The sequence below is a fragment of the Vibrio sp. 1151_11 genome, from assembly GCF_029478525.1.
Lineage (GTDB): Bacteria > Pseudomonadota > Gammaproteobacteria > Enterobacterales > Vibrionaceae > Vibrio > Vibrio anguillarum.
In genome coordinates, this window is record NZ_SHMN01000002.1 from 115,343 (window position 1) to 173,013 (window position 57,671).

General features: G+C 45.0%; 51 protein-coding genes and 1 other annotated feature (2 of these 52 running past the window's edge). Of the genes, 22 read left to right on the plus strand and 29 right to left on the minus strand.

All coding sequences use genetic code 11. The features are described 5' to 3' along the window. Positions 1-2,545 carry the 3' portion of a DNA translocase FtsK 4TM domain-containing protein gene (locus EXZ60_RS02390; RefSeq protein WP_277435227.1) on the plus strand. It extends 341 nt beyond the left edge of the window, so 2,545 of the gene's 2,886 nt are visible here — the last part of the coding sequence; its start codon lies off the left edge, out of view; it ends in the stop codon at positions 2,543-2,545. A gap of 105 nt (positions 2,546-2,650) precedes the next feature. Here EXZ60_RS02390 and EXZ60_RS02395 read toward each other — a convergent pair whose 3' ends face one another. Beyond that, positions 2,651-2,818, minus strand: coding sequence for a hypothetical protein (locus EXZ60_RS02395; RefSeq protein WP_017041998.1), 168 nt, complete (start codon positions 2,816-2,818; stop codon positions 2,651-2,653). A 306-nt stretch (positions 2,819-3,124) separates the two neighbouring features. Here EXZ60_RS02395 and htpX point away from each other — a divergent pair, with 306 nt between their 5' ends. The 9 genes from htpX to EXZ60_RS02440 all read left to right on the plus strand — a co-directional run bounded on the left by htpX (position 3,125) and on the right by EXZ60_RS02440 (position 10,275). After that, positions 3,125-3,988, plus strand: a complete 864-nt coding sequence (htpX, locus tag EXZ60_RS02400; protein WP_010317435.1) for a protease HtpX — start codon at positions 3,125-3,127, stop codon at positions 3,986-3,988. 221 nt (positions 3,989-4,209) lie between these two features. Next, positions 4,210-4,629, plus strand: a complete 420-nt coding sequence (locus tag EXZ60_RS02405; RefSeq protein WP_026027118.1) for a nuclear transport factor 2 family protein — start codon at positions 4,210-4,212, stop codon at positions 4,627-4,629. Then, a complete protein-coding gene (locus EXZ60_RS02410) occupies positions 4,626-5,348 on the plus strand; it encodes an SDR family NAD(P)-dependent oxidoreductase (protein WP_277435228.1) in 723 nt (240 codons plus the stop codon). The genes EXZ60_RS02405 and EXZ60_RS02410 overlap by 4 nt, the downstream gene beginning before the upstream one ends. A 30-nt stretch (positions 5,349-5,378) precedes the next feature. Continuing rightward, the gene (locus EXZ60_RS02415; protein WP_277435229.1) at positions 5,379-6,653 is read left to right on the plus strand and encodes an NAD(P)/FAD-dependent oxidoreductase; all 1,275 of its coding nucleotides are present in this window, start codon (positions 5,379-5,381) and stop codon (positions 6,651-6,653) included. After that, the gene (locus EXZ60_RS02420; protein ID WP_088728772.1) at positions 6,653-7,393 is read left to right on the plus strand and encodes a DUF1365 family protein; all 741 of its coding nucleotides are present in this window, start codon (positions 6,653-6,655) and stop codon (positions 7,391-7,393) included. The genes EXZ60_RS02415 and EXZ60_RS02420 overlap by 1 nt, the downstream gene beginning before the upstream one ends. 57 nt (positions 7,394-7,450) lie before the next feature. Then, positions 7,451-8,698, plus strand: a complete 1,248-nt coding sequence (locus tag EXZ60_RS02425; protein ID WP_277435230.1) for a cyclopropane-fatty-acyl-phospholipid synthase family protein — start codon at positions 7,451-7,453, stop codon at positions 8,696-8,698. Further along, positions 8,698-9,195 carry a DUF2878 domain-containing protein gene (locus EXZ60_RS02430; RefSeq protein ID WP_088728774.1) on the plus strand — a complete coding sequence of 166 codons (498 nt, stop codon included), beginning with the start codon at positions 8,698-8,700 and terminating at the stop codon, positions 9,193-9,195. The genes EXZ60_RS02425 and EXZ60_RS02430 overlap by 1 nt, the downstream gene beginning before the upstream one ends. Continuing rightward, positions 9,173-9,751 carry a chalcone isomerase family protein gene (locus EXZ60_RS02435; protein WP_019281991.1) on the plus strand — a complete coding sequence of 193 codons (579 nt, stop codon included), beginning with the start codon at positions 9,173-9,175 and terminating at the stop codon, positions 9,749-9,751. Before EXZ60_RS02430 ends, EXZ60_RS02435 begins: the two co-directional genes overlap by 23 nt. Further along, positions 9,748-10,275: a DUF3833 domain-containing protein gene (locus tag EXZ60_RS02440; protein WP_094125207.1), complete on the plus strand. Its 528-nt coding sequence runs from the start codon at positions 9,748-9,750 to the stop codon at positions 10,273-10,275. The genes EXZ60_RS02435 and EXZ60_RS02440 overlap by 4 nt, the downstream gene beginning before the upstream one ends. A 44-nt stretch (positions 10,276-10,319) precedes the next feature. Here EXZ60_RS02440 and EXZ60_RS02445 read toward each other — a convergent pair whose 3' ends face one another. Beyond that, positions 10,320-12,626: a YgiQ family radical SAM protein gene (locus EXZ60_RS02445; protein ID WP_277435231.1), complete on the minus strand. Its 2,307-nt coding sequence runs from the start codon at positions 12,624-12,626 to the stop codon at positions 10,320-10,322. 213 nt (positions 12,627-12,839) lie between these two features. Then, positions 12,840-14,477, minus strand: coding sequence for a trypsin-like serine protease (locus tag EXZ60_RS02450; RefSeq protein WP_277435232.1), 1,638 nt, complete (start codon positions 14,475-14,477; stop codon positions 12,840-12,842). Between the two features lie 381 nt (positions 14,478-14,858). On the opposite strand from EXZ60_RS02450, the gene EXZ60_RS02455 reads away from it, so the two are divergent. From EXZ60_RS02455 to EXZ60_RS02465, 3 genes are all read left to right on the plus strand, one after another. Next, entirely contained in the window at positions 14,859-17,333 is a 2,475-nt protein-coding gene (locus EXZ60_RS02455) for an EAL domain-containing protein (protein ID WP_277435233.1), read from the plus strand. 70 nt (positions 17,334-17,403) lie between these two features. Beyond that, a complete protein-coding gene (locus EXZ60_RS02460) occupies positions 17,404-18,084 on the plus strand; it encodes a hypothetical protein (protein ID WP_017047761.1) in 681 nt (226 codons plus the stop codon). Positions 18,085-18,153: 69 nt separating this feature from the next. Next, positions 18,154-18,354, plus strand: coding sequence for a DUF4250 domain-containing protein (locus tag EXZ60_RS02465; RefSeq protein ID WP_010316942.1), 201 nt, complete (start codon positions 18,154-18,156; stop codon positions 18,352-18,354). A 73-nt stretch (positions 18,355-18,427) separates the two neighbouring features. On the opposite strand, the gene metR is transcribed toward EXZ60_RS02465, so the two are convergent. Beyond that, the gene (metR, locus tag EXZ60_RS02470) at positions 18,428-19,339 is read right to left on the minus strand and encodes an HTH-type transcriptional regulator MetR (protein WP_038220098.1); all 912 of its coding nucleotides are present in this window, start codon (positions 19,337-19,339) and stop codon (positions 18,428-18,430) included. A gap of 311 nt (positions 19,340-19,650) precedes the next feature. On the opposite strand from metR, the gene metE reads away from it, so the two are divergent. Then, entirely contained in the window at positions 19,651-21,945 is a 2,295-nt protein-coding gene (metE, locus tag EXZ60_RS02475; RefSeq protein WP_277435234.1) for a 5-methyltetrahydropteroyltriglutamate--homocysteine S-methyltransferase, read from the plus strand. A 91-nt stretch (positions 21,946-22,036) separates the two neighbouring features. Here the strand turns inward: metE and EXZ60_RS02480 are convergent, their stop codons facing one another. The 13 genes from EXZ60_RS02480 to EXZ60_RS02540 all read right to left on the minus strand — a co-directional run bounded on the left by EXZ60_RS02480 (position 22,037) and on the right by EXZ60_RS02540 (position 33,090). Beyond that, on the minus strand, positions 22,037-22,426 hold the full coding sequence (locus tag EXZ60_RS02480) for a GspS/AspS pilotin family protein (RefSeq protein WP_013857154.1): 390 nt from the start codon (positions 22,424-22,426) through the stop codon (positions 22,037-22,039). A gap of 1 nt (position 22,427) precedes the next feature. After that, positions 22,428-22,724 carry a YciI family protein gene (locus EXZ60_RS02485; RefSeq protein ID WP_013857153.1) on the minus strand — a complete coding sequence of 99 codons (297 nt, stop codon included), beginning with the start codon at positions 22,722-22,724 and terminating at the stop codon, positions 22,428-22,430. 90 nt (positions 22,725-22,814) lie between these two features. Further along, entirely contained in the window at positions 22,815-23,216 is a 402-nt protein-coding gene (yciA, locus tag EXZ60_RS02490) for an acyl-CoA thioester hydrolase YciA (RefSeq protein ID WP_013857152.1), read from the minus strand. 131 nt (positions 23,217-23,347) lie between these two features. Further along, the gene (locus EXZ60_RS02495; RefSeq protein ID WP_017042013.1) at positions 23,348-23,914 is read right to left on the minus strand and encodes a septation protein A; all 567 of its coding nucleotides are present in this window, start codon (positions 23,912-23,914) and stop codon (positions 23,348-23,350) included. A 102-nt stretch (positions 23,915-24,016) separates the two neighbouring features. Further along, the gene (locus EXZ60_RS02500) at positions 24,017-24,268 is read right to left on the minus strand and encodes a hypothetical protein (protein WP_013857149.1); all 252 of its coding nucleotides are present in this window, start codon (positions 24,266-24,268) and stop codon (positions 24,017-24,019) included. A 228-nt stretch (positions 24,269-24,496) separates the two neighbouring features. Beyond that, positions 24,497-25,756 (minus strand): dicarboxylate/amino acid:cation symporter, encoded by a 1,260-nt coding sequence (locus EXZ60_RS02505; RefSeq protein ID WP_038171785.1) that lies wholly within the window; start codon positions 25,754-25,756, stop codon positions 24,497-24,499. Positions 25,757-26,082: 326 nt separating this feature from the next. Beyond that, the gene (gene trpA / locus EXZ60_RS02510) at positions 26,083-26,889 is read right to left on the minus strand and encodes a tryptophan synthase subunit alpha (RefSeq protein ID WP_017047754.1); all 807 of its coding nucleotides are present in this window, start codon (positions 26,887-26,889) and stop codon (positions 26,083-26,085) included. Then, positions 26,889-28,079, minus strand: a complete 1,191-nt coding sequence (trpB, locus tag EXZ60_RS02515; protein ID WP_013857145.1) for a tryptophan synthase subunit beta — start codon at positions 28,077-28,079, stop codon at positions 26,889-26,891. Before trpB ends, trpA begins: the two co-directional genes overlap by 1 nt. Positions 28,080-28,210: 131 nt before the next feature. Further along, positions 28,211-29,620 (minus strand): bifunctional indole-3-glycerol-phosphate synthase TrpC/phosphoribosylanthranilate isomerase TrpF, encoded by a 1,410-nt coding sequence (trpCF, locus tag EXZ60_RS02520; protein ID WP_277435235.1) that lies wholly within the window; start codon positions 29,618-29,620, stop codon positions 28,211-28,213. Positions 29,621-29,625: 5 nt separating this feature from the next. After that, the gene (gene trpD, locus EXZ60_RS02525) at positions 29,626-30,624 is read right to left on the minus strand and encodes an anthranilate phosphoribosyltransferase (RefSeq protein ID WP_088721135.1); all 999 of its coding nucleotides are present in this window, start codon (positions 30,622-30,624) and stop codon (positions 29,626-29,628) included. A 20-nt stretch (positions 30,625-30,644) separates the two neighbouring features. Then, positions 30,645-31,235, minus strand: a complete 591-nt coding sequence (locus tag EXZ60_RS02530) for an aminodeoxychorismate/anthranilate synthase component II (protein WP_017042020.1) — start codon at positions 31,233-31,235, stop codon at positions 30,645-30,647. A gap of 5 nt (positions 31,236-31,240) precedes the next feature. Further along, positions 31,241-32,806, minus strand: a complete 1,566-nt coding sequence (locus tag EXZ60_RS02535; RefSeq protein ID WP_277435236.1) for an anthranilate synthase component 1 — start codon at positions 32,804-32,806, stop codon at positions 31,241-31,243. Positions 32,807-32,930: 124 nt separating this feature from the next. Continuing rightward, positions 32,931-33,033, minus strand: a sequence feature (Trp leader region). Beyond that, positions 32,980-33,090: a trp operon leader peptide gene (locus tag EXZ60_RS02540; protein WP_033197383.1), complete on the minus strand. Its 111-nt coding sequence runs from the start codon at positions 33,088-33,090 to the stop codon at positions 32,980-32,982. It overlaps the preceding feature by 54 nt. A 91-nt stretch (positions 33,091-33,181) precedes the next feature. Here EXZ60_RS02540 and EXZ60_RS02545 point away from each other — a divergent pair, with 91 nt between their 5' ends. The 4 genes from EXZ60_RS02545 (at position 33,182) to EXZ60_RS02560 (ending at position 37,599) form a co-directional block, all read left to right on the plus strand. After that, positions 33,182-34,051 (plus strand): PHP domain-containing protein, encoded by an 870-nt coding sequence (locus EXZ60_RS02545; RefSeq protein ID WP_017042022.1) that lies wholly within the window; start codon positions 33,182-33,184, stop codon positions 34,049-34,051. Beyond that, entirely contained in the window at positions 34,048-34,668 is a 621-nt protein-coding gene (locus EXZ60_RS02550; RefSeq protein WP_013857139.1) for an L-threonylcarbamoyladenylate synthase, read from the plus strand. Before EXZ60_RS02545 ends, EXZ60_RS02550 begins: the two co-directional genes overlap by 4 nt. Positions 34,669-34,789: 121 nt before the next feature. Then, positions 34,790-35,833 (plus strand): 23S rRNA pseudouridine(2605) synthase RluB, encoded by a 1,044-nt coding sequence (rluB, locus tag EXZ60_RS02555; protein WP_013857138.1) that lies wholly within the window; start codon positions 34,790-34,792, stop codon positions 35,831-35,833. Positions 35,834-36,108: 275 nt separating this feature from the next. Next, positions 36,109-37,599, plus strand: a complete 1,491-nt coding sequence (locus EXZ60_RS02560; RefSeq protein ID WP_277435237.1) for a bifunctional diguanylate cyclase/phosphodiesterase — start codon at positions 36,109-36,111, stop codon at positions 37,597-37,599. 230 nt (positions 37,600-37,829) lie between these two features. Here the strand turns inward: EXZ60_RS02560 and cydC are convergent, their stop codons facing one another. The 4 genes from cydC to EXZ60_RS02580 form a co-directional block, all read right to left on the minus strand. Further along, on the minus strand, positions 37,830-39,551 hold the full coding sequence (gene cydC / locus EXZ60_RS02565; protein ID WP_277435238.1) for a cysteine/glutathione ABC transporter ATP-binding protein/permease CydC: 1,722 nt from the start codon (positions 39,549-39,551) through the stop codon (positions 37,830-37,832). Continuing rightward, entirely contained in the window at positions 39,544-41,331 is a 1,788-nt protein-coding gene (gene cydD / locus EXZ60_RS02570; RefSeq protein WP_277435239.1) for a cysteine/glutathione ABC transporter permease/ATP-binding protein CydD, read from the minus strand. The genes cydC and cydD overlap by 8 nt, the downstream gene beginning before the upstream one ends. A gap of 137 nt (positions 41,332-41,468) precedes the next feature. Beyond that, entirely contained in the window at positions 41,469-42,428 is a 960-nt protein-coding gene (gene trxB, locus EXZ60_RS02575) for a thioredoxin-disulfide reductase (protein ID WP_029388171.1), read from the minus strand. A gap of 133 nt (positions 42,429-42,561) precedes the next feature. Then, positions 42,562-44,592, minus strand: a complete 2,031-nt coding sequence (locus EXZ60_RS02580) for a GGDEF domain-containing protein (RefSeq protein ID WP_170899146.1) — start codon at positions 44,590-44,592, stop codon at positions 42,562-42,564. Between the two features lie 520 nt (positions 44,593-45,112). Here EXZ60_RS02580 and EXZ60_RS02585 point away from each other — a divergent pair. Further along, positions 45,113-45,769, plus strand: coding sequence for a 2OG-Fe dioxygenase family protein (locus EXZ60_RS02585; RefSeq protein WP_026028039.1), 657 nt, complete (start codon positions 45,113-45,115; stop codon positions 45,767-45,769). After that, positions 45,744-46,982 (plus strand): cysteine desulfurase-like protein, encoded by a 1,239-nt coding sequence (locus tag EXZ60_RS02590; protein WP_277435240.1) that lies wholly within the window; start codon positions 45,744-45,746, stop codon positions 46,980-46,982. Before EXZ60_RS02585 ends, EXZ60_RS02590 begins: the two co-directional genes overlap by 26 nt. A 55-nt stretch (positions 46,983-47,037) precedes the next feature. On the opposite strand, the gene EXZ60_RS02595 is transcribed toward EXZ60_RS02590, so the two are convergent. The 3 genes from EXZ60_RS02595 to EXZ60_RS02605 form a co-directional block, all read right to left on the minus strand. Next, on the minus strand, positions 47,038-47,787 hold the full coding sequence (locus tag EXZ60_RS02595) for an ElyC/SanA/YdcF family protein (protein WP_026028824.1): 750 nt from the start codon (positions 47,785-47,787) through the stop codon (positions 47,038-47,040). Beyond that, positions 47,760-48,083, minus strand: a complete 324-nt coding sequence (locus EXZ60_RS02600; protein ID WP_088721142.1) for a DUF3392 domain-containing protein — start codon at positions 48,081-48,083, stop codon at positions 47,760-47,762. Before EXZ60_RS02600 ends, EXZ60_RS02595 begins: the two co-directional genes overlap by 28 nt. 61 nt (positions 48,084-48,144) lie before the next feature. Continuing rightward, positions 48,145-49,833, minus strand: coding sequence for an NAD-dependent malic enzyme (locus tag EXZ60_RS02605; protein ID WP_277435241.1), 1,689 nt, complete (start codon positions 49,831-49,833; stop codon positions 48,145-48,147). Between the two features lie 438 nt (positions 49,834-50,271). Here EXZ60_RS02605 and EXZ60_RS02610 point away from each other — a divergent pair, with 438 nt between their 5' ends. Further along, positions 50,272-50,649, plus strand: a complete 378-nt coding sequence (locus tag EXZ60_RS02610; RefSeq protein WP_026028036.1) for a hypothetical protein — start codon at positions 50,272-50,274, stop codon at positions 50,647-50,649. 50 nt (positions 50,650-50,699) lie between these two features. Here EXZ60_RS02610 and EXZ60_RS02615 read toward each other — a convergent pair whose 3' ends face one another. The 3 genes from EXZ60_RS02615 to EXZ60_RS02625 form a co-directional block, all read right to left on the minus strand. Further along, positions 50,700-51,803, minus strand: coding sequence for a phosphoribosylaminoimidazolesuccinocarboxamide synthase (locus tag EXZ60_RS02615; RefSeq protein ID WP_277435242.1), 1,104 nt, complete (start codon positions 51,801-51,803; stop codon positions 50,700-50,702). A gap of 302 nt (positions 51,804-52,105) precedes the next feature. Beyond that, positions 52,106-53,788 carry an aspartate:alanine antiporter gene (locus tag EXZ60_RS02620; protein ID WP_013857120.1) on the minus strand — a complete coding sequence of 561 codons (1,683 nt, stop codon included), beginning with the start codon at positions 53,786-53,788 and terminating at the stop codon, positions 52,106-52,108. Positions 53,789-53,973: 185 nt separating this feature from the next. Beyond that, entirely contained in the window at positions 53,974-54,240 is a 267-nt protein-coding gene (locus EXZ60_RS02625) for a GrxA family glutaredoxin (RefSeq protein WP_010320195.1), read from the minus strand. Positions 54,241-54,534: 294 nt separating this feature from the next. Between EXZ60_RS02625 and EXZ60_RS02630 the strand changes: the two genes are divergently transcribed. After that, complete coding sequence (locus EXZ60_RS02630) at positions 54,535-55,776, plus strand: iron-containing alcohol dehydrogenase (RefSeq protein ID WP_094133527.1); 1,242 nt, start codon at positions 54,535-54,537, stop codon at positions 55,774-55,776. 57 nt (positions 55,777-55,833) lie between these two features. Here EXZ60_RS02630 and EXZ60_RS02635 read toward each other — a convergent pair whose 3' ends face one another. Together EXZ60_RS02635 and panP are read right to left on the minus strand one after the other, a co-directional pair. Further along, complete coding sequence (locus EXZ60_RS02635; protein WP_010320194.1) at positions 55,834-56,688, minus strand: MurR/RpiR family transcriptional regulator; 855 nt, start codon at positions 56,686-56,688, stop codon at positions 55,834-55,836. Between the two features lie 311 nt (positions 56,689-56,999). Then, positions 57,000-57,671, minus strand: the final stretch of a protein-coding gene (gene panP, locus EXZ60_RS02640; protein ID WP_115339696.1) for a pyridoxal-dependent aspartate 1-decarboxylase PanP. The gene runs 972 nt beyond the window's last position; only the last 672 of its 1,644 coding nucleotides appear in the window; the start codon falls outside the window, past its right edge; the stop codon is at positions 57,000-57,002.

Below are 57,671 nucleotides of genomic sequence, written 5' to 3' on the forward strand. Positions count from 1 at the left end.
CCTTGATTTTGTGCTGTGGGGAACGCGTTTACTTGGCTTAACTACCTTGATTTTGACCAGTTGTGGCCTTGCGGATATCAACTTTGACGATATTTGGTATTTTTCATCTGGTGGTGTGATTGGGGATGTCTTAACCAGTTTGGCGCTGCCAACGCTTAATTTACTGGGCTCAACCCTAGTATTGCTCTTTTTATGGGGCGCTGGTTTTACGCTGCTAACGGGTATCTCCTGGCTAAGCATCGTGGAATGGTTAGGCACGATGAGTATTTCTCTTGGCGTTGCGTTGATCAATCGATTACGTGGTGAGAAAGATGAAGATATTGCGCCCGTTTTGTCGCCAATGGAGTTGTCGCCGTTTGAATCATCATCCGCAGACTTAGCCGTTGTTGAGTCTAGTTCGCCAAATGAAGAATATGTCAAATCAGCCCTCAATGCGTTTGGGGCCGAGCAATACACGCCTGCGGTAGCGGTTGAAGAAGAGCTGGAACAGACTCACTCGCCAAGACGTTTTAATATTCACATGCCAGCGGCCAAAACTCAGGCTAACACTTCTCCTGAATTCAGTGAAACTCACTCAGATGAAGCACCATTTGATCGCAGCAAGCAGCTTAGTGCAACGATTGAAGAGTTAGAATCTGTTGCGTTGGAAGAGGATGACCTTGCTCTTTCATCGGCAGACTGGGTAGATGAAAGAGCTAATGAGCATCAAGCATTAGCCAATGCCGACCTCGATGCCAGTCAAGAAGCTCAGCAATATGCATGGGCAGAGGACGAAGAGGTGAGCGATCCGTCGCTTACGATGACAGAAGTTGATCTTGAAGTGTCGCGTGTTGAACCGGTTATTTCCAATTTGGATGTGCTGGATGAAGATGAATCAGATCAAGCGTTGGCTGCTGATCTTGATGTGATGTCAGAAGATAACGAGCCACCGTTAGGCCAGCAAGACAGTGATGTGACGGCTTTTCAGAATATGGTGTCTTCGGCTCAGGCCAATATGGCGGCCAAGCAAAATCCATTTTTAATGCAAAAAGAAACTAACCTGCCTAAACCGACGGAGCCACTACCGACGTTAGAGCTTCTGTATCACCCAGAAAAGCGTGAACACTTTATTGACCGAGAGGCATTAGAGGAGGTTGCTCGTTTGGTTGAATCTAAACTCGCGGATTACAAAATCCAAGCGCAAGTGGTTGATATCTTTCCGGGGCCGGTTATCACTCGTTTTGAACTAGATTTAGCTCCAGGCGTAAAAGTGAGCCGTATTTCTAGCCTATCGATGGATTTGGCGCGTTCTTTGTCGGCGATGGCGGTGAGGGTGGTTGAAGTGATCCCCGGTAAACCTTATGTTGGTCTTGAACTGCCAAACATGAGTCGTCAAACCGTCTATTTGTCAGATGTTATAAAAAGCCGTCAATTCCAAGAAGCGAAATCACCCACGACCATCGTTTTAGGGCAAGACATTGCAGGCGAAGCATTGGTCGCGGATTTAGCCAAAATGCCGCACGTGTTGGTGGCTGGTACTACAGGTTCAGGTAAGTCGGTTGGGGTCAACGTGATGATCCTCAGCATGCTTTATAAAGCGAGCCCAGAAGACGTTCGCTTTATTATGATTGACCCGAAAATGTTAGAGCTATCGATCTACGAGGGTATTCCTCACCTGTTAGCTGAAGTCGTGACTGACATGAAAGACGCATCAAATGCTTTACGTTGGTGTGTGGGTGAAATGGAACGTCGTTATAAATTAATGTCTGTGCTTGGTGTGCGTAACATCAAAGGCTTCAATGATAAGCTAAAAATGGCCGCTGCTGCTGGTCACCCCATCCACGATCCTTTGTGGAGAGAAGGGGACAGTATGGAGAGTGAACCGCCACTGCTGGAAAAACTGCCTTACATTGTCGTGGTTGTTGATGAATTTGCTGATCTGATGATGGTGGTGGGTAAAAAAGTAGAAGAGTTGATCGCGCGTTTGGCACAAAAGGCTCGAGCTGCGGGTATTCACCTTATTTTGGCCACTCAGCGCCCATCGGTTGATGTGATCACCGGTTTAATCAAAGCGAATATTCCGACCCGCGTTGCGTTTACCGTTTCGACTAAAACCGACTCAAGAACTATTTTGGACCAAAGTGGTGCAGAATCACTGCTCGGTATGGGCGATATGCTCTATCTACCACCGGGTTCTAGCCACACGATCCGGGTTCACGGTGCGTTTGCCTCGGATGAAGATGTGCATGCGGTGGTAAACAACTGGAAAGCACGCGGTAAGCCGAACTACATAGAAGAGATCACTTATGGTGACCAAGGACCAGAAGCCTTGCTACCCGGTGAGAAGATGGAAAATGATGAAGAAGTGGATCCGCTATTTGATCAAGTGGTTGAACATGTAGTGGAAACGCGTCGAGGTTCCGTTTCAGGTGTACAACGCCGATTTAAAATCGGTTACAACCGCGCTGCAAGAATTGTAGAGCAGTTGGAAGCACAAGGTATTGTGAGCGCTCCCGGCCATAATGGTAATCGCGAAGTACTATCGCCAGCGCCGCCGCGAGATTAATCACGGTCATTGTTGGCAACACAAACAAAACAGCGCCACCCATGATGCCATGAGCGGCGCTGTTTCAATTTAGCTAGCATAAACTGTCGCCAGCCTTGCTAACGGCTATTTTTCTTGCATCAGCCCCATCAGTGCTTGTTGCGTGTCAGATATTTGCTGCTGCGCGGATGGTGTGCTGCCAATTCCCAATTGTTGTTTAGCTTCATCTTCAGAGAGACCTAAGTGGCAACACAGTAAATCGATCGCCATTTGATAGTTGCTCGTTTCAGCCATGATGCTGTCCTTTGTCAGTCGAAAATGTCTGTTGCCCATGCAATGTAGTCACTTTAGCTGGGACTCTCAATACGACCAAAGTCTTATGCGTTCAATTGCCCATCACGTACTGTAAGGGTAGGTTAACCATCTTGCTGTCCAGCAACAGATTTTAGAAAACTCGGTGTCAGACATTAAATGTTTCAATTTATCGCTTAACCTTGTTTTTCAAATCTTAGACTATATGTATATGAAAAATTGTGTAGGTTCATGCTAGCGTCGCTTGCAGCCTACACTCATAATAAGCTTTTCATTCGGAGATAAGTAATGAAGCGAGTCATGTTATTTCTAGCAACCAACCTTGCGGTGGTTCTGGTTCTTAGCCTTGTATTAAATATTGTTTATGCTGTGACGGGGATGCAGCCGGGCAGTTTATCTGGCTTGCTCGTCATGGCCGCGTTGTTTGGTTTTGGCGGCTCATTTATTTCATTATTGATGTCAAAGAGCATGGCTCTGCGCTCGGTAGGTGGAATGGTGATTGAAAGTCCACGTAACGAAACAGAACACTGGTTACTGCAAACTGTGAACCGTCAAGCTCAGCAAGCCGGCATTGGTATGCCAACGGTGGCAATTTATGATTCACCGGACATCAACGCTTTTGCAACTGGCGCTAAGCGTGATGATTCCCTCGTCGCTGTTTCAACAGGGTTATTGCACAGCATGACACGAGACGAGGCGGAAGCGGTATTGGCGCATGAAGTGAGCCATATTGCCAATGGCGATATGGTTACGATGACCTTAATGCAGGGTGTGGTTAATACCTTCGTTATTTTCTTATCGCGCTTTATCGCAAACATTGTGTCATCTCGTGATTCAGAAGAGGGTGGCGGTAGCAATATGATGGTTTATTTTGGCATCTCTATGGTGTTGGAATTGGTATTTGGCTTCCTCGCGAGCTTTATTACGATGTGGTATAGCCGTCATCGCGAATTCCACGCCGACGCAGGTGCAGCAAAGCTTGTGGGTAAACACAAGATGATTGCGGCGTTAGAGCGTTTAAAAATGGGGCAAGAATCTCAATTGGAAGGTTCCATGATGGCTTTTGGTATCAACGGTAAACGTTCAATGACGGAATTATTGATGAGTCACCCACCGCTTGATAAACGCATCGCCGCTTTGCGCAATAGTTAATCTAAGCTAACTAAAAAAGAGAAGGCCAGCGAATTACGCTGGCCTTTTTGATCGTCGTAACTATTGAAATCTGGGCCTTTATTTGCTTTTTTGATCTTAATTTCTCTTAACCACGTATGCATTGAAAAAATACAAAGTTATACAAGAAATATTTTGTATAACTAAGCGGCTTGTACTATTTTGTACATGTGAAGTTTTTGTATAACTTATGGAAACGTACAATGGATGTCGAATCGGTTGCTGAGGTTTACCGTAAACTCAACAAAGAGAACTTGCCTTTATTACGTCAGGTTTATCACGACAATGTCCTTTTTGAGGATGCCGCTCATCGAATAGAAGGTTGGCGTGCGCTATCGGATTATTTTGCTCGTTTGTATCAGAACGTAGAGCGTTGTGATTTTACCATCCATGATCACCAGCAAGTCGGTGACGGCGGCTTTCTCACATGGACTATGTCTTTGCAGCATCCTCGGCTAGCTCGTGGAAAACTTATACAAGTGCAAGGGATGAGCCATCTCAAGTTTCAAGACAACCAAGTCATTTATCACCGTGATTACTTCGACTTGGGAGAAATGCTCTATGAACACATTCCGTTGCTGGGAAGTGTTATTCGTTCGATCAAACAGAGGTTAGGGCAATGAAGAGTGTACTTATCACGGGAGCCACTTCTGGTATTGGTTATCAGCTAGCTGTTGATTATGCAAAAACGGGTTGGCAAGTGATTGCTTGTGGGCGTAACCAAGCCAAGCTTAATCAAATGCACCAAGAGTATCCGCAGATCTACGGTATTGCATTTGATATTACTCAGTTAGAAGAGACCAAAGCTGCGTTATTTGAGCTGCCTTTTGTTCCGGCACTATGGCTTCTTAACGCTGGCGATTGTGAATACATCGATCATGGCCAAATGGACTCTCTTCGGTTAAAGCGAGTGTTTGACGTAAACGTTTTGGGTTTAGCTCATTGCATTGAGGCGATACAGCATCACTTTGTTGCTAACCAGCGTGTGGCGATCGTTGGTTCCATCGCTAGTGAAATCGCGCTGCCAAGAGCCGAAGCCTATGGCGCTTCTAAAGCGGCGGTTAGCTACCTAGCACGCTCACTTATGCAAGATTGGCGAGCGCAAGGCGTTGCAGTGACTATGATTTATCCGGGGTTTGTTGCCACGCCTTTGACTGATAAAAATAGTTTTTCGATGCCAATGATGGTCAGTGCCGAGTATGCATCGCAGGCGATTCGCCGTGGGTTGGAAAAAGGCAAAACCACCCTCTATTTTCCGGCCCGTTTTACGAGCTTATTACGTTTGATTGGCAGCTTACCTTACGCATGGCAAGGCAAATTAGTTGCGGCATTACTTAAATAACGAGCTGTTTTGTAATTAAAGGAATTGAGTATGAAAATCGCCATTATTGGTAGCGGTATTTCCGGGTTAACATGCGGTTATTATTTGCATAAACATCATGATGTTACCGTGTTTGAAGCCAATCATTACATTGGTGGGCATACCGCCACCGTCGATATTGAGCTCGATGGTCAAAATCACGCGGTTGATACTGGTTTTATCGTGTACAACGACCGGACCTACCCAAATTTCATCGCAATGATGAATGAAATTGGCGTAAAAGGCATTCCGACTCAAATGAGCTTCAGTGTGCGTAATGATGAGAATGGGCTGGAATATAATGGACATACCGCAACTACACTGTTTGCACAAAAACGGAACTGGTTAAACCCTGTCTTTTACCGCTTTATTTTTGAAATCATTCGCTTCAATCGGCTAGCGAAACAGCAAGCAGAACAAGTGCATCAATCAATGCAAACCTTAGGTGATTTCTTATTTGAGCACCAATTTTCTGACTATTTTTGTGAAAATTATATTTTACCGATGGGAGCGGCAATTTGGTCATCTTCCTTGGCTGATATGCGGGTTTTTCCGTTAAGTTTCTTTTTGCGTTTCTTCCTCAACCATGGCCTGCTAGAGATCACTAACCGACCACAATGGTATGTGGTTGAAGGCGGATCGCGCGCGTACATCGAACCCTTGACGCAAGGTTTTAAAGATAAGATTCATCTTGATAGCCCAGTTACAGAAGTCAAACGCGGCTCGGCGGGTGTCGAGCTCGTTGTTAATGGGCAATCACACCACTTTGATCATGTGATTTTTGCATGTCACAGCGATCAGGCATTAGGTATGTTAGAGCAACCGACAGAGGCTGAGCAAGAGGTGCTCGGCGTAATGCACTATCAAGCCAATGAAGTCACTTTACATACCGACACATCACTGCTGCCTAAGCGAAAAGCCGCTTGGGCAGCTTGGAACTATTGGCTTGATGGCAGTCCAGATCAAGAATCGCGTTTACCAGCGCTGACCTACAATATGAATATCTTGCAGCATATTAAAGGCGCTCATACTTTTTGTGTATCGCTCAACAGCGGTGACCGCATTGCTGATGAGAAAGTGTTACGACAGTTTACTTATCACCACCCGGTATTCACCACGCAATCTATCGCGGCTCAGCAACGCAAGCCTGAAGTCAACGGTGTGAATAACACTTGGTACTGTGGCGCTTATTGGCGCAATGGTTTTCATGAAGATGGCGTGACCAGTGCGCTGGATGTGGTGACACAGCTTGAAGCGCAAGCACAGCAGTTAAAAGGCGCGGCGTGATGGAGACGGAGCCCAACAGTTGTTTGATGGTTGGCATGGTACGTCATCGACGCTTTACACCGATTGAACATGCGCTCAATTATCCATTGTTTATGCCGTGTATTGATCTCGATGAACTGGATCAACTGAGTGATTCAGTTTGGGGGTTTGGCGAAAAATGGTGGCACTGGGCGCGTTTTCAGCGCGCCGATTATCTTGGTGAAGGGGATTTAAAACAGTGTATACAAGATAAAGTTCATGAGCTGACGGGCGACCGCTGCTCTGGAAAGGTGATAGCAGTATGTCACCTTCGTTATTTAGGAATCTATTTCAGCCCGGTTAATTTCTACTATCTTTATGATCAACAAGGTGAATGGCAATACTTGTTGGCCGAAGTGAGTAATACACCTTGGAATCAACGGCACTACTACGCGGTGAAAGCACAAGCGGGAGAAGAGCAGCAACAGTGGCGTCATCAAAAGGCGTTTCATGTTTCTCCCTTCAATCCTCTTGATCAGCAATATCATTGGAAGTTGAAGCCGCTTGGTTCGTCATTGAGTGTACATTTGGAATGCCATAAAGAAGGTAAAGTTTTCGATGCGACTTTATCGATGAAGGCACAACCATTTAATTCAAAAAATTTACTCAAGTTATTGATCAAAACACCCGTGATGGCCGTAAAAGTGACAATAGGTATTTACTGGCATGCTTTAAAGCTGTGGCTTAAAGGAGCACCTTTCTACTCCAATCCACATTCATAAATACGCAAGATCTACACAGAGACAGTGTCTAAATAACAATAACAAGGAGAACGCTCAATGCTTAATTCACAAACTCTCGCGTTGCCCAAGCAACTGACAGGGTTGCAAAAGAGTGCAAGAAGCTTCATTTTTCGCTGTCTACAGCGTTTAGACGTCGGCACTTTAACCATCATTGAAACCTTTTCCAATGAAGGCGCGTCCAGTCAGGAGACTTTTGGCGTACTTAAAGAGCATCAACCCCATGCAACTATTGAAATACATCACCCTCATTTTTATGCTCGTTTATTAAAAGGGGGTAGTATTGCAGCGGGTGAAGCTTACATGGATGGTTGGTGGGATAGCTCGAATTTGACCAGCCTAATGGAACTGATGGCTCGTAATGTCAGTGCATTAGATGGCATTGAAGCTCGCAGTAGTGTGTTGACCAAACTTTTCTATAAAGTCAGCCACTGGCTCAATCGAAATTCAATTGATAAAGCCAAAGAGAATATTCACGCCCATTACGATCTAGGCAATGATCTCTACCACACCTTTTTAGACAGTAATATGCTCTATTCCAGCGCGTTGTTTCTGCATCCGGACGAAACGTTAGAGCAGGCGCAAATCAATAAAATGGAACGTTTGTGCCAGCAGTTGCAACTCAAAGCAAGCGACCACGTGATTGAGATTGGCACCGGTTGGGGTGCGATGGCGATTTACATGGCCAAAACTTACGGCTGTCAGGTCACGACGACGACCATTTCTGAAGAGCAGCATTACTACACCGCGCAGCAAATAGAGCGGCAGGGGCTGGAGAGTCAAATCACCTTGCTTAAGCAAGATTACCGCCTGCTACAAGGTCAGTACGATAAATTAGTCTCGATAGAGATGATCGAAGCGGTCGGTAAAGAGTACCTCGCCTCTTATATTGAACAGTGCCAGTCACTACTAAAACCCAATGGTTTGATGGCGATTCAAGCCATTACCATTGCTGATCAACGTTATGATTATTACAGCAATAATGTCGATTTCATTCAGAAATACATTTTCCCCGGCGGTTTTTTACCCTCAATTACTGCATTGACAACGGCGGCGACACAGCACAGTGATTTAGTGGTTCGCAACCTGTTTGATCTTGGTCCTGACTATGCGCATACGCTTGCTCATTGGCGTCACCGTTTTGAGCTTGCAAAACATCAGGTTTCACAACTTGGGTATGATGAGCGATTCACGCGTATGTGGCGTTACTATTTCTGCTACTGCGAGGGTGGATTTTTAGCAAAATCCATCAGCACTGTACATATGACTTTGCAAAGACCGATGTAATGAAGACGCTGTTTGCTGTCTCTCTTTGGTTTCAAGCGATCTGGTTTGTTGCTGTGTTGGGGACAGAACGTTTGCAGTGGTTGGCATTGACCATGATGTTAGCCGCATTGATGTTTTCCTTGCGGCACTTTTCCTATCCTTTGGAAAGAGTGATTGCGTTAACTATGGTGGGTATTGTTATCGATGCCCTTAATCAGTATTTCGGACTATTCCGCTTTGCTACCAATGATTTTCCCATTTGGTTAATGGTGTTGTGGGGTGCTTTTTCTTGGTATGCCGCTCATTTAGTGGTGCTGCTGAAACGTTATCCATCCAAACTCATTTGTTTGATGGTCGGCGTGTTAGGTAGTTTAAGTTATTGGGCGGCAGAACGTTTAGGCGCTGTACATTTTGATTGGCCATTGGGTTTGACTATGACTATCTTGTGGCTGCAATGGGTGATGATCGGTGCATTGATACTTAGGATATTTAGCGATGATGTTAGCAAAGAGAAATAGGCTAAGAAAATTCAACCTGTTACTGATAGTGATTGCCTTTCACAGCTTGGTGAATAACGCTTTTGCGGCGGTGGCCGACGATAAACTGACCGAGTGGCAAACTTGGCCAGTGATTGGCCAAGCGAATTTAAGCTGGTTATGGCTAGATATTTATTCCTCGCAGCTGCGTACCCCATCAGGGCAGTACGAGCAAGGAAGCGATTTATCGCCCCATCCCTTGGCGCTTGAAATTGAATATCAGCGCGACATCAGTAGTAAACAGCTGGTGGAATCGACCGCAGAGCAGTGGCAAAAACTCAAATTAGCCGAGCAACAAATTGCACCATGGTTGGTGCACCTATCGTCCATTTTTCCCAGCGTTACTGAGGGCGACCGCTTGATTTACACCTCCGATGGGCAGCAGGGCGCTTTTATTTTTCATCCTAAGAATGGTGTTCAAGCGCAAGTTGGTACAGTAGTCGACGAAGCGTTAAATGACGCCTTTCTCGCGATATGGCTGTCGCCACAGACGCAATACCCACACTTACGCAAGCAATTGATAGGAATGCAACCATGAAAGCGATAGCCAGACGCAGTTATCTGTTACTTCTACTTTGGTTAGTGGGGTGCAGCGCTGATCTCACTCAATACCAATCCACGCAACCTAAGTTTGATCTATTTGAATACTTCTCTGGTCGAACGTTAGCATGGGGCATGGTGCAAGATTATACCGGGATGCAAACGCGTCGTTTCGAGGTTGCCATCGACGGAATAGTTGAGGGGAATAAACTCACTTTGGTTGAAGACTTCAATTTTGATGATGGTGAAAAAAGCCAAAGAGTATGGGTGATTGAACGTTTTGCTGATGGAAAATATATCGGCCAAGCGGATGATGTATTAGGCCAAGCCCAAGGGGAAGAAGTGGGTAACGCTTTGCGTTGGCAATATGACTTTTCCTTACCTTATGGTGATTCTACGCTAACCGTTACCTTTGACGACTGGCTTTATCGGCAAGATGAAAAGCGGGTGTTTAACCTGACTAAAATTAAAAAATTTGGTATCGAGGTCGGTAAACTAACGCTGTTCTTTGAAAAACAATAAAGCTCCTTTCGGAGCCTTATTGTGCTGATCATATGGCTTTGGAATTATCTCTGTTCTGCGCGTGGCGCTCTTGGCTTAGAGGCTTGAGCAAACGGTTTGCCTTTACTTGTCGGGCGAGAGTGTGCAGGTTTAGATGGGCCACCTTGGTTTTTCTTACCGTTGTCTGTCGCGCTGCTAGCGCGTGGTTTGTTTGGCGATTTACTTGGTGAAGTAGCGCTCTCTTTACGCGGGTTAAGAGCATCAAAACCCGGCTGAGTTTTGGTGTGTTTGGTCGCAAAACGGTTCGCTCCGTGACGGCCAGATTTACGACGCTGCGCAGGCGTGAGTGCATCCACATCATTCGCAGGCACTAAGCAGTTAGGTTTATCACCAATCAAATGTTTTTTACCCATGTTGATCAAGGCTTCACGGATAATTGGCCAGTTTAATGGGTCATGGTAGCGTAACAGCGCTTTGTGCAGCCTGCGTTGACGCTCTCCCTTTGCGACCGTCACTTCTTCACGTTTTTTGTATTTCACCCGTTTGAGCGGGTTAGTCTCTGAGTAATACATCGCGGTTGCATTACACATTGGCGATGGATAGAAGTTCTGCACCTGATCACACTCAAAATTGTTTGATTTTAGCCACAGTGCCAAATTGAGCATATCTTCATCTTCCGTACCGGGATGCGCGGAAATAAAGTACGGGATGAGGTACTGTTTCTTACCTGCTTCAGCGCTGTACTTCTCAAACATCTCTTTGAAGCGATTATAGGTGCCCATGCCCGGTTTCATCATCAGATCAAGCGGATTCTTCTCGGTATGTTCTGGGGCGATCTTGAGATAGCCTCCTACGTGATGCGTGACCAACTCACGCACATATTCAGGAGATTCAATCGCCAAGTCATAACGCACACCAGAGGCGATCATCACTTTTTTAATGCCTTTGACTTTGCGCGCTTCACGATAGAGATCAATCGTATGTTTGTGGTCGGTATTGAGCTTATGGCAAATTCCGGGGAAAACACACGATGGGCGGCGGCAGTTCATCTCAGCTTTAGGATCACTACAACCTAAACGGTACATGTTCGCCGTTGGTCCACCCAAATCCGAAATGGTTCCAGTAAAGCCGGGAACTTTATCGCGGATCTCTTCCATCTCATTCAAAATCGACTCTTTTGAACGGTTTTGGATAATGCGCCCTTCATGTTCGGTAATCGAGCAGAATGAACAACCACCAAAGCAGCCGCGCATGATATTAACCGAGGTTTTGATCATGTCGTAAGCAGGAATTTTACTTTTGCCATACATAGGGTGAGGCACGCGTGCGTAGCTCAGGCCAAACACGTAATCCATCTCTTCTGTGGTGAGTGGAATCGGAGCTTGGTTGACCCACAATTCACGGTCGCCATGGCGCTGAATCAGCGCCCGGCCGGAATAGGGGTTGGTTTCTAAATGCAGTACACGGCTTGCATGCGCGTATAAAATCCGGTCATTATTGAGCTTTTCAAAAGCAGGCAAACGAACCGCTGTTGTCGCGGCATCATGGCGAGAAGGACGAATGGTGATTGGCTTTGCTTCGGCTTCTTTTTCTTGATTAGTTTCACACTGCGTTTCCACCGCGTAAGGGTTCACAGGAACAAACGTTTTACCCGGTTTCTCAATACGTGATGAGTCAATGATGGTGTAATGCTCAGGCTCAGCGGCCAGGTTCACGGCCGTGCCGCGAATGTTGGTCATGTCAGCGATGTTATCGCCATTAGCCAAGCGGTGCGCCACTTCAACCAACGCTCGCTCTGCGTTACCAAACAGCAGTATGTCGGCTTTGGCATCAAATAGCACAGAACGGCGCACTTTGTCTGACCAATAATCATAATGGGCAACGCGGCGTAAACTGGCTTCGATACCACCGAGCACCAGTGGCACATCTTTATAAGCCTCACGACAACGCTGTGAATAGACAAGTGTGGCGCGATCTGGACGTTTGCCACCTTCATTATTGGGTGTGTACGCATCATCATGACGTAATTTTTTGTCAGAGGTGTAGCGGTTGATCATCGAATCCATGTTGCCGGCCGTGATGCCAAAAAATAGGTTGGGTTTACCCAGCGCCATGAAAGCGTCTTTATTTTGCCATTGCGGCTGGGCAATGATCCCAACGCGAAAGCCTTGCGCTTCGAGTAAACGGCCAATGATCGCCATACCAAAACTGGGGTGATCCACATAAGCGTCACCCGTGACGATCACGATGTCACAGCTGTCCCATCCTAGGGCATCCATCTCCTTTTTACTGGTTGGCAGGAAAGGTGCGGTTCCAAAGCACTCTGCCCAGTATTTTTTATATTGATGAATAGGAGTGACGTTGCTGTGCATATTTTGACCTCTGATTAATGAGCCGCGCATTATAACGACTTGCACTGGTAGTATCTAGCGGAACATTGGCTTTGCGTTCTCTTTATAAAGAAAATTATTAATCAAGTGAGTGGTAAGTGTGTCGGAGAGATATTAAGTGATATGTGATAAAAAGGATGCACCAATAGTAAAAAGGTCAACCAGTAATAAAACGGGTTGACCTTTAGACAAGAGTTAGTGGCTCATGTAACGACGTCGAATCAATAAGGCTGCCAACATTGACAATAAAGTCATGCCACCAGTACTACCTCCAGTACTACCGCCGCCTGAACCTCCTGAAAGTGGGGGTAAGGTAAAGGAGTAAGGCTTTTCATATTTCAAATTTTTGATGTAAGCCGCATCGGTACCACTTCCTTTATCGGATTTTTTTATGTATTCAAAGCGTATGTTGTTAAAGTCTTTGTTGAGGTAGAGTGTCTTACTGCCACTTTTTTCTCCATATTCCATAATATATTTAACACCATTAACCTTAGCAATGAATAAGTCTCCGCTTTCTGATGATACTTGGAAATCAAAGTGTAATTTTCCTTGTGGAACATTTTCCAACTGCAGTACGGATTGTTCCGCCTCGGCCATCGGTGCTGAGCGTAACCAACCACCCTCTTCTATCCAAGGATTTCTACTGACGTTAATACTAGCGTTAGGTACAGCGATTAAGCTGCTCAAGTCTTGCGAGGCTGCTTCAAAAATTGTTTTGAACTTTAATGATGAAGTCACGATTCCTAAATTTAGTGTGCTGTTAGTTTCAATCTCTAAGCGCACATCAGCTGGTGTCATTGAATCAATGGTATAAGAAACATCAACATAACATTGGCTACTCGGATCCAAGCCTAGCGAACAGTTTTGGTCTGTGATATTTGCAGAAGCTGGAGATAGTGTGACGTTGTTTGCGGTAATAGCCTCACTAGAGTTGTTTACAAAATGAAAGCGATGGGTATGAGTTCCATACTTAATCTCGTCTTTGAGTTGAGTTTGTCGGAAAGAAACATTGGACGTTCTTTTAGTCAGCCAATCATTAAAATGGTCGACTTTTGCATAAACGCCAGCTGTAGATTTAAATCCACAACCAAGTCCCCAACTGACAACGCCATATTGAATAAAATCAGTGCCTGATTTAACGAAAATAGGGCCACCGCTATCACCTTGGCAGGTATCTTGCGGGAAACTGGTCGTACAAAAAACATCATTTTCGATATTCGCATAGCTAGCAGGACCCAAATTTTTGCATCGTTCCGTATCCATTAACGACACTTCTGCTTTACGCAAGACTGAAGAGGGATTGCTGGATTGCAAAGTATCTAGGTCGTATTTCGTTGTACCAAAGCCAATAATTTGCATAGCTGAGCCCTCAACTAGTGCATCAAATAAACTAACAGTAGGCCGAGTAATTGCTTTGATGGGTAACGTGCGCTCTAATTCGAGAATGGCAATATCGTTACGGTTTAAAGTTGCGTTATAGTCTTCATGGTAATAAATTTGCTTAACTTTTACTCGATATCCGGCCGTTGAATACAGGTCGTTTGTTCCTACCGTGACTTGGATATCTTCCGCATTAGGTGCAAGGTATGCTTTTTCCTTCGTAACACAGTGAGCGGCTGTAAGCACATACTTACCACCCAAGTAGCTACCACCACAAAAGCTGTCTTTGTATTCCCCACGGTGCAGAGCAACCATAAAGGGAAACTCATGTGCTACTGTAGGTGCGCCATTAATGATTCTAGTTGATATTCCGGATTCCGTTCCAGAAGCACTGAACTGAAAAGATGTAAACAGAAGCGCTCCTAGCGCGACTGAAAAAAGGGGTTTGTTCATGAGTACCTCGGATTAGTTTTCCCAGCACCTCTTGGGTGTGGGAACGGTACCATATAGGGGCTAATGAATCTCGTCAATCAATGATAATTATCATATCGACAAGATATATTAATCAGATAAGGCAAGTTAATGTATTTCGGTAGCTTATAAAATGAACGCTCCGGTCATTTTTTGTTCATTATTTTCTTTTGATTACGATAGTTCTAGGCTACTCCTTTTGAGGTGTATTGATGTTCGGCGTTTTTTATATGGCTTGTCTGGCCTAAAATAATAAATAAGCAACTGCATTTACATCATTAGTGCTAACTCACGACTTGCGATTAAGTTTTACTCTATGCTGTAAAGGTCAATAGTAAATAATTTGAATAAGTTGGAGTGAATATGACACAGGTAAATTCTCAAGAGCTACGAGAAAAGGCAGTGCTTCGAGAACCGCCAGTGGCTCGATATGATGCGATTGACTGGTCGTTTAACCTGACGACTTCCGAGTTTATTTGTGATCTGAAAGCGGCGAATGAGTTACTTCATTCCAGTGTTTCGATAGCCAATATTCAAGAACTCTTGCTTTATATGACGCCGAGCAAAGCTGCAGAGATGAAGCACTGCTTCAAGTATGTGATTGAAAGTGGCAAAAGCCATGCCTTAAATTGCAACCTTGTTATTTTGGATCAGGCGTTAACTTATGTGGAGATTTTTATCGAACGTACTTCTCTCACGTGGTTGCAAGGTACGATTCGACCGCTGCTCAAACTGGAATCATTGCAAGAGGTGGCCAAGCTTTTTGAAGGAGTGTTTGATAATACACATCATGGTTTGATCCTAACCGACGATCAAACGCGGGTTTTGGCTTGTAACCACTATTTTGAGCAGCATTCAGGTTTCAAACAAAATGAGCTACTTGGATTAAAAGCCAACCTATTTAATGCAGGCAAGCATTCCAAAGAGTTTTACCAATCGATGTGGCACGACATCAACACCAAAGATCATTGGAGCGGTGTCATTCTCAATCGTCGGGCATCTGGGCTGGTTGCACCACAAGAATTAACGATTCAAAAAATCGTCCTGCAAGATGGCCGAGTGTTTTTTGTAGGGATGACACTTGATTTAGCCGATAATCTTCACCGCGTAGCTGATACGGCACTTGGGGATATCGATCTTTTGACGCAACTGCCTACCGAACAAAAGTTTAAAGCCTTGCTCGAAACATATTGCGTGGAGAACCCCCAAGGCCAAACACAAATTGTTTTGGCTTTTCAACCTGCGTTTGAATCAGATCGACACCATATAGAAACTTTAATGCTTTCCAGCTTTTTGACGCGATCTAAAGAAGCTAAGTTGGTGGGCTATGTGGGAAAAGATATTTATTTAGTGAGTTTGAGCTGTTCAGAGTGCAAAAAACACACAGATTTTCGTCTCATCCAAGATGCGATCCGGCGCTTTATGAAAGAGTTAAAGAACGAATCCAGCTCACATACCGCGATTATTAATGGCCGAATTGGTGTGTCTGTTTTAGGGTTCGATGCAAAAACGCCAGCTCGAATGTTGACGCATGCGATGCAAGCGATGCTTGAACAACATGCAGGGGAAGCGCGTAACATCAGTTTCTATCACAGTGAAATACATCAACAAGTGAAACGCAGAAAAAACTTGGAAGACAGAGTCGCCAAAGCGATTGCGCAGAAGGAATTGGAAATACACTACCAACCGATTGTCGATACTAAAACATGGAACATTGCGAAATTTGAAGCGTTATGCCGTTTTAAGCCTGTGCCCGATTTACCTTTTACCACGCAAGAAATGATTAATATAGCGGAAGAGTTAGATTTGATTGCCGAGCTTGATCGTTGTGTCAGTATTTTGTCTTTGCAAGATTTACCAAAGATAAAAACCTTGTTTGGCCAAGGTGTTGGGGTAACGATCAACCGCTCTTTAAATACCAAAATGGATGCGACGCAGATTTTAGCCAATACCATGGAGATCATTGATCGCTACACGGATACGCCTCAGTCAGTCACCATTGAGCTAACCGAAAGCGCCTATTTTGATAGCCAATCTCATCAGGCTGATGCCCTCAATGCTCTTCGATCGCGCGGCGTAACGGTTGCGATTGATGATTTTGGTACGGGTTATTCCTCTTTTACCTACCTCAGCGATTGCAATTTTGATTATTTAAAAATAGATCGCGAGTTTGTCACGGACATTCAGGTCAACAGCAATAAATACAGTATTGTTAAAATGATCACTGAGCTATCGCACACACTCGGCGTGAAAGTGGTTGCCGAGGGAGTAGAAACAGAGCATGAGGTTTGGGTGCTTAAATCATTGGGCATTGACTACATACAAGGCTATATTTTTTCAAAACCACTACCGCTTAAGGAACTGGTTCGGGCCAAGGAGTATCGTAATCGTTTTGCGTATTCGGGCGATAAAGTAGAACAAAAGCGAAAGCCCAACTGTTTGCTCAATCTGTTCAAAGAGGGGAAACCACATTTGGATCCCAGTGAGCCAATCTCTCTTGCTTATCAGTATATTAAATCGACTAAAGTTGATGTGCTGCCAGTCGTCAATCAAGGAGAGTGTGTTGGCATCGTCGATGTGGCCTCACTCAATTTATATCTGACGCCGAACATGGGAACCGATCTTGAAACCACGCGTGAAGCGGCCGTATGGCGTAAGCCCGTGAGTCAGATCATGAAATTTCATTTCACTCAGCTTGACGCGTACACCGATCTAAATCAAGTGGTGAATTTGATCGAAAAAGGACATGATTTTCCATGGGTACTGGTCGATAACACTCGTTACAAAGGCTTATTGACTCAAGCGGACGTGCTGAGGTATTTGGCCGAAAGTCAGTAACCTTCTCTGGGCATCCGCGCTTACTCTTTGCTATTATCGCGGCCAGATGTTTCCAGATGATGTTTAGATTATGATTCAAACCTTACTTTCTGTTTTTTCACCCATGCTGCTCGGTGCGCAAATCTTACTGACGTTAGTGCTGGTCAAAGGGGATATTTGTCCTGGACAACGTGGCCGTATTCATCGCGTCTTGCCAGCCATTGGTGTGCTTTGGTTGGCAGTGGCTTCACTAAAAATTGAAGCCTTTTTGGTCGTCTTTTCCATTTTCTATTTCTATTCACAAGTTCAAACCAAGAAAACTCGAGATGAAGGCCCGTTATGGGCACTGTATTTGGCGAATGGCCTTGCCTTGGCTTATGTCGCGATTCAGATATCAGAGCAGGGTCATTGGTCAGCTTCTATCGCCATGTTGCTGTTGGTTGGTTTGTTGGGCGCGAGTTTCTCGCACCTTCTACTAACGATAGCGCGCTCGCGTTTACAAGCTTTCCATCGAGTTCTACCCGTTGTGGGCATTCTCTGCTCGATGGGGATAGCTTTATGCGTTGTGCCGCACGCGTACGGGTTAGATGATGAAACGTTGGCTCAAGCAACATTGCCGTTACTAACGACATTCGGTTTCATGATTGCAGGTATTATCGTGTGGTGCTGGCATATCCTGTTTGCCAAAAGCGCTGAGAAAATTCAATTAACGGCAGCCTTGTTATTGATGCTGGCAGCCAGTATTTGTTTTCAAGGTTTGTTTAATCTCTAGACCTGGGTCACTCTTTAGTGCGAATTTTACCGCTAGTCTTTAGTGGTCTCTTTGCTATAGGAGTGAGCCATGGATTTGAGTAACGTCAGCCGTTTTGATAGCAATATATTACTTGGCATCGTCAATGAGAAGCTACGCTTAGAGTGTGACAGCTTCGAAGAGCTTGCCAGTATGTATGAAATGGATAGAGAAAATGTAGTCGGTAAGCTGGATGTTTTAGGCTACCAATACGACCCACTGACCAACCAATTTAAAGCGAACCAACGCTAGTGCTAAGCAGCGTGCAGTGACAGTTAACTAACCGCACTGTCATTCAAATAGCCATGTCGACACGACGAATAGTTTAAGCCATCTTGATCCCGTCAAGGTGGCTTTTGCATTGTTGGCGCGCGGTGGCAAAAAAAGCTTGTAAATAGTGGCGATCTTTTTCGCTGTGGCGTGTTGCGGCAAATAGTCGACGCCATAAACCTTTCCCTAGTGGCTTGCTGGTGATAAGCCCCTGCCTAGAGAACTCGCTGATGGCCCAATTTGGCAGTGCTGCCACACCTAATCCAGCAGAGACCATTTGTACTAGCATCAAAGTGTTGTCGGCTTGTTTCCACTTCGCGGGTTCAACACTAGCAGGTTGTAGAAAGTGTTTCACCACATCCAAACGCTGCTTTTGTACGGGGTAAGTGAGCATCGTTTGTGAGGCGAGAGCCTCTGGTTCAATCACCGATTTTCCCGCAAGTGGGTGAGTTGTAGAGGTGATAAGGCGCATTTCAAAATCAAAGAGTGGTTCGTAATGTACCTCTGAGCGAGGCAAAATATCGGAAGTGATGACCAAATCAAGTTCGCCGGCCAGCAATGCGGGTAAAGGTTCAAAGCCAAAGCCGGACGAAAAATCTAACGTCACACTTGGCCAAGCAAGCTGATATTCGCGCAGCGCTGGCATCAACCATTGAAAGCAAGAGTGACATTCAATCGCCATGTGTAAGCGCCCATTGACGTCTTCTTTCAAACTGGCTAAATCATTTTCAGCTCTGGCCAGCTTTGGCAGGATCTCGTCAGCCAGTTTCAGTAGGATCTCTCCTTCTGAGGTAAATTTCACTGGGCGAGTTTTACGTAGAAACAGTGGCCCGCCAATGCGTGTTTCGAGATCTTTAATCTGATGTGAAAGGGCCGATTGCGTCAAATGGAGCGCGGTAGCTGTTGAGGTGAGTGAGCCGCTGTCCCTTAAAGAAACTAAAGTCTTCAGATGCTTAAGTTCAATCATTGCCATTATTTTCCTTCATTCCTTTGAGAGAACGGTGGTTGATACCAATATCGTGGGTCGCATCAACACGGTGACCATTCTGCTGTTCTGAGCTAAGTTACGCTTTTAATATGGAGCTGTAAACATCTAGACGTCTATTTATCTTGATGTCAATTAAAGCTCTCTGCAATCAACATGAATTTTTTTAATAAACAAGTTGAATAATTGCACCTTGTCTGTGGGTCAGTTTAGATGGATAGTCTGGCCATCCAGACATCTTTATCTAATGCGATAAAGAATCAGACACGATCAACAGCAAAAGGACTAGGGACATGACAACGACGACTCACATCTTAGGTTATCCACGCATTGGTGAAAAACGCGAACTGAAATTTGCGTTAGAAAAATATTGGCGTGGCGAAAGCGATCAAGCGCAGTTACTGCAAGTAGGGCATGACATTCGTCAGAAAAACTGGGCTGAGCAGCAACAAGCGGGTCTGAGTTTTTCAACCGTAGGCGATTTCGCTTGGTACGATCACGTACTCACAACCACATTGCTCCTTGGACACGTTCCTAAACGCCATAAAAACGGCTTTCCTGATTTAGATACACTCTTTCGCGTTGGACGTGGTCAATCACAAGCGGGTTGCGGCTGTAGCGGAAGTGCAGCTTCTGATATGACTAAATGGTTTAATACCAATTATCACTACCTTGTGCCGGAGTTCAGCCAAGACGATACGTTCGAAGTCAGCTGGCCTCAACTGTTTGAGGAAGTCAATGAAGCGTCGAAAGCAGGCCACCAAGTTAAGCCTGTACTGCTTGGCCCGCTGAGCTACCTCTACTTGGGTAAAGAGGTCGAAGAGGGATTTGATCGCCTGACCTTACTGCCTCGTTTATTGACCGCTTATCAAGCAATTTTAGCTAAGCTTGCTAAACAAGGAGTGGAATGGGTACAAATCGATGAGCCTATTTTAGCGTTAGAGCTAGAATCAAAGTGGCAAGATGCATTTAAGTTGGCTTATCAAGTGATCGCTGGCGATGTAAAACTGTTACTGACTACTTATTTTGATTCGGTGCTTGATACGCTCGATAAAATCATTGAGCTACCAGTAAATGGATTGCACATCGATCTCTCCGCTTCTGCCGATCAATTGAACGCGGTACTAGAGAAATTGCCCAAAAATTGGGTACTTTCGGCAGGTGTGGTCAATGGACGCAATGTGTGGCGCGCCGATCTTGCGACGTTATTGGCTCGTTTACAGCCAGTGAAGCAGCAACTGGGGGATCGTCTGTGGATTGCGAGTTCGTGTTCACTCTTGCATAGCCCAGTTGATTTAGATCTTGAGCAGCAGCTCAGTGATGAAGTACAAAGTTGGTTTGCATTTGCCAAACAAAAAGTGACAGAAGTTGCTTTACTTGGTAAGGCACTGGACGGTGATGACGCGGCGATTCTGGCCTGTGAAACTTATAGCCAACCGATACTTGCACGTAAAACGGCAACTCACGTTAATAAACCGCATGTACAGGCGAGAGTCAACAGCATAACGGCGGCACTCTCTGAGCGCAGTGCACCTTATTCAGAGCGCGCTCATCACCAAGCTGAAGTGTTAGGGTTGCCATTTTTGCCAACGACAACCATAGGCTCATTCCCTCAAACGAGTGAGATCCGTCATCAGCGCAGTGCTTACCGTCAAGGTAAACTGGCACACGCTGATTATATCAATGCATTGAAAGGGCACATTGCCGATGCAGTAAAACGTCAAGAGGCACTTGATCTCGATGTGTTAGTGCACGGTGAAGCTGAGCGTAACGACATGGTGGAGTACTTTGCCGAAAACTTAGCCGGTTTCCAGACTACACAATTTGGCTGGGTGCAAAGTTACGGCTCACGCTGCGTAAAACCGGCTATCGTGGTGGCCGATATTGAACGTGAAAAACCGATTACGGTGGAGTGGTCTACTTATGCTCAATCATTGACTGCGAAGCAAATGAAAGGAATGTTGACTGGGCCTGTAACGATTTTATGCTGGACGTTTCCTCGTGAAGATATTTCTCGTCAAACCATCACACAGCAATTGGCTTTCGCTTTGCGTGATGAAGTGGCAGACCTGCAGCAAGCGGGCATTAACATCATCCAAATTGATGAACCTGCGATTCGTGAAGGATTGCCATTGAAGAAGCGTGACCATCAAGCATATCTGGCGTGGGCAGTTGAGGCATTTAAAATTGCGGCGGCGAGTGCGAAACCCGAAACGCAGATCCACACTCACATGTGTTACAGCGAATTTAATGAAATCATTGACTCAGTAGCGGCACTGGATGCCGATGTGATTACGATTGAAACTTCTCGCTCGAATATGGAACTGCTCAAAGCGTTTGAAGAGTTTAACTACCCGAATGAAATTGGCCCAGGTGTGTACGATATTCACTCGCCAAACATTCCCTCTCAAGAGTGGATTGAAGGTTTGTTGCGTAAAGCGGCGGAAAAAATTCCAGCAGAGAGATTATGGGTTAACCCTGATTGCGGCTTAAAAACGCGCAATTGGAATGAAGTGGAGGCAGCACTGACCAACTTAGTGTCAGCAGCTAAAGCGCTGCGCAAAGAGCTTAAACCCGAGCAAAGTTAAGCTACATTAATCTTGACAGAGGCCTCAAATGAAGCCTCTGTTTTTTACGAATAAAGTGGTTGATGAGTGGTCATCACTAATAAGGGGAGGACTATTGTGCCGAACAAGTTGCTTTACTAATGAATTGGTCCACAACAAGTTGGCCCCGCGTATTGCGCATTTTAATTCGATAAGTTAAGCCGAGGTCGAGGTTAGCGCGTGTGGTTGAATCCGAGCAGTAGGTATTGATGCTGGTTTTCAACACTTGATCAATCGGCTTTGCTCCTTTTTGATCCTCATTGTAAATCATCATAATTTCCACCGTACTGCCTTTAGCACTGGCACGCATCACGGACAAAGGCCCAAACTCTAAGGGTAACTCAGCACTAATCACATTCGCGCGATTACTGGCTACGGCTTCCAAATATTTTTGCTGATCACCATTCGAGCTACAACCCACCAGTACCAGTGTTGTAAACAGAGCACAGAGAATGACTTTCATCTTAAAACACTTTCTTGAAGGGTTTAACGATAACATGTTGATACACACCGGCAGCAACATAAGGATCGGCATCCGCCCATGCTTGAGCTTGTCTTAACGAATCAAACTCAGCGATGACTGTTGACCCCGTAAACCCAGCTTCTGCTGGATTCTCCGAATCAATTGCTGGCATTGGTCCTGCAGTTAATAGACGACCTTCATCTTGCAAGGTTTGTAAGCGCTCTAAATGTTGTGGCCGGACACTCATGCGTTTTTCCAACGAGTTTTCTACGTCTTGAGAGAAAATAACGTACCACATATTGATATCCTTATTGTTTGATAATGAAGTCGAGGCCTTACTGTACTGAAACTGGCGCGTATTGAAAGCAACCAAACTGAATTTCTGTGATCAGTTGCTAGGCTTAATCGGTCGAGGGCGGCCATCGGTATCAATGGCGACATAATTGAAGGTTGCTTCACATACTTGGAAACGATCGCCCACGCTGTCGTATTTGATGGGTTTTACCCATACTTCAAGATTGACGGACATTGAAGTGCGGCCAATTTTGGTGCATTCACCATAACAACACACTACATCACCTACCTTGACGGGTTTTTTAAACGTAATGCTAGAAACAGACACAGTGACAACGCGGCCAAATGAGATCTCTTTGGCTAAAATTGCGCCAGCCAAGTCGAGTTGAGACATGATCCAACCGCCGAAAATGTCACCGTTGGCGTTAGTATCTGCTGGCATGGCTAAGGTGCGTAGCAATAATTGGCCTCTTGGGGCGCTATTTTCCTGATTCATTTTTCGACATCCACAACAACAAAACAGCGACCAAAGTGGTCGCTGAAAAATAGGGACGGATTATACCAAAGACAGCCTGTTTTGCACTTAAAGAGTCCTCTGAATGAATCCTAGCGAGAAGGTTAGTGCAATCAGTGCTCGTGCGAGGAGGGTTTGCTCTCGGAAACTTGCTTCTCTTTTGGCAGGTGTTTGTAGATAAAAACACCCGTTAATAAGGTATAAACAAAAGTTGCGGCTAATAAGCCAAATACTTTGAAGTTGACCCAAACATCCAATGGCAGTTGATATGCAATGTAGATGTTTAGTACAGCGCAAACGCTGAAAAAGAAAACCCACGCCCAGTTGATTTTTGCCCATACGTGTTCAGGTAAGGTTAGCTCTTTGCCAAGCATTCCTTTAATGGCTGATTTGCCCATGATGTGGCTGATGGTCAAGCCCAAGGCAAAAACAACGTAAACAATGGTGACTTTCCATTTAATGAAATTGTCATCGTGAAAGAAAATCGTCATACCACCGAAGATAGTCACCATCAAAAACGTGATGATCTGCATTTTTTCAACTTTCTTATACAGTGCGTAGGTCAGGGCAATCTGTACCGCACTGGCCACGATAAGTGCCCCTGTGGCGACATAGATGTCGTACATCTTGAAAAGGGCAAAAAAGATGATGAGTGGTATAAAATCAATAAGTTGTTTCATTCGTGTTCATGCTTCCGATTTAAACGTTGCGCACAGTCTAACCAAAACCGTGTCAGAGCTAAATAGAAAGAGACAATTCGAAACAAATTAACTAGAAATGGATCAGCGTTCCCAGCCGCTGGTTTCAAGTTGTGGTATTGCTCGTTTCATGTCTTCTAAATAGCCTTCACTTTTTAAATTGGCGACGGCTATCTGCAATTCTTCATCTGTCATTGAAAAACAGGAATCTTTGCCAGTAATTAAGCCTAGATATTGGTGGTATTCAAATTCACTGAAATGGCCAATCCGATCGATAACCAATTCTCGGATCCCGTGGTGAATCAAACCATAATAAGTATCACGATCAATATCCATTACTCATACTCCAAGTCGATTCGTGCTAACGCCAAAAGTTTGCCGCTGCTATGTGGCACGAAAGAGGTGTCGTTTATTATAGCAATCGCAATGCCAACTTTATCGTCAGTCATAGGGCGCTTTAATGATTAACTTTAGTATGAGAACTGTTTTTTTTGCAAATTGCGATGCAAAAAGAAAGCCGCATAGGATGCGGCTTGTATTGGATCAATGATGCTCTGTGATGAGTTAGGCTTTTTGCTGCTTCAATGAGGCCTCAGTGGCTTCTTCTTCAATCAAAGCATCAACAATAACGGCACACGCGGCATCCCCTGTGATGTTGAGCGCGGTACGGATCATGTCGAAGATACGGTCTAGGGCGAAGAGTAGTGGTAAACCTTCAATTGGAATTCCAGCCGCTAGCAAAACGGCTACTACAAGGAAAGAAGGACCAGGAACACCTGCCTGACCGACGGCGCCCAGTGTCGCTGTTACGATGATGGCAATGTAAGCGCCCATCGAGAGATCAATATTGAATAGCTGGGCGAAGAAAATTGCAACTAAACCATAATAGATGGCGTTGCCAGACATGTTGATGGTAGCACCTAACGGCAGAACAAAGGCGGCAGTTGAGTTGCGTACGCCAAGGTCGTGTTCTACGGTATCCATAGTGACAGGGAGTGTCGCCATTGATGACGCGGTTGAAAGGGCTACGGCTTGAGGCTTTTTCATCGCAAGGATAAATTTCTTAGCCGAAGTCTTGGTTAAGACCTGAATCATCAGCGGGTAAGCAATAAAGCCGAAAATTAAAATAGCCGCGACATAAACGACAAACAGTTTAAATACCACCATCAATGCACCAAAGCCAAACGTGCCGACGGCTTCAGCCATCAAACCGAATACACCGATAGGCGCGATGATCATCACTTTGTTGATCATCCACACCATGGCATCAACAATAGTGTTTACGCCATTGATGATCGGGTCACGTTTTTCTTTGCTCTGTTTAGAAATGGCAATGCCAAAGAACAAGCAAAAAACAAGGATTTGTAGAATGTTGGCATTATTCAGTGACTGGAAAACGTTGGTTGGGATCATACCCGTAATGGTTGCCCAAAAAGTAGGTAGTTCACCTTTTGCTGCGTATTCGGCAGAAAACATACCTTCAACGCCCGAAATATCGACGCCGATACCCGGTTGGAAGACTTCGCCCATTACCAGTGCCAGTGTCACGGCGAGTGCGGAAGTGACCGCAAAAAAGCTGAGTGTGACAAAACCGACTTTACCCGCCGCGTGGCTATTACCAAGGCCCGCAGCACCGGAAATAAGCGCAACGGCCACCAGTGGGATCACCAGCATCTTAATTAGGTTGATAAAAATGACACCCAGTGGCGAAAAGACGGCCGCATCGTGTCCCATCATGGCACCAACGGCAGTACCAATGATCATTGCAATGACGACTTGCACGCCAATGTTGCTTAACAAACTCTTTTTGTTTAACACTTCCATAACCTCTGTGCTAATTAATTGTAAATTCCTAGTGTTACCCACTACATAAATATCAATCGGTGGATAAATATTTCGACTAGCTTTTTACACGGATATTTTACATTTAGCAATATGGTAACAAGGTAAATTGACAAGATTATTGATAGTTCATTGACATGAAACGTGGTTTTTTCAAAAAGAAAACGTTTGCTATTTATTTTGTCAATTCAATGAGTGGTTGATTTGTGTTTTATGAATGAATTTGGCGAGGCGTAAATGTTAAAAAAAAGATCGATTTCTTGGTTTGACTCAGAAATCGATCGGGTTGGTTTTTGCTGTAAACCAATTTATTTCAACGTCGCTGCTTTCATGCTGGAAACGAAATGGCTGAGAGTCGTTAACATTTCATCTGGCTGATTAAGTCGTTGTTCAATAATTTTCACCACTGCGGATCCCGATATTGCGCCAGCGGCACCGGCGGTGATGGCCTGTTTGACTTGCTCAGGTTCTGATATCCCAAACCCAAGCAATGCGGGTGGGGCATCAAATTGGTTTAGTCTTTCCAACAAGGCATGTACTGGCATATTGGCTTTTGTTTCTGCTCCTGTCACACCGGATCGAGACAGTAGATAAGTATAGCCACGGCCAAGTTTGGCGACCGCGGCTAGGGTCTCATCACTGGCGGTGGGTGGTGCGATGAAAATGGGTTGAATCCCGTATTTGTCTGCCGCCGCGACAAATTCACGGCTTTCATTAGTCGGAACATCGGCGATCAATACTGAATCCACACCTGCATTTTTACAGCGTTGGTAGAAGTTCTCGATGCCGCGTGAATAAACTAGGTTGGCATACATGAGTAGTCCGATAGGCAGGTCGGGATATTGCGCGCGAATTTTGGTTATCAACTCAAAGCAGATATCTGGAGTCGTCCCTGCATCCAGTGCACGAATATTCGCCCCTTGGATGGTTGGGCCATCAGCGAGCGGATCAGAGAAAGGGATACCGAGTTCTAATGCGTCTGCTCCTGCTTCCACTAGCGTTTGCATGATGCGCAGTGATTGCTCTGGATCTGGGTCCCCGATGGTCACAAATGGAACAAACGCACCTTGATTGTTGTCAGCTAAACGCTGAAATAGGGTTTGATAGCGATCCATTACAGCGCTCCTTTCTCTTCTAATAGTTTATGGACGGTGAAAATATCTTTATCGCCGCGACCGGATAGATTCACGACCAATAACTGCTCTTTTTCTGGCTCGGCATACGCCATCTTCACGGCGTAAGCAACCGCATGTGATGATTCCAGCGCGGGAATAATGCCTTCGTTACGTGCGATCGATTGGAAAGCATCGAGTGCTTCGTCATCGGTAATGCTTTCGTACTCAGCGCGGCCTGTCGCATAAAGATGAGCGTGCTGAGGGCCAACAGAAGGGAAATCAAGCCCAGCGGACACCGAGTAAGACTCTTCCACTTGCCCGTTTTCATCTTGCATCAAAGGTGATTTCATACCGAAGAAAATACCTGTCTTGCCGTGCTTTAATGGCGCGCCATGCTGGTGGGTATGAATGCCTTTTCCGGCTGGCTCAATGCCAATCAAACGGACATTCTTTTCTTCAATAAAGTCAGCAAACATGCCAATCGCGTTCGAACCGCCGCCGACACAAGCAAGTACCGCATCCGGTAAACGACCTTCGCGAGCCAAAATTTGCAGTTTCGTTTCTTCGCCAATCATACGTTGAAATTCACGGACTATGGTTGGAAATGGGTGAGGACCCGCTGCTGTACCTAATAAATAGTGGGTGGTTTCATAGGTGGCAGACCAGTCACGTAGCGCTTCATTGCACGCATCTTTAAGTGTTGCTGATCCTGAATGAACGGGGATCACTTCTGCCCCCATTAGCTTCATACGAAACACGTTGGGGCTTTGGCGTTCAACATCTTTTGCACCCATATAAACGCGACATTTTAGCCCCAGTAGTGCGCAGGCCAACGCTGTTGCAACACCATGTTGCCCTGCGCCTGTTTCGGCAATAATTTCATGTTTACCCATACGCTTAGCAAGCAGTGCCTGACCAAGTACTTGGTTAGTTTTGTGTGCGCCACCGTGCAATAAGTCTTCACGTTTTAAATACAATTTGGTTTTTGTGCCTTTCGTGAGGTTTCGCGTCAAAGTTAGCGCCGTTGGCCGACCTGCATACTCTTGTAGTAACGTCATGAATTCAGCACGAAATTCAGGATCTTCCTGCGCATCAATAAAAGCTTGTTCCAATTGGTCAAGCGCTGGTACTAAAATTTGTGGAACGTATTGACCACCGTATTCGCCAAAATAGGCATCGAGTTTTGCCATGATTCGTATCCTTAGTCTCTGTGTTACTACTGAGTGATTCAGTGGTAATGAATCTGTTGTTATCCCTTGCTACTTGACCTTGCGGCTGGGTGAGTTACTCGCTTTTCAAGCCAATGGGAATCGATTTAGTGTTAGTACTGCCGAATAGCGTCGAACACTAGGGTTAGCTTGTGTAAGTCTTTTTTCCCCGGTTCGCTCTCAACACCTGAATTGAGATCGAGCCCTAAACAACCGATGTTTGCTGCTTGCTGAGCATTTTCAGGGGATAAGCCACCCGCCAACATGACATCGTTTACCTCGGTTAGTAATTGCCAGTCAAAACGTTGGCCAGTGCCGCCAGATTGCGTTCCTACTTTGGCATCGAATAAGTGACGGTCAATGTGGCGCTCAAGCTTGGTCGGTAGGCAGTCGCTCACGCCATAAGCTTTCCAGATTTCAATCTGGCTAGGTAAGTGAGCTCTCAATTGGTCAACATAGGCTTGATCTTCTTCGCCATGCAGTTGCACCGCAAAGAGTTTTAACGTCGTAGCAATCTGCGTAATGGCTTCAATAGTGTGATTTTGAAACACGCCCACGTAGCGCAGCGGCGCGCCGCTCATCGTCAAACGTGCATTGTCCAAGTCGACATAGCGTTTGGATTGCGGCACAAAAATTAAGCCACCAAACACGGCTCCAGCTTGATAGGCTTTGGCCGCATCGTCAGCATGAGTTAAGCCGCACACTTTGTTTTCGCCGAGCGTCACTTTACGTACCGCTAGCTCTAAATTTTCTTCGGCCATTAACGAGCTGCCGATTAAAAATCCATTGGCGTATTGCGAAAGTTCACGCACTTGTTGGTGAGTATAAATACCAGACTCCGAGATGATCATGGTTCCTTCTGGGAGTAAAGGTGCCAGCTGTTTAGTGCGATTTAGATCGGTTGAGAGATCGCGCAAGTTGCGGTTATTAATGCCAATAACTTTTGCTTGCAAGGCGACTGCCCGGTGCAGCTCTTCCTCATTGCTCACTTCGGTTAAAATACCCATACCCAATTGGTGAGCCACATTGGCTAGCGTTTGATAGTGTTGATCATCAAGGACGGACAGCATCAATAAAATGGCATCTGCACTGTAGTGACGAGCCAAATAAACCTGATAAACATCAACCATAAAGTCTTTGCAAATCACAGGTTGGCTTACTTGCGCGCGAACGCGTGGCAGAAATTCGAGGTTGCCTTGGAAATATTTTTCATCAGTCAAAACTGAAATGGCGTCTGCATATTGATGGTAAACCGAAGCGATATAATCCAAATCAAAATCTTGGCGAATGAGCCCTTTGGAAGGTGAGGCTTTTTTACACTCCAAAATAAAAGCGGTTTTACCCGTATTTAACGCATCATAAAACGAGCGATCCGATGCGGTTAATAAGTGTTCGAAGCTGCCCAAGGGTTGCTGCGTTTTACGCTGCTCGACCCATTCATATTTGTCATTGACGATTTTGGCCAACACTTCAGCCATTTGAGTATGCTGGGTTGAAATGTGGTCAGAAAGTTGCTCAGGCATGGGGCTTAACCTCTTTGTGCCAGTTGTTGGACAAGCTGATAGGCTTTGCCCGAGTTCATTACACTAATGGCCTGTTGTGTATTGGCTTTGAGATCTTCTTGGCCAAAAAGACGCAGCAGCAGCGCCACATTGACAGCGACGGCAGCCAGTTGCGCTGGCGTGCCTTTCCCAGTCAGCAGGTTGGTGATAATGGCGCGATTCTCCGCAGGCTCACCACCTTGAATGGCTTCGAGTGGGTAGCTTTCAACACCAAAATCTTTAGGTGTTAAGGTGTATTCGATGATGTGTCCATCACGAATTTCAGCCACTAAGGTTTCACCATGAATCGCCACTTCATCTAAACCACTGCCATGAACGACCGCTGCACGTTTCAGTCCCATTTGTAACATGGTTTGGGCAATAGGCAGAACCAGTTCTTTACTGTAAACACCCATCAGTTCAATGTTGGGGCGAGCGGGGTTAATCAGCGGTCCTAATATATTGAAGATAGTGCGCGTTTTCATGGTTTGGCGCACGGGCATCGCATGACGCACGCCACCATGATATTGCGGCGCAAATAGGAAAGCGACGCCCAAATCATCGATGGCTTGGCGAGTATTTGCAGCGCTCATCGCAAGGTTAATACCAAATGAATCCAGTAGATCAGAAGAGCCTGATTTGCTCGATACTCCACGATTACCATGTTTGGCAATTTTTACGCCACAGGCAGCAGCAACAAATGCTGCGGTGGTTGAAATATTAAAAGTATTTGAGCCATCACCACCAGTGCCGACTATGTCTGCAAAATCATAGTCTGGCCTTGGAAACGGGGCCGCGTTAGCCAATAATGCTTTGGCTGCGCCAGCAATTTCATCGGGTGTTTCACCTTTGATTTTCAGTGCCGTCAATACCGCTGCCATCAAAATAGAGTCGAGTTCACCACGGATGATGACATCAAACAGTTGCTGGCTTTCTGCTTGCGAGAGCGACTGCTGCGCGTAAAGTTTATTAATGATGTTTTCCATAAAATATCCCTATAAATCCGTTAGTGGGTGCTTTTTTCTAAAGCCCAATCGATCGCATTGGCAAGCAATGCTGCGCCATGAGTAGTCATGATGGACTCTGGATGAAATTGAAAGCCGCACACTTTATCTTGCTCTTGCACCACGGACATCACGAGCCCATCAACCTCTGCCGTGATGGTTAAACTATCCGGAACTTCAGTAGCCACTAGGGAATGATAACGAGCAATGGCTAGTGGTGACGGTAGCTGTTGGTAAATACGATGATGTTGGTGTTCCATCATCGAGATTTTTCCATGGATAATTTCGCCAGCACCCGCGACAGTGCCGCCGTAAGCTTCAACAATCGCTTGGTGACCTAAACAGATGCCAATGATCGGCACTTTGCCCTTAAGGCGTTGGATTAATTGTGGCATGCATCCCGCGTCTGCGGGCGCGCCCGGTCCGGGGGAGAGTAGCAGCAGCGGTTCATCCAATTGAAAGACCGCTTGTTCAATGCTCTGTGCGGCGATGTTGTTGCGATAAATCGTCACCGTATGGCCGAGTGAGCGGAATTGATCAACAAGGTTGTAGGTAAAGGAATCAAAGTTATCAATAAAAATAATGTTGGCCATGTCTGCTACTCCTGATGCGCGGCTTGAATTGCAGAGATCACGGCTTGTGCTTTACCACGTGTCTCGTCGGTTTCCGATTGAGGGTCTGAATCATAAACGACCCCAGCGCCCGCTTGAACTTGCGCAATACCCTGTTCGACATAAGCCGAGCGGATCACAATGCAAGTATCTAAATCGCCTTCCCCGGTAAGATAGCCTACCGCGCCACCGTAACTGCCACGGCGGGCTTTTTCCACGTTACGGATAAGCTGCATGGCGCGAATCTTCGGCGCACCAGTGAGTGTGCCCATATTCATGCACGCTTGGTAAGCGTGCAGTGCATCGAGATCGCTTCGGAGTTGACCCACCACGCGAGAAACCAAATGCATAACGTGACTGTAGCGATCCACTTTCAATAAATCAGCGACGTGGCGCGTTCCTGCTTGTGCAATACGTGCGACATCGTTGCGCGCAAGGTCGACCAACATCATGTGTTCAGCGTTCTCTTTTTTGTCGCAACGTAGCTCAAGTTCAATGCGGCTATCTAAATCAAAATCAATTGAACCATCGGTGCGTTTACCACGGCGGCGAGTCCCTGCGATAGGGTAAATCTCAATTTGGTTGGTTTCGGTGGCGTATTTCAATGCGCTTTCAGGAGAAGCGCCAAACAGAGTAAAGCGTTCGTCTTGCATATAAAACATATAAGGGCTTGGATTGCTCTCTTTCAGTTTTTTATAAGCAGCAAGTGGTGAAGGGCAAGGCAGAGTAAATCGGCGAGAAGGGACCACCTGAAAAACATCGCCTTTCACGACAAATTCTTTTAACGCTTGAACGGTCTTGCAAAACTCTTGGTCAGAAATATTCGTTGTCACGCTTACGTTAGCTACGGTTTTGGCTTGCGGTAGTAATTTGGGTGCGGCACATTGCTGCGCGATCTCTTGTAAACGAGTAATTAATGTTTCGCGCATTGTTGGCGTGGGGTTAAAAACACTGGCTTGCAACTGACAATGCTCAGTTTTATGGTCAATCACCAACAAGGTTTCTGCGATGTAAAAAACGTAGTCTGGACACTGATTAGTCGTATCGGCATTTCCTAGCGGTTCGAAGTTGGCCACCAAATCGTAGGCAAATAAACCGCCTAGAAAGAGGGCATGTTTATCGTGATGACGAAGATCGAAACTGTGCTGCACGAGACGTAGTGCATCAAAAGAAGAGGCTTCGCGTAGGCGAGAATCTTCGTCTAGCGTGTCACATGGTGCTTGAAATTGAAGTGTTAAGGTATTTTGTTGTAACTGATGTTCAATATCCGTTTTAATATTACGCTGTAGATGTTCGATGAGCTGTTGACCATTGTCTGTCAATGCGTGAAAAGTGACAACGTGACCAAAGCAAGTGATGCGCACGGCAGCATCAACCAATAATAGACTTTTGAGATCCTGTTTTGAGTCGATCTCGGCGGATTCTAATAGCAAACAATCTGTTTTTGACTCACATAGCGTATGAAATAGACGTGTTGGATCTTGGGTATAAGGCACGGACATATTGATTACGTCAATTTGGCCTAAGCTTTTAATTTCAATGGTCTTATTCACAAGACCTCCTTGATGAATTTTAATGTTCCTGTCGTCCATACTCGCATAATCCTCTTAGAGACCCAATCTTCACTTTGGGGGTTTCGCTGTTTTATTGCGCAATGTAATGTGAGCTATTCGACAAAATAAAAAGCCCGCTCATTGAGGCGGGCTTTGTGAATTCGTGTTCTATTTTAAAAGTACACGGTTGCCCACCAAGAACTTGTCCAAGTGTGCCACCAATTGAGCTCAGATGAAGCTGCGCTTAAATTGTGATTATGGTTTTGGTTAAATTCTTGTAACATGGTCAACCTCAAATACGTGCCTTGCATTTGTGTACTAGTTAACTAGTGCGAGAGTGAAAAGTCAAGCCTAAAAGATGGCCAAAATAAAATTATGAGAATTGATCTACATAGCCACACCACTTCTTCAGATGGCAGGTTATCGCCGCAAGCGTTAATCGATAGGGCGCTAAGCTTTGATATTGAGGTATTGGCGATCACTGATCACGATACGACTGATGCATTAACTATTGCTCATGACTATATTAATCAGCAACAATTACCCATCACCTTGATCGATGGCATCGAGATTTCCACGGTTTGGCAAAATAAAGATATTCATATTGTTGGGCTCAACATCGACTCAAACGCTCAAGCTTTGCAGCAGTTAATTGAGCAGCAAAAGGCACATCGTGTGCAGCGCGCACAATTGATTGCACAACGATTGCAAAAAGTGACACGTGAAGGGGTGTTAGAAGAGGTGCAAGCCATCGCCGGAGAGGCACCGATTACTCGTGCGCATTTCGCAAAATGGCTGGTTGAACAGGGTTTTGCGAAGAACATGCAGCAGGTGTTCAAAAAGTTTCTCACCCGCGATAATCCCGGGTATGTACCACCAAGTTGGTGCTCGATGACCGATGCCGTTGAAGCAATACACGCCGCTGGTGGCCAAGCGGTATTAGCGCATCCTGGACGATATGACTTGACGACCAAGTGGCTCAAGCGCTTAATAACGGCGTTTGTAGAAGCGGGTGGTGACGCTATGGAAGTGGCACAGCCACAACAAGCGCCACAAGAAAGACGTAATTTGGCCGATTATGCCATACAATACAATCTATTAGCTTCTCAAGGCAGTGACTTTCATTACCCCTCACCTTGGATGGAACTGGGGCGAAATCTTTGGTTGCCTTCTGGCGTCGATCCTGTCTGGAAAGATTGGGGTTTAAGCCCCGTAGATAGACTCAATAATGAGGAATTACAATGAGCCAGTTTTTTTACGTTCATCCAGAAAACCCGCAGACTCGCTTGATTACTCAAGCGGTTGCCATTATCCGCAATGGCGGAGTTGTTGTGTACCCAACGGATTCTGGTTATGCACTAGGCTGCCAGCTAGAAAACAAACAAGCATTAGAGCGTATTTGCCAAATTCGCCGCCTTGATGATAAGCATAATTTTACCTTGCTGTGCCGTGATTTGTCAGAGCTCTCTTTTTATGCGCGTGTAGATAATACCGCTTTTCGCTTGCTAAAGAATAACACACCTGGCCCTTATACGTTTATTTTCAAAGGGACCAAAGAAGTGCCACGTCGGTTGATGAATGCGAAGCGTAAGACGATAGGTATCCGTGTGCCTAATAACCGTATTGCACTTGATTTACTTGAAGCGTTAGGTGAACCGCTAATGTCCACTTCACTTATTTTGCCCGGCAACACCCATACAGAATCGGATCCAGAAGAGATTCGGGATCGCCTTGAGCACGCCGTGGATGTCATTTTAAACGGGGGTTATTTAGGTGAACAGCCGACGACAGTGATTGATTTCAGTGAAGATGAGATGGTGGTTGCTCGCGTGGGAGCGGGCGATCCAACACCTTTTGAATAGCTTTTGAGTAGGCCATCAAAACGAGTGCTTTTTGGCGTAGAATTTGAGATACTATGCGGCCGCGATTTTGGGGTCGCATTTTTTCATTCGACGTCTGTGAAGACGACACATAGGTAGATAAATGAGCGAAAAGTTACAAAAAGTTTTAGCACGAGCTGGTCATGGTTCTCGTCGTGAGTTAGAAGCTTTGATTAGAGCAGGACGTGTCAGTGTTAATGGCAAGGTAGCTATGTTGGGCGAGCGTCTAGAAGATGATAACGCAGTTGTGCGTATTGATGGACATGCTGTTTCCGTTAAAGCGCCAGAAGAGGTTATTTGTCGAGTGCTTGCTTACTACAAACCGGAAGGTGAGCTTTGTACACGTCATGATCCAGAAGGTCGTCGGACGGTATTTGATCGTCTACCTAAAATTCGTGGTTCGCGTTGGATTTCAGTTGGCCGCTTAGATGCCAACACCTCAGGCTTACTTCTCTTTACTACCGATGGTGAATTGGCTAATCGCCTTATGCACCCAAGCCGTCAAGTAGAACGCGAATATTTAGTGCGTGTTTTTGGCGAAGTGAACGAGCAGAAAGTGCGTAACCTCGTTAAAGGGGTTGAGCTAGAAGATGGCTTGGCACGCTTTGAAGATATCGTTTACGCTGGTGGTGAAGGTATGAACCATACTTTCTACGTCGCGATTAACGAGGGCCGTAATCGTGAAGTTCGTCGTCTTTGGGAATCTCAAGATACCACAGTGAGCCGTTTGAAACGCGTTCGTTATGGCGAGATCTATTTGGACAAAAAACTGCCACGCGGCGGTTGGATGGAACTGGATCTTAAAGATGTAAACTATTTACGTGAATTGGTTGAACTGCGTCCTGAAAAAGAGACGATGCTAGATTTGAGCAAAGACAACACTTCACGTACTCGTGAGCGTGCGCGTAGCCAAAAAATTCGCCGTGCCGTTAAGCGCCATGAAGAGCGCGTAACGACGACAGGCAAGCCTAAAAGTCGTACGACCAATGGTACAACGACGAATGGTAAAAAAACTAACGGTACGACAACCAATGGCACAACGACTGGCCGTCGCAAGCCTGCTTCAAGTACCCGTAACAGTGGTGCCGATGGTAGCCGCGGCACTGGTCGGCCTCAAACTGGTAAAGCGAAAGCGCCACGTCGATAAGCGAAACTTTCTCGTTGCCTGTTAATTGATATTTAAATCCCGAGCTAAGCTCGGGATTTTTTCGTTTAAGACATTGATAATAAAATAAAAATTAAAACAATAGAGTTGGTATTGAGCACTTGTGCATGATTGACATCCCTATGTTCATATTTTCTGGTATTAAGTGAGTAGAGTGAAGAAACAGGCTACATGTGGCATGTATGGTATGGTTGACTAAATTTTAGTGATGCTACAATGTTACGATCATAAGCGGGTACATTTGGAGTCAGTTAAACATGGATAGAGCAGGCATCTCAGCCGTTAAAGTGGCACTTATCTACGCAACATTTGCCGTGCTCTGGATATTATTCTCGGATATGACAGTCGAATTATTGCTAGATAACGCCCAGTTGCGCGCTCTCGCTCAAACCTATAAGGGGTTGATGTTTGTCATTATTACCGCCTTACTTTTGCTCATGTTGGTGCTTAGAGGGAATCGCTTACTAGAAAAGGCCAATGATATGGACAGCCTCACTGGGCTGCACAGTCTTAGTATGTTTGTGCGTACTCTCAATATCACGATCAAAAAATTAAAGTCTAATGAGCGATTTATTCTTTGTTACCTCGATGTCGACGATTTTAAAAGTATCAACGAAACTCTGGGGTTTGAGCGTGCAGATGCATTTTTGCAGGATTTAGCTCACGATATTAACGAAATGACTTTGCCCGGCTCATTAGTATCGCGCTTACATGCCGATCAGTTTGCCAGTTTTGTAAAGTTGAGTGACGCTGTAGATATGGATTCTCATGTTCGGAGCGTCCAACGTCTGTATACCCATCGGGCCAAGCAACACAATATTGAAACAACTTGCTGCATAGGTGTTGCCATTTACCCAGCCGATGGTATCAGCGCCAAAGAACTGATGGTTTCCGCGACTGAGGCTCTTAATGTTGCAAAGAAACAAAAGAATGCCATTCAGTATCATGACAAAACATTAACAGAAAAAGCGATGCAGCGCCGGCAAATGGTCCTCGACCTGCGCTTAGCGATCGACGACGATAGCTTAACGATTGTATATCAACCTAAATATGACCTAAAAACATTAACAGTCAACGGTGTCGAAGTACTGATTCGTTGGAACCATCCTGTTAAAGGCGCTATCTCGCCTGATGTTTTTATCCCATTAGCCGAGGACAATGGCTTGACGGGCGCTATCTCCAAATTTGTGGTTGGAAAAGTATCACAGGAGCTGGGGCGTTCAGGAATATTGGGGACACAAATTAAACACGTTGCTGTTAATGTCTCCGCGACTGAGTTCAATAATGCTGATGAGATGTATGAACTCACGCGATTTATTCAGCAGCATGAGAATTTGAACTCATTCATACGCATTGAAATTACGGAAACAGCAACGCTTACCGATATGAAAAAGAGTGTTGAAATTATTTCTAATCTGCAATCTAACGGGATTACTTTTTCCATCGATGATTTTGGCACGGGTTATACGTCACTTACCATGCTCAAAGATCTTACTGTAGATGAAATCAAAATTGACCGCAGTTTCGTCTCTGAAGTAGAACATGATGATCGCTCAAGAACGATAGTGAATGCCATTATTGCTATGGCGCAAAGTTTTGACATCAATATTGTGGCAGAAGGCGTAGAGACAGCCAACCAATTGAAAATTTTGCAGACAATGGGCTGTCAACAAGTGCAGGGCTACTACCTAGGACACCCAATGCCAGTGGAAGATCTTATTAACCATCTATCTTTGAATATTAATTAAAAATCTCACCTATAAAATGAGTAGTACGCTCAGTACTTATTAAGCTGATGAGGTACGTATTTAGCGAGTTTGGTTGACTGCCGCTTCTTTGCAAGGCCGCTTCTTCACCCTCATGCACTGACTCTCAAAGCAAGAGGGCGAAGATTTTTCATACCAAGCTTCAGTTACCTAATTCAGCATAGTGTTCCTAAAAAAGATAAGTCTCATAACGAGCAAATGACAAACGATGGCTACAAGGTTTGCTGTAGTTGGAAATAGCGGCCTTGTTTGGCCAATAACGCTTGGTGGCTACCGTATTCTACGATTTCACCTTGTTCAATCAGGCAAATAGCATCCATTGTTTCTAACTCGACCAAGCGGTGCGTAATAAAGAGGACCGTTTTATGCGCAAAATGCTGCTTAAATAGAGCTAGAATTTGCTGCTCGGTTTGTTTATCCAAGCCTTCCGTGGGTTCATCGAGTAAGAAAATTGAACCGTTGTGGAGCAGCGCGCGCGCGATACCAATGCGGCGTTTCTCTCCACCAGAGAGCTGACGGCCGCCGTCACCCAGCCATGCGTCCAAACCTAGATCGTCCAATAGAGTATGTAAACCGACTTGCGTTAAGGCGTGAGCTAACTGTTGATCGTTTGCGCTTGGATTGGCCATCGCGAGGTTGTCTCGCAGCGTGCCATTGAGTACATCTACACGTTGGCTAACCACACTGATGGTTTGGCGAAGTTCGTTCTCATTCCACGCTGTTAAGTGGGTACCTGCAATAGAGACGCTACCTTGCTGTGGATCCCAATAGCGTGACAGCAATTGCATTAAGGTTGATTTGCCCGAGCCTGTTTGCCCCACTATCGCAACGCGATGCCCTGCGGGAATATGGAGGTTGACACCGCGTAGCACATCTTGGCTGCTGTCAGGATAGTGAAAGGTTACGTCTGAAAATTCAATATCGAATTGACCTGAGTGCTGAGTTAAAGCGGTAGGAAATTGAACTTCAGGCTCAGCCAGAATAATATCGTTGAGGCGGCGAGCAGAAGTGAGTGTTTGCCCTAAATGTTGAAATGCACCAGCAATCGGCATCAGCAGCTCAAAACTTGCCATAGTTGCAAAAGCCACCAGTGCAATCATCGGGTCGGGTTGATTACCTGCCACACCATCGGCGGCAAGCCAGATCACTAACACAAGCGTCCAGCCATTAGCGAGCATGAGCAGTGCTTGTGCAAGGCCAGAAAAATGAGCGTTAGCCAATTGATTGACCAGCAATTTTTGCTGCGCTCTAAGAATCGCTTCACGGTAACGGTTTTCTGCACCAAACAGGGTCAGTTCACTGTAGCCTTGCAACCAGTCAAGCGTTGCAATACGCAAATCCGCCTTGTGCTGGGTGAGCTCGGCACCATTACGCTGACCCAGTTTATAAAAGAGGACAGGCCACACGAGCAGTAGCGTCAGAAGAATTGCACCAAGGGTTAAGCCAATGGCAGGGTCGAACCAACATAAGAATGCCGTTAACGCACTAATGCCCAGTACACCCACGGTTACTGGGCTGATTAAGCGTAAATAGACGTGATCCATAGCATCGATATCTGCCACTAGACGGTTGAGTAAATCAGCGTCTCTGAGGTTTGACACACGACCTGGGATCAGTGGCGCGAGTTTTTGGAAGAAGAAAATACGCAGATCCGTCAGCAGCTTGAATGTAGCATTATGGCTGACAACACGCTCACCCCAACGTCCTGCAGTGCGTCCCATGGCAAACCCACGTACAAACGCGCCCGGTAGCATGTAGTTGAATGTTTCACGAGCAATGGTTAAGCCAGCAATGGCCGCTGCGGATAAAAACCAGCCGGATAAGGTCAGTAGGCCAATCGAGGCAAACAGGGTTAAAAAGGCCAGCAGCATGCCGAGAGATAAACCAAACCAGTGCTTTTTATACAATTTAAGGTAAGGGATGAGATCACGCATCAAGGTTCCCCTTATTGGCTTCATCAAGCGCTTGATTAGCTTGTAACATATCTGAAAACAGACCCTTTTGCTGGCTGAGTGTGTTGTAATCGCCTGTTTGAACTATCGCCCCATTTTGCATCACCAAAATCTGTTGCACCGATTTTAATGGTGCTAATTGGTGCGTCACGATTAAAGCGGTGTGGTGTTGAATTTGGCGGTTCAAACCTTGCATCACTAACTGTTCGCTGCGGGCATCTAAGCTGGCGGTTGGTTCATCAAGTAGCCAAAAATTGCCGTTTTGTAGCAGCGCGCGAGCAAGTGCAATTCGCTGAGCTTGTCCGACAGATAATCCACCGGATCGATCGGTGATGGCGTAATCCAAACCATGTTTGTCGACAAATTCAGCCGCATAGGCATTGTCTAAAGCCGAATGAAGCGCTTCGTCACTCATGTCATGCTTGCCGAGGCTGATATTCTCAACGATGGTTCCGTGCACCAATAGTGGGTTTTGCCCAACCCAACTGATCTGCTTACGCCAGCTGGTATGCTCAAGATCGCTCAGTTCAATACCATTGATTTTCAAACTGCCTTGGTAAGGCATGAAGCCTAAAATGGCGTTTACTAAGCTGGTTTTACCTGCACCGCTTGGCCCGACAAGCGCAGTGGTTGAATGGTTATCTAACGTAAATGAAATTGGACCGACCAAGCGTTTTCCTTCTGGACTAAACACTTCGAGATCTTGCGCTACAATGCCAATCTGCTGTGCACCGTCGAGCGAGATAGATCCTGATTTCACCTTGCTGATGTCTGTTTCCAAAAACTCGACAATGCTTTCAGCCGCGCCGACAGCTTGTTGTTTGGCGTGATAAAAGGTGCCCAAATCACGTAATGGTTGATAAAACTCAGGCGCAAGGATCAAGATAAATAGGCCGGAAAATAGAGTTACGGCTGTACCGTAGTAGCCGAAATTCAACTCGCCAATAAAGCTAAAACCAAAGTAAACGGCGGTGATGGCGATCGATATCGAGGTGAAAAATTCTAACACTGCTGATGATAGAAAGGCGATTTTCAATACATCCATTGTGCGAGTGCGAAAGACTTCAGAAGCGCCTTTAAGCTGATCGGCTTCGGCTTGTGTGCGGTTGAATAGGCGTATTGTAGTCATCGACTGCAGGCGATCATAAAAGTGACCAGATAACCGCTGCAGAGCTTTGAAATTTTTACGATTAGCATCGGCTGCTTTCATACCGACTAAGGCCATAAACAGCGGCACTAAGGGTGCGGTGATTAAGAAAATCAAACCCGCCGCCCAGTTGACGGGAAAGACCACAATCAAAATCATAAACGGGATCAACACAGATAATGACATCTGCGGTAAATAGCGCGCAAAAAAGTCCTGCATGTTTTCGATTTGTTCAAGCAGTAATGTTGCCCATGCACCGGCAGGTTTACCTTTAATGTAAGCAGGGCCCAACTCGCGAACTTTATCCAGTATTAACTGACGGATATAAATGCGGATCTGCTCTCCGCAGCGAAAACCCGCAATTTCACGCCCCCATGCGCACGCGGCACGTGCGGCAATCGTCACCACCAAACCAAGAAAATAGGGAATGAGCTCTGCTTTATCAACTTGTTCAATAATCAGTTGATGCAGAATGGAGGCGAGGAGTGCGGCCTGAGCCAGCAAAAACACACTTGATAATACGCCAAGGCCAACAGCAATCATTAACCAGCGTTTTGCCAGTTTACTTTGCTGTTTGAGCCAATTATTCAAGCTACGTTGCTTTTTCTTATCCATTTCGAAGGCTTAATGAGAATTATTATGTAAACGGAAGGGCGGTAGTATACAAAATAAAGCCCGATGGATATACCACCGGGCTGTAGGGTTTTGTTATAAAACTGGAAAATAACCTTTTGCTTACTTGCCGTTCATGCCTACTTATCGTTCAAGCTATCTAGGTAACGTTCCGCATCTAAGGCGGCCATACAACCTGTTCCTGCCGAAGTGATCGCTTGGCGATAGTTGTGATCCATCACATCACCAGCAGCAAACACACCTTCAATACTAGTTTGAGTTGCATTACCATCAAGGCCAGATCTGACCACGATATAGCCTTCTTTCATCTCTAGCTTACCAGCAAACATGTCGGTATTCGGTTTGTGACCAATCGCGATAAAGACGCCCATCACGTCCAGATCTTCTGTCGTTTCTGATTGGGTGTGTTTCATACGAACACCCGTCACGCCAGTCTCATCACCTAAGACTTCCTCTAAGGTACGGTCAGTGTGTAGCACTATATTGCCGCTTGCGACTTTATCCATCAGACGGTTAATCAGTATTTTTTCTGCGCGGAACGAATCACGGCGGTGGATGAGGTGAACTTGTGCCGCAATATTAGATAGATAAAGCGCTTCTTCCACCGCGGTATTGCCGCCGCCCACTACTGCAACTTTTTGGTTACGATAGAAAAAACCATCGCAAGTAGCACAAGCGGAAACTCCTCGTCCTTTAAAGGCTTCTTCTGAACCTAAACCTAGGTAACGTGCGGATGCACCTGTTGAAATGATCAGAGCATCGCAGCTATATTCTGCACTATCGCCTTTAAGGCGGAATGGCCGCTGTGAAAAATCAACTTCATTAATATGATCAAACACAATCTCGGTTTCGAAGCGCTCGGCATGCTCTTTCATTCGCTCCATTAAAGCAGGGCCCGTGAGGCCTTCGGCGTCTCCTGGCCAGTTTTCTACTTCTGTAGTGGTCGTTAACTGACCACCTTGCTGCATACCGGTAACGAGAACTGGATTAAGGTTAGCGCGAGCTGCGTAAACGGCTGCCGTATAACCAGCCGGGCCAGAACCAAGAATAAGAAGTTTGCAATGTTTCACGTTGCTCATGGGGACTCCAGTATCGAAAATGCTCGAAAATTTAACACGATTGTAGGGAATATCTCGAGTCAATTAAAGCGATTACATGGGCTAGCTTAGAAATAATCGTTATATAGCCAAACTAAGCAATGATGGGACTTGGCTAATAAGTCAGCCAACGTGTTTTTAAGCAATTTCGGCCGCTGGCTTTAGCCGCATAAAGTAGTTGGTCGACTTCTTCACACAATGCTTGGAGGTCTAAATCAGTATTCGTTGCGGTCAACACGCCAAAACTCGAAGTGACGGATACCGATTCTCGTGATTCGGTTACAAAATGGTGATCTTCAATTTTTCGGCGCAAGGTTTCGGCAATTTCGCTAGCGATGCTTAAGTCAGTGTCGGGTAGTAAGATGAGAAACTCTTCCCCACCGTAGCGAGCGACAACATCGGAAGAGCGTACCGATGACTTAAAGATAGCCGCAATTTCCACTAATACTTGATCGCCGAAGGCGTGACCATAAGTGTCATTAATGACTTTAAAATAATCAATATCGGTCAAAATAAGGCTAATCGGTTTTGCATCTTCATTATGTTGGATCTGTTCGTCTAATTGCGCTGAGTCGAATGGTTCGGCGTTTTTTTTAGGTGAAGATTGACCTTTGAACCAAGTCTGTTGCCACATCAAAATCCGTTGTGCGAGTTTAATAAGCGCTTCGCTACTATTTTGGTAAGATTTGGATTGATGTTTTGCAAATCGTTCTTCCATGTAGCGTCGATTATACAAGCCAGTCAAGGTGTCCGTTTTGGCAAGCATGCCCATTTTGATGCGAGAGCGGTTGGCCCAGATAAATATGACCAATAATCCGATTAATGCAAGAGCAAGGAAAAAGACGATTTCACCTAATAGATGAAACGTTTTCTGATGGTTTTCAATTTCTAGCTTTTGAAGTACGTTGTTCCAGTTTAGATCCTGATTTTCATATTGTAGACGCTCAAGATCAAACAACATTTGTTGTCTTTGTAAGTTCTCTATCTGTTCAACATTGCGAAGTGTGAGCGATCGTAAATGATAAAAATCATAAGTTTCATAGGCTTGTTTGTAGTTATTTTGCCCAGCATAAGCCTGTGCTGCCACTTTTAACAACTCTATCTGTTGAATAAGTAGATTTGATCTTTGTTTGATATGCGCAATGAGTGGTTCTACAAATTCAATCACTTCACCGTAGCGTTTTTGTTCCAATAGATCTTGTGTTTGTAATAGCTGAAAAGTGGCAAGGTAGCCTGGTTGGCTTTCTCGGTACTGCAGTTCCTCCGCTTTTTTCAAGAAAAAGCGCATTTGATCACGGTTGTTGGTATCTCGATAAAGCCGTGCAAGTTCAATGTTAATACGAAAGCGATGTCGCCCGTCACCCAGTATTTGTGCCAGCTTGAGTGCTGTTTTATAGGTTTCGATCGCCGCCGTGATTTGATTACGTGACTCTTGCAACTTAGAGATGTCGAGTAAGCTAACCAACTGGCTATAGGACATTTTACGTTGCTTGAAGTAACTGTAGGAATTTTCAAGTAACAGCTGTGAACGATCAAAATCTTGTAGCTGAACCAGTATTTGACCTAGACCGTGAGATATTCTCTCCATTAACTCTTTGTTATCAATGGATTTTGCTGTATCAATTGAGGTCATTATTGCGGCGTACGATTTTTTAAACTCGCCTTGCTCTTGGTAATAGAGACTTTTAGCTAGTAATACTTCTGATTCGATTTGTGCATTGTGATCGTTTCCTGCTTCAACTAACAGTGCGTCAAGTTTCGGCAACACGTCGACTTTTTGGTGCCGTAAAGCTTGAATCTCTCTTAGTTTGAGAGTGAGCGTTTCAACGTTGGTGTGTTCTGTTCGCTTTAATCCTAATTGTGCCGCTTCTAAGCTCCTATCATATTCCTCTAGTAGCCCATATACAGTGGCTTTGGCCAAATAGTAACGTACAACGAGAGCGGAAGGCTGTGACAATATGATGTAGTCTTCTTCTAGTTCACTAATTTGTGCTTTTGCCTTGATCGGTAGTGAATAGGTGATCTGCTCAATGCCCTCCAATGCTTGGAGAAATTTATCTTTAGGATCCATAGCCGCATAGGCATTGATTACACTGAAACCTAATGCGATGAAAGTCCACAGTGTGACTTTAATACTAGAGTTCACGAGTTGAGGATCTCCTTATCAGTTGAGCGATGTTTCAACTAAGTCTTAATAGTCAAATATATCAATTAGTTTGATGATCTAGTATTAACTTTAGTCTAATTTTTGGCATAGCTTACTACTTAAATGGTGCTAATTTAGAGTTAATGAGATGCTATATGGCTCATGGATTAATACTTGCTAAATTTAGTCGAATCGAGCTGATAAATTAGTTACTGATATTTCCTTTAAACCCGCCCATGGTCTAGATACCATTCCCACATCATCCTAATGTTGGTAATTCATTGTTTTTAAAGGCTTATTAACCTTGAGGTAGTGAGCTTATCTAAAAATCGCTATGTGCCATGCTCGCTATTGGATGTTAATTCTTATTTTTGTGATTATTTAAGTATTAAATTTTATATTGCTAGTCACATACAGATATAACATTCATTTTTACTTGAATGTGCAATATTAGTGCGTATCCTTAATGTAAATTAATTGTTAATTTAATGTGTCCAATTATTTAATTAAGGAGCTGGTGATGTTAGCTGTACACGAAAACACTTTACAGATTACGCAATTAAGTCAAAAAGCGATTCAACAACTTGCTCCCTCCTTTGCGCAATTACCACATACGGAGCATGCTGATGGTCAGTATCGTTTACGGCGCTACTCTGTGGTTCAATTTAACAAAGGGAAAGTCGAGGCGTTGGACAAGCATGACTTTATGCAAACCGATCAAATCAATCATTTTCAAGGCAATATTAAGCGTCATTTCGATCCTATTTTACCCTCCACGTTACAAAGTGAAGGGATGAGAGAAGTGTGCGAGGTGTTTGTGAGTACGAATGGTCTGCCTAATGGGCAAGAGATTGAAATCCATCAGATCCGAATTGCTGCTGTGTTTGATGAGACGCAAGTCGCGCCAGAAGGTGTCCATCAAGACGGTTTTGATCATATTGCGTTGGTGGGGGTGAATCGCCACAACATCGTCGGCGGTGAAATTATGCTGTATCAAGACTGCCATGAAGCCCCTTTCTTTCGGAAAGTGTTAGAAAATGGTGAGATTGCGATGCTCGCGGACAGTAAGTTATGGCATAACGCTTGTCCTATTCGCTCAATTGAGCATGGGCAAGAAGGTCATATGGATGTTTTTGTGTTAACCGCTAAGGATGGCCGAAATGATCTTCACTCCTGAAAAAGTGCGTACGCAGTTTAGTGCTTTGTCGCAAAAATATCATGGTAAGTCAGTGAGTTTCTTAGATGGTCCAGGTGGCTCGCAAGTACCTAAGTCGGTAATAGAAAAAATGAGTGAATATCTGGGCCATTTTAACTCTAATTTGGGCGGACACTATTTTTCAAGCCAAATCACCACTGATTTAATGCAGCAGGCTCGTGAGTCGGTGCAAGCGCTTCTGAACGCTGAGTCATCAGGAAATATTGTATTTGGCGCGAATATGACCTCGTTGACTTTTCAGCTAAGTCGAGCCATTAGCCGAGATTGGCAAGCGGGCGATGAAGTGATTGTTACTGCGCTTGACCATTACTCCAATGTCTCCAGTTGGCAGCAAGCGGCGCAGGATAAGCACGTTACAGTGCACCAGGTAAAGGTGAACCAACAAGATTGTACTTTGGATATTGAGCACTTACTGTCATTGCTCAATCCTAAAACAAAGCTGGTAGCGGTCACTTATGCTTCGAATACCACAGGATCTATTGTCGATGTTAAACGCATTGTGGATGCGGCGCATCAAGTCGGCGCGATGGTGTATGTGGATGCCGTTCACTATGCTCCGCACCATTTGATTGATGTACAAGAATTAGGCTGTGATTTTTTAACCTGTTCGGCATATAAGTTTTTTGGTCCACACGTTGGTATCGCTTATATCGCTTCGCAGTGGTTACATGCACTTAAACCCTACAAAGTTGAACCAGCAACCAATATTGGTCCGGGACGTTTTGAAACCGGTACGCAGAGTTTTGAAGGTTTGGCAGGCGTGATTGCTGCAGTGGAATATTTGGCGCAATGGGGAGACGCGAGTGGCTCGTTAAGAGAGCGTTTGATCGATAGTTTCATTCAATACAACCAGCATGAACGCCAATTGAGTGAGTATTTTCTGTATAAACTTAAAGGATTGAGTTCGGCTAAGCTCTATGGCCTGACCAAGGCTAACAGTGAGCTACGTACACCGACCTTTGCCATTCGCTTAGCTAATCACCATCCAGAATTTGTGGCCAAAACATTGGGCGAGCATAATATTTGTGTGTGGAATGGGCATTTCTATGTGCTTGGTTTAGTGCGTCAGTTAGATCTTGAAAACAGCGGTGGAGTTGTCCGTATCGGTTTTATGCACTACAACACGCGCAGTGAAATTGACGCTTTGTTTGATGTCTTATCCACATTAGCGTAACCAAAGTGGCCCGGAAATCTGTCGAAGGAAAGGTTTCTGGGGCGCAGTGCCTCTTTTAGCTTTCATCTTCGGTTGGCTCTAAGGGTAACTCTTCGATCACAATGGGTTCTTTGGGACCTAAAAATTTAGGTTGAGTATTCGTGATATAGAGATCTAAAAATGCTTTCGTACGAGCAAAGACCTCACGCAGCCTCACTTTAAAACCAGAACGAGTTGTTGGCCCTGCAACCGCTAAACACTGAGCATTAATGTTATGGTAGTTGGCAATAAAGAGTGCTCGCTCACAATGAAATTGTTGAGAAATGATCAAAAAATTGTCGGTTTCGAAGATACGTTTTGCGCGAACAATGGAGTCCAAAGTACGAAACCCTGCATAATCTAAGTAAATATTCTCACTTGGGATTCCAGCGCGCAGCAGATCGCGTTTCATCGTCCACGGTTCATTGTACGAACGGTGAGCATTATCACCACTGAGTAAAAAACCTTTTACCTTGCCTTGCTCATACAAAGCGATCGCGGCTTCAATTCGGTGGGTATAGTAGTCATTGAGCGTTTTACCCAAGTACTTACTGGTTCCAAGTACAACAGCGACTTGGAATTGACCGACTTGATTTTGCTCGGTGACGATTTGTTTTTCGGCTTGCCAACTGACCCAGCGATCAATGCCAAGCACAAAAAGGCTTGAAATGAACAATAGTACAGACACGTAGCGAAGCAGCGTGTGAACCCGCTTTTTCCAAACAGGGCGAGAGTGATTTGAAGATGAAAATTTTAACACTAAATTTGACGGTTCCTTTGTGCCCAGATCCCGATAGCAATAAAGCAGAGCATAATAATGCTAAACATCATGCCTGATTCTAACTGCGAAAGTGTCCGAGCAAGGTAAGGGCTCGCTTTGATGATCACCAAACCGTAGCCGAAAGCGTTAATCAATATAAACGTAAATGTGCGAACGACAAAGTGTTGGTTGCGCATTAGCTTGCGCATCGCGGCGTTAATCTCTCCACCGAGCATCACGAGCAAACAAGCGATAAATGCAGTTGATATCTCCGTTAAATACGGTGATAAGTAATGCCCTGCGGGCGCTAAAAAGTTCATCATATTGACTCACAGAAAAAGCCCCTAAACATCAGCCGAAGCTTAGGGGCAGCAGAGTAGGAGCTTAGAAAGCAGTGCGTTTGTAGCGGCGGTATACTGGCTGCCAAAAATGCTGCTCAATGGCGGTTTCTAACACATCATCTGGGATCTCCAGTGCAACACCTTGCTCAATTGCTTTTTTCGCTACCGCAAACGCAATTTTCTTGGAAACGGAGTGAATGGCTTCCAGTGGCGGAAGTAACGCACCATGCCCATTAAGCGCCAGAGGTGAACAGTTGGCGAGTGCGCGGCTTGATTCCATCAGCATCTCATCAGTAACTCGACGCGCATTGACCGCCAGTACGCCTAAGCCGATACCAGGGAAAATATAGCTATTGTTGCATTGTGCAATTGGGTAGGTTTTACCGTTATGCAACACGGGAGCGAACGGGCTGCCTGTGGCGACGAGTGCTTCACCGTTGGTCCAACGGATAATGTCATTGGGCGTCGCTTCAACACGGCTGGTTGGGTTCGATAGTGGGAAAATAATCGGGCGTGGGCAGTGTTTATGCATCTCAGTGATAATCTCTTCACTGAATAATCCCGGAGCCCCAGAAACACCGACCAACACCGTTGGCTTGCCATTTTTCATTACTTCCAATAATGAGAAACCATTACCTTCTGTATTCCAATTATGCGTGTCTTTGTTTTTTTGCACGAGGTGCTGTTGGAAATCAAGTAGGTTAGGCATTCCTTCTTGCAGCAGACCCCAGCGGTCAACCATATAGACTTGAGAACGAGCTTGAGCATCTGAAATACCTTCTGACACCATTTGCGCGATGATTGCTTCGGCAATACCACAGCCTGCAGAGCCCGCACCAAGAAAAGCGATACGTTGCTCGGAGAGTTGACTGCCCGCGGCTTTGCATGCGGCCAATAGCGAACCTACAGTTACCGCCGCAGTGCCTTGAATGTCATCGTTAAAACAACAAATACGGTTTTTATAACGTTCTAATAGTGGCATTGCGTTCTTTTGTGCAAAATCTTCAAATTGGATTAGTGCATCAGGCCAGCGACGTTGCACCGCTTGGATGAACTCTTCTACAAATGCATCATATTCAGCCCCAGTAATCCGAGGGTGACGCCAGCCCATGTACATCGGGTCAGCCAAGCGCTGTGGGTTATTGGTTCCAACATCGAGCACGACCGGTAAAGTATAAGCAGGGCTAATACCACCACATGCGGTATAAAGTGCCAGTTTGCCGATAGGAATACCCATGCCACCAATTCCTTGGTCGCCCAAGCCGAGAATGCGTTCACCATCGGTCACTACGATAACTTTTACGTTATGGTTCGCTGCATTATTGAGTAAGTCATCGATGCGATCTCGATTCGGAAAGGAAATGAACAGACCGCGGCCGCGACGATAAATATTTGAAAAGTTTTCACACGCGGCACCCACCGTTGGTGTGTAGATGATGGGCATCATCTCAGTGATGTGGTTTTGTACTAAACGATAGAATAAGGTTTCGTTGGTATCTTGAATATTACGCAGATAGATATGCTTATCCATATCACTTTCAAAGCTGCAGTATTGTTGGTATGCGCGAACAACTTGTTCTTGTATCGTTTCCGTCGTTTCAGGAAGCAGGCCTTCTAAGTTGAAGGAACTGCGCTCTTCAGCACAAAATGCACTGCCTTTATTGAGCAAAGGCGTGCTGAGTAGAGCGGGGCCCGCATAGGGAATATAAAGAGGGCGTTTATCATTATTCATTGTCGGCCTATTTTAGGGTAGAAGGGAACTCAAAAATGATAACGGTTTACTCATGAGATTGTAAATAGACGAGCGGCGACACATGGCACAGAATACTGAAGAATGCCTATAAAAACGGTAGAATTCTCCGTGTTAATTGCTGAGGGCACCAATGTATACATTTTTGTCTATTGGTTTCCTTAAGCAGAGATTTCAAAAGTAGTGTTGAGCGATGATCACTTTAAGTGATAAAGCCACTTTTTGTTCACGGTTTGAAATATTAATCAATCAGACACATATGTCAGTAAGTCTGTTTATGCCTTGTTACAAATCTGGTTTTGATATAGCCAATCCATTCGGTTTTAAGGCATAAAAGACTGTTTTTTTATATCCTATTGCTATATGAACAATCATGGATGATATTGAGTACAGTGTGCTGCCAATTTGTCGGGGGACAAAATGAATACACAAGAAAGGAGACGGGTGGTGTTTGATTACACTACATTTCTTGGTGCGTCATGTAATAAGAAATGGACATTCCTCGAAGCCATGACGTCATTTGCACCGATTTTTGGTACGGTATGGAAAGACAGCATTAAAGAATTATCAAGCCCAGAGGATCGCCTATGGGAAATGGCGTTGAAGTCGTTATCAACACGCCGTAGTGATGAAGCGAATTTAATTTCACTGGTGAGATTGGCGAAATTAGAGGGGATTGAAGAGCTAAAATTAGTAATGCCGTATGCGTTGGATTCTGAACAGATCCAATTGATTCAAAATAAAAGCCAATCTTTGATAAAAAATACAAAACCAGATGAATTTCTTATCACCCTGTAAGGGTATAAACAGATAACGGGGCATATTTAATGCCCCGTTATTGTTGAGTACTAGTCAATCAAGCCATATTGAGAACGCAGGATCGTAATGATCTCTTGCTTTGGATTTTGGCTTAATACGATCGGTTGGCCAACAATTTTCTCTGCAATCGCAAGATAGGTGTTGGAAATATCCATTAATGCAGCCAAAGGCAGCGCATTATCACGTGCAAGCGCTTCTCGCTCAGCCATCTGTTCTTTGTTGAGTAAAATATCTGGGTCAGGGAAGTAGTTGAGCAAGAATTGACGAAAACCCTCTTTCGAATTTTCCACAATACGTCCTTGCTGATAGGAAGCGCTGTCCCAGATGCGAGAAGAGTCCGGCGTACCTACTTCATCCATATAAATGAGTTTCTCAACGCCGTTGGCATCGGTGACATAACCAAACTCAAACTTGGTATCGACGAAAATTTGCTCTACTTGGCAGAGTGCATGGCTAATGACGCCAAAGCCTTCTTTTAATAGCTTTTCATACAAGGCAATATCTTCGACACGACTGAAGTTAAAAGCGGCAAAATTCTCTTCAATATTATGACGTGAGATATTGACATCATCGGCTTCTGGAACACCGGGAATGCCTTTTAAGATGCCTTTGGTTGATGGTGTAATGAGCAGTTCTGGCAGTTTTTTATCTTTCTGCAAGCTTTCTGGTAATTGAATACCACAAAAATCTCGTTCACCTTTTTCGTAAGCACGCCACATTGAACCAGTAATATACTGGCGACAAATCGCTTCAATTTTGATTGGCTTGGCTTTTTGCACAATCCATACAAAAGGATGGGGAATATCTAAAATATGGCTATCGGCTAACCCGCTCTCTTGAAATAGCTTAAACCAGTGGTTTGAAATCGCGTTTAATGCCGCGCCCTTACCTGGTACACCTTTGATGCCACCTTCGGCATGCCAGATACAATCAAAAGCGGAAATACGGTCACTGATTACCATAATGGCTAAAGGTGCATCAGGAGCAACGTTGTAACCTTTTTCTTTGATCAAACGCTGGCTATCTTCTGGAGTTAGCCAATAAACAGAGCGAACTTTGCCGCTATGAACAGGTTGGTGAGTGCGAATTGGGAGGTCGTCATTGACGGTAAGGATTTGATCAGCAAGGCTCATTTAGACATTCCTATCTTTTTCAAACGTCATACAGAGAAGATATCGCTTAGCTCAACGCTAGTAAGGATATCGATAAACTGTGCGCATCATACCAGAACTATTTTCTGCTGCCAGATAAAAAGCAAACGATTGCCTTTTGTTTGAAAAATTAAGCAGTGGTGAGTTGAATTCAGGAGAAAAGATGCAGTTCTGAGTCGATAAAGCGGCAAACATTGAGATAAAAGCGAAGTAAATAGAGGGGCGATGGCTCGCCCAAAGCCACACATGTGACTTTGAGCGAGTAGCACTGAGGATTATTAGGTTTAGCTGAGTAAAATTAAAATAGTTCCTGTCAGTGTCATCAGTATATTGGCGATAGCATAGGTGCCAGCATAACCCAATGCGGGAATGGTCGATTTTGCGTAGTCGTTAACGATATCCATCGCTGGTGCGCAAGTTCGTGCACCGATAATCGCACCAAATAGAAGCGCGCGGTTCATTTTCAAAATGTACGCACCGACCAAATAGGCAAAGACGACTGGCACCACGCTGACTAAAAATGCAAGGCCGATCACTTGTACGCCCACTTCTGAGAGGTGCTGGAACATTTTCCCGCCAGCACTTAAGCCAATGCCTACCATAAAGAACATCAAACCTAGGTCTTTCACCATATTTAATGCCCCTTGCGGTACATAGCCGAAAGTGGGGTGGTTGGCTCGTAAAAAACCAAGCATAATGCCAGAAAGCAGTAGCCCAACCGCGTTGCCTAAACCGAAGGAGACTTGTCCAAAGGTCATGGTGATCAAACCAAACAAAATGCCGAGAATAAAGAAGCTACAAAAGGCGAGTAAATCGGCCATTTGACTATGGATAGAGATGAAACCTATCTTATCGGCCAAGCCTTGAACACGGCTTTTTTCACCACTGACTTGCAGCACATCACCTTTGGCAAGCACAATGTCTAAGTCCATCGGCATTTCAATTTGTGCTCGTATTACTCGGTTCAGGAAACAGCCATATTCGGATAAATTCAGATCCGATAGGCGTTTACCGGCAATACTGTCACTTTTTACGACGATTTCCTCTTCAGAGATGCGCAAATCAAGTAGGTTGCGATCAAACACCTCTTTGCCATTTCGAAAGCTAGGGTCTAGCCTTGCATGGCTGTCAGGGAAGCCGACCAGTGCAATTTCATCCCCTTCTTGCAAGATGGCGTCACCGTCAGGATGGGCAAGAATGCCATTACGTCGAATGCGTTCAATATAACAACCCGTTTGACGATAAATACCAAGCTCACGTAAATTGCGCCCATCAATCCAGTTGATCAACTCTTGACCAACACGATAGGCACGGATGATGGGTAAATAGACTTTGCGTTGACCGCTACCACCCAAACCACGCTCTTGAGCAATCTGTTGAGCAGAATCAGAGAGGTTTTGTTTTTGCAGCTTAGGCAGTAACTTGGCAAACATGATCATGCTGATAAGGCCAATTAGATAAGCCATCGCATAACCCACCGAAACATTATCTAAAATAAGGGATAAATCCATATTTCTTGGAATGGTGGCTAGCCCGGAGTTTAACGCATCTTGTGCGCCTACTAATACGGGGGTGGAGGTTAATGCGCCTGCCATCATACCAGCAGCTAAGCCAAAATCGAGGCCGAGATAATAACTGCCAAAATAGGTGATCCAAGTGGCGGTAATGAGCACCACTAAACTTAAGATGAGATAATGTTTTCCGTCACGGAAAAATATGCCAAAAAAGTTAGGGCCAGCTTCAATGCCGACACAATAGATGAACAGCATGAAACCTATGGTTAAGGCTTCAGCATTGAAGGAAAAACCAAGGTGCCCCATGATGAGTGATGTAATTAACACCCCAATAGAGTTGCCCAGTTGTAAGCTACCAAAACGAATTTTGCCAAAACCAAGGCCAATCGCTAAGACAACAAAAATAAGAAGAATAGGGTTCTGATCAAGCAAAAGTACGACGTCGATATTCACGGCTCAACTCGTTATGTGTGCCAAGTGGGGTAGGTAAAGTGTGGGAATTGTATCTGAATATTGCAAAAAGATAAGTGAAATTTGTGACAATTGACATTTCATTGACCTAATTTGAGAGAAAGAGCCATTTATCTATAAATAGCAAAAACCCGCTAAAAATCAGCGGGTTTTTATGTTTCTTGGTTTTATTCGTCGAATAAGCCTAAATGTTCTTTCGCATAAGCTTCGAAATCAGTGCAACCACCGATGTGTTCTTGATCAATAAAGATTTGTGGCACAGTTTCAACCGGTTTACCCACTGTCTTTTCTAAATCAGCTTTGCTGATGCCTTCCGCGTGAATATCGACATAACGATAGTTAAAATCATCGCGTTTTAATTTCAATGTTTCAGCGTGTTCTTTTGCGCGAACACAGTAGGGGCAACCAGGGCGGCCAAAAATAACAACGAACATAGCTTTCTCCTTCATTCTTGTTGCATGCAACTATGCCCGATTCAAGGTCGGAAATAAAGTGGCATTCACCAGTTACTTCAATAGGTAAAAGCTATTGCTTATTCCTTAATCAAAGCAAGCTTACCTCTCGATGGGGTTGGGAATAGATCAACAATGGCTTGGCTGTGACATGCCGCATAAACTTGTGTTTTTTATGTGGTTATTTGCTCCACATTGCACTGCATCAAAAAATTTTTTTAACGATAGGTGCACTCTAAACAGAGCTAATCTAGATGAGAGAAAAGGGAGTTATTCATGTTCCAATTTATGACGGCGACGCGGATCATTTTTGGAGAAGGAGCGTTATTGAATTCACTTTCTGTTCTCAACCAATATGGTTATAGCGTACTGCTGGTTTCGGGAAAAGAACAACAACGAGCTTCCCCTATTGTTCAATACCTGAAAATGCAGAATATGCGCTATCAGCATGTAGCTATTGTTGGTGAACCTAATATTACCATGGTGGAGGAAACGGCCATTTTAGGCCGACGTTTTCAACCGGACATGGTCGTTGCTATTGGTGGCGGTAGTGTGATTGATATGGGCAAGGCACTCGCGGCAATCATTCCTAACCAAGGTAACGTTTATGATTATGTGGAAGTGGTTGGCCGAAATGTGCCGTTAAAGACAAAACCGCTGCCATTTATTGCTATTCCAACCACCGCCAGTACGGGATCCGAAGTCACGCGTAATGCCGTGTTGAAATCGGGACAAGACAAAGTAAAAGTAAGCTTGCGCAGCCCAGATATGCTGGCAGATGTTGCGATTGTTGACCCCACGTTGACCTATGGTACCGACAGTTACACATCTGGCAGAGGCGCAATGGATGCTTTTACGCATTTAATGGAAGCCTATGTGTGTGGTGAACCCAATCCACTCACCGATATGGTCTGTGAAGAGGGGCTGCGCAAACTCAGTCGTTCTATATTGCCAGCGTGCCGAAAAGATGATCATAAAGCGCGAGCGGATCTCTCTTTTGCAGCAATGCTTGGAGGAATGGCGATTACCAATGCAAAACTTGGCGCGGCACATGGCTTGGCATCGGCATTGGGAGGGAAACTTGATGCTCCACACAGCGTGATCACGGCGCGTTTGGCCCCTCATGTTATGCGAGAAAACATTCGAGCAGCGCAAAAAGCAGGGCGAAATGATGTACTTACACGTTATAAAAAAATCGCTCAAATTGTGACTGGCAGAACAAATGTTCACGTTGAAGATGGCGTGCTGTGGGTGAAAATGATGTTAGATAAGTTGCAACTGCCTAAACTCAACCAGTTTGGTGTGTGCAATACCTCGTTTGATCGCGTGGCGTTAGATGCTTTAAAGTCGGTCGCGATTAAAGGTAACCCTTTGCCTTTAACACAAGAAAGGTTAATCCATATATTAAATCAAGTTTGCGAGTGCCAAGGTGAGTGTGAGGAGTGGCAACCGAATTCATCCAATCAGGTAGAAGTTAGGCATGATCCAGTCGCGCCTGAAAGTAGCAAGCAAAGTTGATAAAAAAACGGAGCAATTGAGCTCCGTTCTAACGATTATTTTAGGATCGCGATTATCTTAGAACTGTGACAGCTTATCGTAGCGCGAGTCTTTTAGTACATCCTTGACGCGTTTAAGATTTTCACGAAAACCAGAGCCACGGCGCAGGGTGAACCCAGTAGCCAGTACATCAATTACCGTCATTTGCACCACACGGCTTGCCATGGGCATATAGACGTCAGTATCTTCAGGTACGTCAAGAGAGATCGACAAAGAGCTTGCTTTGTCCAGCGGTGAATCTTTTGCCGTAATCGCAATGACAGTCGCACCATTTTCGCGCGCAAGATTGGCGATTTCCACTTGGCTTTTAGTACGACCTGTATGCGAAATCAAAACAATTACGTCATTATCGGTACAGTTGATACAACTCATGCGTTGCATCACGATATCTTCAAAACAAGTGATCGGAATGTTAAAGCGAATAAATTTGTTTTGGGCATCTTTTGCTACAGCAGAAGAGGCTCCTAAGCCGAAGAAAGAGATCCGTTTTGCTTGTGTGAGTAAGTCAACTGCACGGTTAATTTGCATTGGATCCAAGCTGTTTTTAGCCACATCCAAACACGCCATAGTCGATTCGAAAATCTTATGGGTGTAGGCGTCTGGGCCATCATCTTCTTCAACATTTCGGTTTACATACGGAGTTCCGTTAGCAAGGCTTTGCGCTAAATGAAGCTTAAAGTCGGGAAAGCCTTTGGTGTCGAGTCGTCGACAAAAGCGGTTTACCGTTGGTTCACTGACATCGGCCATTTTGGCGAGCGTCGCAATACTTGAGTGAATCGCGGTTTGGGGCGAAGCCATAATTACTTCGGCGACTTTACGTTCCGACTTGCTAAAGTTTTCCAGATTTTTTTGAATTTTTTCTAATGTATTCATAGTGTTCACGCGGGCGAAGAGAACAACTCGTTGGTTTTACCCGGTCGCCCTTTGGGGAGATTGGAAATAACACATTTCCAAAAAGGTAAGTTAAACCAACGCCATGCAATGAGTATAAACCTAGGATGTAGATTTCCGTAACAATTCAAGTTAACAATTGATGAGAACATGACAAGCCTCAAACAAAATTTCATGAAAACTACAGAATTTAGATTTAAATCGATGATTAATGGAAATTTCTAGCTCATTAATGATGTATTAGTTACAGCAAAAAGAAATAAATTTTCAATTCGCTGTAACTTATAGGGATTCTAGTTGATGATTTTTTGAGCAAGCCGCTCAATTTTGGCCATCAAATTAGGGGCTAGCGTGGCAATATGTCGTTGCTCATCTAATATCGAATGCAAGATAGCATGTGTCGTTAGCGGGTTGGCTAGTACCACGCGGAATACGATGGTATCAAGCTTGTCCCAGCGTTCTGGGTTTAAACGGGTTCGAGAGACAAATGAACGCCCCGTTTCCCTTTGTTTTTTCTGCACAAACTGGGTGATTTCATTCAGCAACTCGTTCAGTTCTGCTTTTTGATTGGGCAAGGCTTGTTGCAGTGCTTGGCGAACAAAAGCAGGAATATAACGATAGGTTAAAAGACACAGTTCGGGTTCAGAAATCAGCTCAAAATCGTCTTGTTCTTTAATTAGATCGGCGAAATAGCGAGCTTTAGCTAGGCTTTGGTCAATCAATAATTCGTAGCCAGGGCGACTAATTATGTGCATGCTAGCGTACACCAACATGGCCATACCTGAACGAGAACCTTCTAACGTATGGCTGCCTAGATCTTTTGAACCTTTCCGCAAAATATACTGCGCATGGTGCTCAATTGAATGCATAGCATCAGGCTTTTTGAATAGTACCATGCCTGCACCCATAGGGATGTAGAGCTGTTTATGTGCATCAATCGTGACGGAGTCAGCCAACTCAATACC

Excerpts from the sequence above, each read along its gene's own strand:
- EXZ60_RS02585 (WP_026028039.1), top strand. The coding sequence starts at position 45,113 with ATGTTAGCTGTACACGAAAACACTTTACAGATTACGCAATTAAGTCAA.
- trpD (WP_088721135.1), bottom strand. The coding sequence starts at position 30,624 with ATGGAAAACATCATTAATAAACTTTACGCGCAGCAGTCGCTCTCGCAA.
- yciA (WP_013857152.1), bottom strand. The coding sequence starts at position 23,216 with ATGAATCAGGAAAATAGCGCCCCAAGAGGCCAATTATTGCTACGCACC.
- EXZ60_RS02615 (WP_277435242.1), bottom strand. The coding sequence starts at position 51,803 with ATGAGCCTTGCTGATCAAATCCTTACCGTCAATGACGACCTCCCAATT.
- EXZ60_RS02530 (WP_017042020.1), bottom strand. The coding sequence starts at position 31,235 with ATGGCCAACATTATTTTTATTGATAACTTTGATTCCTTTACCTACAAC.
- EXZ60_RS02405 (WP_026027118.1), top strand. The coding sequence starts at position 4,210 with ATGGATGTCGAATCGGTTGCTGAGGTTTACCGTAAACTCAACAAAGAG.
- EXZ60_RS02395 (WP_017041998.1), bottom strand. The coding sequence starts at position 2,818 with ATGGCTGAAACGAGCAACTATCAAATGGCGATCGATTTACTGTGTTGC.
- EXZ60_RS02460 (WP_017047761.1), top strand. The coding sequence starts at position 17,404 with ATGATTCAAACCTTACTTTCTGTTTTTTCACCCATGCTGCTCGGTGCG.
- EXZ60_RS02550 (WP_013857139.1), top strand. The coding sequence starts at position 34,048 with ATGAGCCAGTTTTTTTACGTTCATCCAGAAAACCCGCAGACTCGCTTG.
- EXZ60_RS02485 (WP_013857153.1), bottom strand. The coding sequence starts at position 22,724 with ATGTGGTACGTTATTTTCTCTCAAGACGTAGAAAACTCGTTGGAAAAA.
- EXZ60_RS02605 (WP_277435241.1), bottom strand. The coding sequence starts at position 49,833 with ATGAATAATGATAAACGCCCTCTTTATATTCCCTATGCGGGCCCCGCT.
- EXZ60_RS02590 (WP_277435240.1), top strand. The coding sequence starts at position 45,744 with ATGGCCGAAATGATCTTCACTCCTGAAAAAGTGCGTACGCAGTTTAGT.
- EXZ60_RS02635 (WP_010320194.1), bottom strand. The coding sequence starts at position 56,688 with ATGAATACATTAGAAAAAATTCAAAAAAATCTGGAAAACTTTAGCAAG.
- EXZ60_RS02495 (WP_017042013.1), bottom strand. The coding sequence starts at position 23,914 with ATGAAACAACTTATTGATTTTATACCACTCATCATCTTTTTTGCCCTT.
- EXZ60_RS02425 (WP_277435230.1), top strand. The coding sequence starts at position 7,451 with ATGCTTAATTCACAAACTCTCGCGTTGCCCAAGCAACTGACAGGGTTG.
- EXZ60_RS02440 (WP_094125207.1), top strand. The coding sequence starts at position 9,748 with ATGAAAGCGATAGCCAGACGCAGTTATCTGTTACTTCTACTTTGGTTA.
- metR (WP_038220098.1), bottom strand. The coding sequence starts at position 19,339 with ATGATTGAACTTAAGCATCTGAAGACTTTAGTTTCTTTAAGGGACAGC.
- EXZ60_RS02435 (WP_019281991.1), top strand. The coding sequence starts at position 9,173 with ATGATGTTAGCAAAGAGAAATAGGCTAAGAAAATTCAACCTGTTACTG.
- cydC (WP_277435238.1), bottom strand. The coding sequence starts at position 39,551 with ATGCGTGATCTCATCCCTTACCTTAAATTGTATAAAAAGCACTGGTTT.
- EXZ60_RS02545 (WP_017042022.1), top strand. The coding sequence starts at position 33,182 with ATGAGAATTGATCTACATAGCCACACCACTTCTTCAGATGGCAGGTTA.
- EXZ60_RS02500 (WP_013857149.1), bottom strand. The coding sequence starts at position 24,268 with ATGGATATTGATCGTGATACTTATTATGGTTTGATTCACCACGGGATC.
- EXZ60_RS02630 (WP_094133527.1), top strand. The coding sequence starts at position 54,535 with ATGTTCCAATTTATGACGGCGACGCGGATCATTTTTGGAGAAGGAGCG.
- trpA (WP_017047754.1), bottom strand. The coding sequence starts at position 26,889 with ATGGATCGCTATCAAACCCTATTTCAGCGTTTAGCTGACAACAATCAA.
- trxB (WP_029388171.1), bottom strand. The coding sequence starts at position 42,428 with ATGAGCAACGTGAAACATTGCAAACTTCTTATTCTTGGTTCTGGCCCG.
- EXZ60_RS02600 (WP_088721142.1), bottom strand. The coding sequence starts at position 48,083 with ATGATGAACTTTTTAGCGCCCGCAGGGCATTACTTATCACCGTATTTA.
- EXZ60_RS02430 (WP_088728774.1), top strand. The coding sequence starts at position 8,698 with ATGAAGACGCTGTTTGCTGTCTCTCTTTGGTTTCAAGCGATCTGGTTT.
- EXZ60_RS02625 (WP_010320195.1), bottom strand. The coding sequence starts at position 54,240 with ATGTTCGTTGTTATTTTTGGCCGCCCTGGTTGCCCCTACTGTGTTCGC.
- EXZ60_RS02415 (WP_277435229.1), top strand. The coding sequence starts at position 5,379 with ATGAAAATCGCCATTATTGGTAGCGGTATTTCCGGGTTAACATGCGGT.
- htpX (WP_010317435.1), top strand. The coding sequence starts at position 3,125 with ATGAAGCGAGTCATGTTATTTCTAGCAACCAACCTTGCGGTGGTTCTG.
- EXZ60_RS02445 (WP_277435231.1), bottom strand. The coding sequence starts at position 12,626 with ATGCACAGCAACGTCACTCCTATTCATCAATATAAAAAATACTGGGCA.
- EXZ60_RS02465 (WP_010316942.1), top strand. The coding sequence starts at position 18,154 with ATGGATTTGAGTAACGTCAGCCGTTTTGATAGCAATATATTACTTGGC.
- EXZ60_RS02610 (WP_026028036.1), top strand. The coding sequence starts at position 50,272 with ATGAATACACAAGAAAGGAGACGGGTGGTGTTTGATTACACTACATTT.
- EXZ60_RS02410 (WP_277435228.1), top strand. The coding sequence starts at position 4,626 with ATGAAGAGTGTACTTATCACGGGAGCCACTTCTGGTATTGGTTATCAG.
- metE (WP_277435234.1), top strand. The coding sequence starts at position 19,651 with ATGACAACGACGACTCACATCTTAGGTTATCCACGCATTGGTGAAAAA.
- trpB (WP_013857145.1), bottom strand. The coding sequence starts at position 28,079 with ATGGCAAAACTCGATGCCTATTTTGGCGAATACGGTGGTCAATACGTT.
- trpCF (WP_277435235.1), bottom strand. The coding sequence starts at position 29,620 with ATGCCTGAGCAACTTTCTGACCACATTTCAACCCAGCATACTCAAATG.
- EXZ60_RS02505 (WP_038171785.1), bottom strand. The coding sequence starts at position 25,756 with ATGGAAGTGTTAAACAAAAAGAGTTTGTTAAGCAACATTGGCGTGCAA.
- EXZ60_RS02455 (WP_277435233.1), top strand. The coding sequence starts at position 14,859 with ATGACACAGGTAAATTCTCAAGAGCTACGAGAAAAGGCAGTGCTTCGA.
- EXZ60_RS02420 (WP_088728772.1), top strand. The coding sequence starts at position 6,653 with ATGGAGACGGAGCCCAACAGTTGTTTGATGGTTGGCATGGTACGTCAT.
- EXZ60_RS02450 (WP_277435232.1), bottom strand. The coding sequence starts at position 14,477 with ATGAACAAACCCCTTTTTTCAGTCGCGCTAGGAGCGCTTCTGTTTACA.
- EXZ60_RS02540 (WP_033197383.1), bottom strand. The coding sequence starts at position 33,090 with ATGTTACAAGAATTTAACCAAAACCATAATCACAATTTAAGCGCAGCT.
- cydD (WP_277435239.1), bottom strand. The coding sequence starts at position 41,331 with ATGGATAAGAAAAAGCAACGTAGCTTGAATAATTGGCTCAAACAGCAA.
- rluB (WP_013857138.1), top strand. The coding sequence starts at position 34,790 with ATGAGCGAAAAGTTACAAAAAGTTTTAGCACGAGCTGGTCATGGTTCT.
- EXZ60_RS02560 (WP_277435237.1), top strand. The coding sequence starts at position 36,109 with ATGGATAGAGCAGGCATCTCAGCCGTTAAAGTGGCACTTATCTACGCA.
- EXZ60_RS02480 (WP_013857154.1), bottom strand. The coding sequence starts at position 22,426 with ATGAAAGTCATTCTCTGTGCTCTGTTTACAACACTGGTACTGGTGGGT.